The organism is Paraburkholderia sprentiae WSM5005 (assembly GCF_001865575.2).
Lineage (GTDB): Bacteria > Pseudomonadota > Gammaproteobacteria > Burkholderiales > Burkholderiaceae > Paraburkholderia > Paraburkholderia sprentiae.
Genome location: NZ_CP017563.2, coordinates 1 through 57,338, shown reverse-complemented (window position 1 = coordinate 57,338; position 57,338 = coordinate 1). Strand labels below are relative to the sequence as shown.

Here is a 57,338-nt window from a genome sequence, read left to right as displayed (position 1 = left end):
ACCTAGTTCGCTGTAGTCCTGAATGTTCTTGAACATGTCGAGGATGTCGCCTGCCGTCTCCTCGATGACGTCGAGATCATGCGTTGCGGCATGACCAGCTTCGAGCTTTGTCCGCGCGCTGCGGATGAAGAGGTTGATTGCGGCGAGCGGCTGCTGGATGTCGTGATAGGCCGATGAAAAGAACCGTTCCTTCTCTCTGACCAGCTCTTTCATGCGTTCATTCTGCCGTTTGACAGCGGAGGACGCCGCCTGAACGCGTGCGTTTGCTGCGCGCAATGTCCGCCTGAACATAAATTCACGGCGGGCGGCGCGTTCAAACTGAATGCAGACGACAACACCCACGAAATACATGATGGCCAACACAGACCCGCGGGACGCCCAGCCAGCGCCCACGGTGGAAGCGCCCGTCCGTGGCCAAAGATAAAGGGTAAGGTGAAAGCTTGCAACGCCCAGCCCGACTAACCACGCTGCCGTGACTGCTCGAAGTCGGAGCAATGTGAATATCGTGAAAAGGACGAGTAAAAATTCGGGGAATACTTCCCGGAAAGCCAGGGCCGCCGGGTAAAGCTCCATCAACTGCAAGAGCGTGAACCAGCAGCTCAGCATCCATACACAAAGCAATCCGACCACCCAGCGTTCGTCAAAGGCACGCGGTCCCCACATCAAACATATCGGCACAGCCATACCCACGGCACCTGCGAGCCGCAGATAGCCAACCTGAAAGACGATGCCGGGATCGACCCGGTTCAGCAGCCACCAATCGCGGCGAGCAAACAGGATCCACAGCAGGAGGCTGGCGGCGCCAGCCAGCCTGCGTTGGCCCGCGTAGCGGCGCGCATAGTCAGTACGGAACGCGCGCTCGAGATCTGCCGAGGCAAAGTTGCGTACCACGAAGCCTGACAATTTCATAAGGCCTGCTGGACCAGAAAAATCACCGTGGGCGGATAGTGCTCGACATCGATGGGCTTTATCGCCGCACCACTGGCTAGAAAGATCTCCACCGATCGTGGCTAACGGAGCAATGCGGCGAATTGCAGCGAAAGCGATGCCGAAGGCCACGGATGCACAACCCCCTCGTCCGTAGCCGCGGTGCGATAAAAACAGAATAGCAGGTCGCCCCATCCCTACCATCAGCCACAAATGTATCAGCGACGTGACATGCCCGCGGCTGGACCGTCCAGGAAGGACCGCCGTCGGGAGACGAAGGTCCGACACGTCATCGGGATCGGAATTGGGATCGGACAACGACAGTGCATACATCTTTCGCCGACGGTGGTTGTTCATCGCCTACGCATGTGCGTTGCGATGGCGTTTCGTCTGACCAAGAATGAATATGACAGCAACGCTGACAGGGCAGTCGTCGAGTGCACCTGAATCGGCTGATCGTCGCAAGGAGGCCGAATCTGCGTCGGCTCGTGCGAAGAATGCTGTGGGTCGGCGAGAGAGTGAACAGGCCGATCTCTTAAACTTCGAAGGAGCACTCTCATGAAAGTTTATCAATCGGTTACCGTCTGTCTTGCCGTGGTGGCTGGAATGACGGCAGATGGATGCTTCGCCCAATCAGCGACCAACCAGCAGGAGTCCGTAGCGGCTGGCAGCACCCAGCAGGCTCCGGCTGTCGCGGTTCCGGCTGCCACATCGGCAACTCCTGTTTCCCCCGGAAAAACACGCGAGCAGGTGATGCGCGAACTGGAGGATTTCCAGAAAAATGGCGAAGCAGCGAAGATGGTCGAGCTTTACCGAGGCAGCTAGGTGACGATGAGATCGGGAATGCGGCTGCCATCGGCGATGGATGGCTTCAATCCATCCATCGATTCGGCGGCGTGCACGAGCGCGACCGCGCTCGAGAAAAGACGCCGCAGGCCTTCAAGGACAACCGGTTCGTCGTCGCACCGGAGCATGATTGGATCCGATTCCTCGATATCGATCACCCAACCTGCGAGCTACTTCGCTCCGTGGCGTCGTAAGAAAGCGGCACATGAACAAGAGCCTGTGCCGCTGCAGGAACGACAAGTCTCGAAGCGAGTTAAAGGGAAACAAAAAGGCTGCTAAAACCCGACTACTTCGCCACGACGCCCAGTAACGTCTGTCTGCCTCCAACATATTTGTACAGCGAAATGACGCCGTGCCGCAGATCGCCTTTCGAATCGAACTGCGTTTCACCGAGCACGCCGTGGTAGTCGGTGGCCGGCATCGCGGCGAGAATCTTCGCGGAGTCGGTCGATTGCGCGCGCTTCATCGCAGCGACGATAACGCCGACCGCGTCGTACGCGAACGGTGAATTCAAGACCGGCGCATAGCCGAAACGCTTCTTGTAACGTTCGACAAAAGCCGGTCCTTCGGCCATTTTCAGCAGCGGCGCACCGGCAATCGAGCAGACCACGTTATCGGATGCGTCGCCGGCCAGTTTCGCGAGATCGTCGGCACATAAGCCGTCGCCGGCCAGCACTTTCACCGTAATGCCGAGTTGCTTCGCCTGCTTCGCGAACGGGCCGCCCGTGCCGTCAAGTCCACCGTACATGATTGCGTCGGGCTTTTCGCCTTTGATTTTCGTGAGAATCGCGCGGAAATCGACCGCCTTGTCGGTGCTCGCGTCATGGGACAACACCGTGATGCCGTCCGCCTTCGCCTGTTTCTCGAATTCGACCGCAAGTCCCTGACCGTAGGCGGTCGAGTCGTCGACGATCGCAACCGTTTTCACCTTGAGCGTTTTTGCCGCGTAGTCGGCAAGCGTCGGACCTTGCTGAGCGTCCGTCGCGACGACACGATACGCAGTCTTGAATCCCTGCAGCGTGTACGCCGGATTCGTCGCGGATGGCGAGACCTGCACGATACCCGCATCGTTGTAGATCTTTGAAGCGGGAATGGTCGAACCCGACTGCATGTGCCCGACCACCGCGACAACCTTGTCGTCCGCCAGTTTCTGGGCAACCTGAGTCGCCTGACGCGGGTCGCCGGCATCATCCTGTGCGTCGAACACCAGCGTCACCTTGCGTCCACCAATCATGAGGCCGCTCTGGTTGATTTCCTCGATCGCGAGGCGCGCGCCGTTTTCGGTGTCCTTGCCCAGGTACGAAGCCGGTCCGGTCACGGGTGCGGCTTCACCGATCTTCACCATCTCGTCGGCACGGGCGACGCCCATCGCAGCGGCTGCCAACGTTGCGAGAATGCCGACAGTCGCCATGCCGCGACCCAAGGCTGTGCTTGTGCTCATGCTTCACCCGAAAAAGTAGTTGTGGTTGGCCGGAACGAGCGGCCAGCGCCGTCCGTCAGCGGTTACCAATTTATGCAGCCAGAATGCCGCGGCATTGAATCGATCTGCCGAAAAATAGAAGAATTGCGGCAAGCGCCAGCCACACCGATTCGCAACCCGTCACCGTATAATCAGAGCGATCCGCCCACGAGTTCGCGCATGCCGACTGCCGCCCTTCCTCCTAGCGTTTCCCCGCCCCATGCGCAGGCGGCTCACGAACTGGTCGAGCAGTTGGACGCTCTACCGCGTACGCTCCAGAAACGCGCAAGCCGCTCCGAAGCGGAATTGAGCGTTGGCATCCTCTTATGGCCGCGCTTTCCCATGCTGTCGCTCGCCGGCCTGTGCGATGCGCTGCGCCATGCCGCGGATCGCGGCGACCAGAGCCGGCAGTTGCGCTGTCTGTGGACGATCGTCGGCGTGCAAGGCGAATCGGTCGAGGCGAGCTGCGGTATTGCGGTGCAGGTGCAGTCCGCGTTTCCAGACGTCGCGCAATTCGACTATCTGGTCGTGATAGGTGGCCTGCTGCCGCATCTCGATCACGTCGACCGTCGCTACTGGGACTATCTGAAACAGGCCGTCCACGCGGGCATTCCGCTAGTCGGCATGTGCACCGGCAGCTTCGTGCTGGCGCGCGCGGGCCTGCTCGAAGGTCGCGTCGCCTGCGTGCACAGCTTCCATCTCGACGACTACCGGCGCATGTTTCCGGCCTTGCGTGTCGTCACGCACGCCGACTATCTGATCGACGGCGACCGCATCACCTGTGCGGGCGGGATTTCCGTGGTCGAACTGGCCGCGCGCCTGATCAGCCTGCATTGCGGACCGGATCGCGCGTCGAAGGTGATCCATCAGATGACAGTGAGCCGTCAGGGCGGCTCCTCGTTTGTCGAGCGGCGCGCGGCGCTCGGCTACCTTTCCGTCGACGATGGCACGGTGCGTCACGCGGTGCTGCTGATGGAAGAGAACCTCGAGGCACCGCTGAACATTGCCGTCATCGCGAAGATGATCGGCACCAGCGTGCGCAATCTCGAACGCGCGTTCATGGCGGAGATGGACACATCGCCGAACGAGTTCTATCGGCGCATGCGCCTGCGCTACGCGCGCTGGATGCTCGTCAACACGGCCCGCAAGATTACTGACATTGCGTACGAGTGCGGCTTCGCGGACTCCGCACATTTCATCCGCGTGTTCCGCGAGACTTATGGCGTGACGCCGGGCAAGCTACGCGCGTCGCGGAGCGCCGCCGCGGCCTGACCCTCGCGGGCCGCGCGCGGCGCGTTTCGTCTCTCACTCAGCCTCTGTCGCGTTTCTTCTATTTTCCGGCAGATCGGTGCAATTCCTCTGCATCGATGCCACCGTACAGTTTGGGTATCGGGCGCGCCATGCATCACGTGGCACACGCCCAACGCCAATCACCCCAGAGAGCGAGTACGGCAGCATGCGGATATTGATCGTCGGTGCAGGCGTCATCGGCTTATCGAGCGCCTATTACCTAAGTCGCGCGGGCCACGACGTGACGGTCGCCGACCGCCACGGGGACGTCGCGGGCGAGACCAGTTCGGGCAACGGCGGCCAACTGTCGTACAGCTATGTCGCGCCGCTCGCCGGCCCTGGCGTCGTCTCGAAGCTGCCGCGCTGGCTGACGCGGCGCGATTCGCCGGTGCGTCTGCGGCCCAAGCTGAGCCTCGAACAATGGCGCTGGTGCTTCGAATTTCTCTCAGCATGCACTCGCGAACGCAGCGAACTGACCACACGCAGTCTGCTGTCGCTCTCGTTCCTGAGTCGAACGCTCATGCACGAGCTGATCGACACAGAACCCACGCTCGACTTCGACTTCGTTCGCTCGGGCAAGCTCGTGGTGCACCGTGACGCGAACGCCATGCAAAATGCCGTGAGTCTGCTCGAATTCCAGCGCGCGCTCGGTTGTGAACAGCAGGCGCTGAGCGCTGACGCCTGCGTCGAACTCGAACCGGCGCTCTCGCACATCAAGCCGCTTCTCGCGGGCGGCATTCATACACCGAGCGAGGAAACCGCCGATTGTTTGCGCTTCTGCGAAGGCCTCGCGGCCGTGCTGCGCGAACGCGGCGTTCGCTTGCTGATGAATACGCCGATCGACACGTTGAGACTCAACGCGAACGGCGACGTGGAAGCTCTCCAGAACGGCGCGCCGCTCGCCACGGATCATATCGTCGTCGCGTCGGGCGCCGGGGCGGCACACCTTCTGAAGGCGCTGCATATCCGTGTGCCGGTGTATCCGCTCAAGGGCTACAGCCTCACGTTCGATCTGCAACCGGAGACGGTCGCGCCGCGCCTTAGCGTCACCGATTTCAGCCGCAAAGTCGTTTATGCGCGACTGGGTGATCGATTACGCGTTGCGGGCATTGCCGATATTGAAGGCTATTCGCTCGAAGCCGATCCCATCCGGCTGGGGACGCTGCATACCGAGACAGCCGCTCTGCTCCCTCATTTGACCGGGTCCATCACTGCGCGCGAATGGACCGGCCTACGCCCGGCTACCCCGCGCGGCACGCCGATTGTCGGACCGACACGTTACCGCAACCTGTGGCTCAACGTCGGCCACGGCGCGCTCGGATTCACGCTCGCGACGGGTTCCGCCGCGCTGCTCGCCGACTGGCTGGCAAGCAGCACCGGCCACGAACTGCGCCGCACTTTCGCCCTTGCCAATTAACGCCGCGATGCGATGCGATACGTTTCGCGAGCGCCTTCCCCTTACCCGATCGAACCCCGCATGACTGCCAAGCCCAACATCCTCGTAATCGGCACCGGCGGCACCATTGCCGGCCGGGGCAAAGCCGCCGTCAACACGTCTGCCTACCTGTGCTCGGTGCTTGGCATCGACGAGGTTCTCGATACCATCCCTCAGGCGTTGGCGCTGGCCAATCTGCGCTCGGAGCAGTTGCTGCAAACGGGCTCCGAGAACTTCAATAACGAGCATCTGCTCGCAATCGGCAAGCGCGTTGCCAATGTGCTTGCCCGGCAGGATGTGGACGGTGTGGTGATCACCCACGGCACCGACACGATCGAAGAAACCGCGTATTTTCTGCATCTGACGCTCAAAAGCGTCAAGCCGGTCGTCGTAGTCGGATCGATGCGCCCACCGTCGGCGATGAGTTCCGATGCGGCGCTTAATCTTTACGATGCAATCGCGGTCGCGGCGCACCCGTCGTCGCGCGGCATCGGCACGCTGGTGGTCGCCAATAGCGAAATACACACTGCGCGCGATGTCGTGAAGAGCAACAGCTTCAAGCTCGAAGCGTTTCGCTCGCCCTATGGTGCGCTTGGATATGTGATCGAAGGCGTGCCGCGCTACTATCGCCGCCCATCGCGCGCGCATACGCTCGACACGCCGTGGTCGCTCGACGGGCTCGCCGGCCTGCCCAAAGTCGACATCGCCTACGGATACGGCGCACTGGAGTCCGATGCACTCGCGTCGATCGCCGCGAACGCGCGCGGTCTGATCTTTGTCGGTACCGGCAACGGCAATGTCGCCAGCCATCTGCTCTCGACACTTCGGGAAGCGGCGCGGCGCGGCGTGCACGTGGTTCGGGCATCGCGCACCGGCAACGGCATCGTGCTGCGCAACGGCACGCAACCCGACGACGAGTATGGCTGGCTGACCGTCGACGACCAGGTCCCGCAGAAAGCCCGACTGCTTCTCGCGTTGGCACTCACGCAAGGCTGCGACACGAATACGTTGCAGGCCGCGTTCGAGCGCTATTGAAACCGCCGTTCCTGACGACCCACTCTCATCTGACGCGACACAACATCATGCATTTCATTACCGACGACCATGTGCGCCGTCTGATCACCCTGCGCGACGCGATTGCCGAACTACGCGTTGCGCTGATCGAACACGGCGCGGGCCGCGCATCGGTTCAGCCGCGCGTCAGAACGAAGGGCGAGCACGTATCGATCAGTGCGATGGGCGCTATCCTGCCGAGCGCGGGTGTGTGCGGCGCGAAGATCTATTCAGATCATGGATTGAATCGACGCGACCATGCCGACGGACGGGAGCGAAGCGCCTCAACGTAAATCGATTTCAACCCGTGTGATGACTGTTCATGCGTTGACTCGTGGCTCGGTTGATTCGCCCGGCGCGAAGCGCCGCCCCGCGTTCGTTGCCATCGACACCTCGGCGCGCGCCGACGACGCTTTGCACCAGGTTGTCCATTTCACCTATCACGTGGGCCAGTTCGGCCGTAATCACGGCGAATTCGCGTCCGAATTGTCCAGCGCGCGCCGCAGCAACACGCCCGTTCATCGCGACGATGTTGGCACGCATCGAGATCGCCGCCAGTTCGTGGACGACGCCCATCTGCCGCCGCCGAGCAGCCTCCTCGACGCTCTGCATTTCGTCCTGATACGCCTGCGTAATGGCCTGTAGGAGATCCAGCAGCGGAGAGGCTTCAGCCGTCAGCCGGCCAATGACTGCGTCGCGCGGTGCGCAAACCGGCTCGGAATTCCGCTCGAGCGCTTCGATGGCGTCCGTTGCGACTCTCATAAAGCCACGAATGCGCTCGTCCGCTCTGTGCGAGCCAAAATAAAGGCCATGTAGCGCCTCCGAGAACGCTCCGGGCAAATGATCGTTGCCGTCGACCAACTGGGCGTGCGCCTGCGCGAACGTCGCGAGGCAGGTCCGTGCAACGGCAAGTGCGCCGGATTCGCCGCGAACGCTCAGCAGAACGTGTAGCACGATGCGCTGCGAGAGCATGCGCTGTCGACCCGCCAGGTTGATGAGTTCGCCGACGATTTCCCCCGATACCGTATCTGCCAGTTCCCGCTTGTTCATCATAAGTAACGCACCCGATCCCGAGAATGGTCCGATATGCGAGGCGAAGTGCCCTCTTTCAGGCAAACAAAAAAGCGTCCCGAAGCGCACCGAGCATGAAAGCCATGCACGCAGTGTCGCTTCGGGACGCCGTTGCCCCGCATGATCACCTATCCGCCGCCTTATGCGGGGTCTTCAATTGATTGGGCCGCCGTTGGCCCGACGCTTTCTACAGAGCAATAGATGTGCCATCGCGCGCCGCACGGCATCTGAGGCGGCGGCGGCGGATAAACAGCTCGGCTGCGATCAAGCGCTGCCCCATTTCGTGTGCAAGCCGCGCCTGCTGTTGGTGCACCGCACTGCACGCGAGCAGTGGGTCGTCGCGAAAACGGCCGAGCGGTACTTGTGTGGGCACACTGTAAGAAGCGTTCATACCATGCATGCGACAGGCGCGGAACTGCGCGGTGACGCCCACACGGCATCCGACCTGATGGAGGTCGAGCAGCCACCGGGCATTAGAAACGATGCGGCGTCTCACCGGCTTGCAACCCGTGCGGGGCCGGCTCCTTTAGCGTGAAATGCGTCTGCGGACAGCCGCTGATGGGAGCCGATACCTCAATGTGCGCCTCGGCCGTGAAAAGTCCATCGAGATAGTCGAACGTGAGCAACGGCACGAGAGCGTTCAGCACGGCCTGCGCGTCGTGCAGCGGGCCCGCTTCGATGTCGCCGACGTCGAGCCGCGCGAGCCATCCTTGATGATCGTCGCGCATGAGCTGCCCGAGTTCGATCAGCTTGCCGTCTTCGTTCTGCGCAAGCACCCGGTTTTCTACGGCGATGAGTCGAAACGGGCGTGCGTCGCCCGCGTCGCTGCCTGAGGTAGTCCTGGCGGTCATATCGACTCCTTTGTCGTTGACGGTGAGTAGAACGACTCGGACGCAACGTCTGTTCCTGACACGTTGTCGGCGCAGGCTCCCGCGATCCTGCAGCCAACGACGACCGCCTGGCCTGAGATGCACTGACTGCGACTACCCGGTTATGGAGCCGGGTTCGTCAGCGACGCAAGCAGCTTCAGCAGGCTGTCGATATTGACCGGTTTGACGAAGTGATAGTCGAAGCCCGCCGATTGCGCGCGCAGCCTGTCTTCCGTCTGACCGTACCCGGTAATCGCGATGAGCAGTGGCCTGGTATCGCCTTTGCGGCGGAGCTGCTTTGCCAGTTCGTATCCGTCGATATCCGGCAATCCGATATCGAGCAACGCGACGTCCGGCATGAATCGCGGCGCGGCTTCGAGCGCCTCGGCGGACGAATAGGCGACACGGACGGCATGCCCCTCGGATTCGCACAGCATCGCGAGCGAATCGGCCGCGTCGCGATTGTCGTCGACGACCAGCAAGCGAAACGCGATCGGCGCGCGCCCCGGCGCAGGCGCCGAAAGCGCTACGGCCGAATGGCGTTCATGGTGATGCAGACGTGGCAGCCTGACCGTTACGGTCGTGCCGAGATTGGGGCCGTCGCTGTGCAGCGCGATCGTTCCGTTGTGCATCTCGACGAGCTTTTTGACCAGGGACAATCCGATTCCCAGTCCGCCACTCGATCGATCGAGGGTGCGCTCGCCTTGCGAGAAGAGCTCGAACACCTTCGGCAGAAGCTCGGCCGAAATGCCCGTTCCGGTGTCTTGCGTGACGATCAGAACCGATTCGCCGTCGGCCTCGACAGTCACCGTGATATGGCCGTTTTCCGGTGTGTACTTGCTCGCATTGTTCAGGATGTTGACGAAGATCTGCGAGATCCGCGTGATGTCGCCGCTTACCCAGACGGTCGGGTCGCTGACGTTCACGTGCAACTGCTGATGGCGCGCCTCCGCCATCGCCGCGATTGCCTCGACCGCATGGTAGACGGCTGTGCCGACCAGCACGGGCTCGAGTTGCAGCACGATGCGCCCATGTGTGATGCGCGAGACTTCGAGCAGATCGTCGACGATCCGCGTCATGTGCTCGACCTGCCGGCGCATCAGGTCGATCAGCTCCTGCGAGCGAACAGCCGGGTCGGGCTGCTTGTCGAGCAGCGCGATGGCCGTGCGCAGCGGCGCCAGCGGATTGCGCAGCTCGTGCGCGAGCATCGCGAGAAACTCATCCTTGCGGCGGTCCGTATCGCGCAACATCAGTTCGAGCTGCTTACGCTCGGTGATATCGATCACGCTGGCGATGATACGCAGCGGCTTGCCGTCCGTGCCTCGCTGAAGCAGCGCGCTGCCTTGCATCCATTGTTCGCCGCCCGCGTTTGGCAAACGAAATTCGAAGTTCGCGCGCGGGTCGTTGCCTTCGGCCACGCTGTGCACATAACGCTCGAGCGTCGTGCGATCGTCCGGGTGCACACGGCTGAGCGCTTCGTCGTAGGTGAGCCCGTCGTCTATCGGCGGTTCGACGCCTGCTTCGAACGATAGCGTGCTCGACGCAAGGTCGAGCGTGACGATGTTGAGCCGCGCCGCCTGGATCGCGACGGACAGACGCAGGCTGCGCGCTTCGATCGCCGCTTGCGCTTCATACTGAGCCGTCACGTCGGTTGTCGTGCCGAACCACTCCTGCAGTTTACCGTGGCTGTCGAAGAGAGGCGCCGCCTGCGCCAGTACCATCCTGTACTGGCCGTCATAACGCCGCAGGCGGAACACGCTCGATCCGGGCGTGCCTCGCTGCAGCACGTCGAGCCAGACCTGCCGTGCGCTGTCGCGGTCGTCCGGGTGAACGTAGTCAAGCCATCCCCAGTCGGAGAGACGGACTACCTCGTCGCCGGTGAAACGGCTCCAGTCGTCTCCAGCCGGCCGGATGTCGCCGTCCGGTCCGGCCGACCACACCAGTGCGCCTGTCGATTGGACGAGCGCCCGGTAACGCCGCTCGCTGAGACTGAGCTGCTCTTCGGCTGCGCGCTGCTTGCTGATATCGAAGCTCACGCCATAGACGCGCGCAAGCGTGCCCTGGTCGTCGAATTCCGCATGGCCGCGCATGCGCAGCCAGCGTGGTGAACTCGATCCGCCGTCCAATAGGAAATCGAATTCGAATGGTCCGCCATGTTGCAGCGCCTCATCGAGCTTCTGCTGGAACAGGTCGCGATACTCGGTCTCGACCCGGTCCCACAGATCGGATAGTGCGATCGCATCGGTGCCCGGTGGAAATCCGTACAGATCCGCGAGCTGCGAGGTCATCCGCACGACGCGGTTCTTCATGTCCCATTCCCATGCACCCATGCGGGCACCCTGGAACGCAGCCTGCAGGCGGCGCTCGCTGGCTTCGTACATCGCCCATGCGTGGCGGGCCTCGTGGACGTCGGTCGCGACGCCCATCGTGTTGCCGATGCGGCCATTCGCGTCGAGCTCCGCCTGGAGGTGCAACACGTGCCAGCGATACTCGCCGTCGGCGCGCAGCAGACGCACCTCGACATTGCCGAGCAGCGTGCCGTCTCGCATCTGCCGCACAGCGTCGAGCACGCGATCGATGTCGTCGGGATGAACGAACGTTTTCCAGTGCAGCCCGACGAGCTCAGCGGCGGGAAAGCCGAGATACCGCGAGGTCCACGGGTTGGCGTAGCGGATGGTACCGTCGCGATCGGCACGCCAGACAAACGAAGGAAGAAAGTGAGCAGGATCGTGCATGGCGTTCTTGCGTCGGCCTCCGTGCAGACATGCCGCCGAAGATTCGCTGGCACTGCCGGCATGGTGTGGCTGGTCTCGTGAGTTAGGTCTAAGCGTCGTGAGCCGTTTTACCGCGCCCATATTGATGCGGCAAGCATAACGCGAACCCATTGATCCGACTCGACGCAAACGCAACGCGCGCTACTTCGTGGCAGCTTCTGCGAGCAGACAGCCCACCCCATGTCGCGGGAAACCGACGTTCCCGGACCATTAATTAAGGGAAGAGCTGGTGCGCCGGCTACGCGCTGTCGCGCGCAATCACCGTGAAATCGATCTTCACCGCTTTCCGGCGATGCGCATCACCTGCTTCGCGCTCGGCGAGCGCCGCGAGCAGCGTTTCGCCGGCGCGCAGGCCGATGCCGTACGCGTCGACCGAGACCGTCGTGATGCTCGGTTGACAGCACCACGACACCTCGAAGTTGCCGAAGCCGGCAATCGCGATGTCGTCCGGCACCGACAGCCCGCGCCGATGACACTCCATGATCGCGCCGAACGCCGACATGTCGCTTACGCACATCACGGCCTCGGTATCGGGCCACGTGTCGAGCAATGCGCCGATCGCGGGTCCGCCATGGCTCATCGTGATCGGCGAATCGCCGAGCCGGATCACGCGCGGTTCGCCAAGGCCCAGTGCCTTGATTTCGGCGACGTAGCCGCGCATCCGGTCGTGGCCGCGCCGGTCGCGCTCGCTCGCGCCAGCGATAAAGCCGATCCGCCGATAACCGCGCTCGTGCAGATGCCGGACCATCGCGCGCGCCGCCGCCGAGTTCGAAAAGCCGACGACCGCATCGATCGGATCGCTGGGCAGATCCCACATCTCGACGACTGGAATGCCGGCGCGCTGCAACAGCATGCGCGTCGCTTCGGTGTGCCGGCCGCCAGTCAAGGCGACGCAGCGCGGCTGGTGGCGCAGCATCGAGCGCACCAGCAATTCCTCCTGGTCCAGACGGTAGTCCGTGTCGCCGAGCAGCAGTTGCAGACCATGCGGACCCAGTGCGGCATTCAGGCCGCGCACGGTGTCGGAAAAATTCGAGCTCGACAGCGACGGCACCAGCACCGCGACGAACTCCGAGCGGCCCGACGACAGCGCGCCCGCCGCCGCATCGGCGACGTAGCCGAGCTCGTCGATGACTTTCTGCACGCGCTCGCGGGTCGCTTGCGACACGTTTCCGCCCGCGAGCACGCGCGACACGGTCATCTTCGAGACGCCCGCGCGTTCGGCAACATCGGACATGCGGGGCGGGACTGGCGGCGTGGACGTCATGATAGGAATCGGGGCGGATGCGCGAAAGTCACGGAACGCACATGATAGCGGGCGGCTCCTTGCGGAGCGACCAGGCAACGTCAGGTCGCGTTTGCGGGCGGTTTTGTCGCCGGTTTTGTCGCTGGTTTTGTCGTTTAGCGCTCGAAACCCACCGTGCAGCGCGCCTGAGCCTGCCCGGCGACCGGCGCGCGGAACGAGAACAGTCCGCCCGCCTGCGGCTGATGCTGCCGCTCGACCGCCGTCAGTCCCTTCCATGCGGTCGACACATAGACGGTTTGCAGATCGTCGCCGCCGAACGCGAGCTTCGTCACGTTCGCGACCGGCAACGGCACCTGATCGACCAGTTCGCCCGCGGGCGAGTAACGCTCGATCCGCCAGCCACCGAACAGCGCGATCCATACGAAGCCGTCGGCGTCGACCGCCATGCCGTCAGGATGGCCGTCGCCCGAGATCGCCGCGAAGATGCGCTTGCCCGACAGCGTGCCGTCCGTGGCGACGTCGAACGCGTAGACCACGCGCCGCATCGTGTCGTTGTGATACAGCGTGCGGCCGTCCGGACTCATCGCCGGGCCGTTCGTGATCACGTAGTCGTCGTCCTGCGCGATTGCCGCGCCTTGCTCGTTCACGCGATACAGCATGCCGCTCGGCGCCTGTTCCGCATCATCCATCGAGCCGAACCACAGGCGTCCCTGTGCATCGACGAAACCGTCGTTGAGGCGGTTGCCCGGCAGCTGCGGTTCGACGTCGACGAGCCGGCTGAACTCCCCGCTCACCGGATCGAACCGATGCAAGCCGGATGGCAGCCCGCACACGAACGTGCAGTCCGCGAGCGGCGCCAGAAAACCGGGCTGGTCGGGCGCCTGCCACGTCCGCTGCTCGCCGGTCGCGACGGACAGCCGATGAATCCGGCGCCCCTTGATATCGACGAAATACACGGCGTTTTCGGCGGCCTGCCACAGCGGCCCTTCGGCCAGTTCGGCGCCGAGCGCCCATACGCACACAGGGACCGGCATGCTCATTCTCCGTACCACCCTGCGTCGACGAAGTAATCGCGGCCGGAGCAGCGCGACGCGTCGTCCGATGCGAGGAACAACGCCATGCGCGCGACGTGCTCGGGCTCGATGCGCAGCGGCAGACACTGACTCGCGACGACCTTCGCTTCGCTCTCCGCCGATTGCCACAGCTGCATCTGCCGCGGTGTCTTCACCGCACCGGGGATGATGCAGTTCACGCGAATGCCCGCGCCGCCGAGATCGCGCGCGAGACCGCGCGTGAGCCCTTCGATGCCGGCCTTCGCGGTCATATAGATCGCGAGGTTCGGCAGCGCGACATGCCACGACACCGAGCCCAGGTTCAGGATCACGCCGCGTCCCGCGCGACGCATGCCGTTTGCGGCGGCCTGCGCGCAGAAGAACTGGTGGCGCAGATTCACCGCGATACGGTCGTCCCAGTAGCTCGCGGTCAATTCGCCGATTTCGTGGCGGTCGTCGTTGCCGGCATTGTTCACCAGCACGTCGATCGGACCCGCGAGATCGACGATCGCGGCGAACGTGCTTTCGATCGCGTCGACACTTTTCAGGTCGCAGCGACGGAATAGCGGCGGATGCTTCGCGTGGCGAAGCGCTTCCTGCAGCGCGAGCGAATCGTGCTCGGCGACGTCGAGGAAGAACACGCGCGCGCCCTGCTGCGCGAAGGCTTCGACCATTGCGGCGCCGATCCCGCCGCCGCCGCCGGTCACGACGATCGTTTTGTCCGACAGGCTCGGATAGATTGCGTACGACATCAGATATTCCACTTGTTACGAATAGGACACACGCGGGACGGCATGCGCCGCCCTGCCCCGCCGCTTATGCTATCGCGACCTCGCTCAGCATGCGCCAGCCGCGTTCGAGCGTTCTCGTCGCGGAGCCGGCAACCGTGACCATGCCGCTCAGATGAATGTCGCGGCTCGAGCTGCCGACCAGCAGATCGAATTCACCGGGCTCGACGATACGCTCTGCGCGCCCGTCGGTGAAGTTCAGCATGTCGACCGGCAGCTTCACGCGCACACGCGCCGATGCCCCAGCCGCGAGCGGCACGCGCGCAAATGCCTTCAGCTCGCGCACTGGCCGCGCGACCGACGCGTGCCGGTCGCGCACATAGATCTGCACGACCTCGGTGCCGTCACGCGCGCCGATGTTGTCGACCGTGAAGCTCAGTTCGACCGTGCCGTCTTCGATCGGCACTTCGCTGTGCGCGAGCGCGAGATCGCCATAACGGAACCGCGTATAGCCGAGGCCGAAGCCGAACGGATAGCGGCAACCGAAGTGGTACGCAACCGGCGTTCCCGCGCTCTTCAGACGATGGTTATACACGTACGGCACGGCGCCCGCGCTCTTCGGCACCGACAGCGGCAGCCGGCCGCTGAAATTGGCGCGACCCACCAACAGATCGGCCAGCGCCTGCGCGCCGCGCTCGCCGGGCGCGAACGCCATGATTTGCGCGGCGATGCGGTCTTCGAGACCGCCGAGATTGTACGGACGGCCGCCCGTCATCACGACGACCGTCGGCGTGCCGCTGTCGACCACCGCTTCGAGCAACGCTTGCTGCACGCCCGGCAGATCGAGGCTGTCGGTATCGGACCCTTCGCCGACGGTGCCGGACTGGAACAGGCCCGCCAGATCGCCGACGAACACGAGCGCCACGCCCGCTTGCCGCGCGGCATCGACCGCGGCCGCGATGCCGTCGGTGTCCTTGCTGATCAGCTCGTCGCAATGCGCGTCGCCGGTCAGATCGAGCGACACGTCGCCCGGGAACACCGGCGCACCCGCGCGGCGTTCCTTGATGATGTCGCAACCCTGCGCGTGAATCACGCGCTTCTCGCCGAGCAACGCGCGCAGTGAGCGCAGCGGTGTCGCGATCCACGCCGTCGACTGCTCGCCGCTGTTGATCAGATGCACCGGGAAGCTGTAGCCAGCGAGCAGCGCGAGCGGATCGTCGGCGGTCGGGCCGATCACGGCGATCTTGTCCGCGCCGTTCGCGTCGAGCGGCAGCACGTCGCCTTCGTTGCGCAACAGCACCGCCGATTCGAGCGCGACCTGATACGCGGTATCGCCCGCGGCCGCGCTCTTCACATCGACGCGCTCGGGATCGACGTACGGATTCTCGAACAGGCCGAGCTGAAATTTCACCCGCAGCACGCGCGAAACCGCGTTGTCGATCGTCGCTTCGGTGATCTCGTTGCGCTCCAGCGCTTCCTTCAGATGCACCGCGCACTCGTGGCCGGGCAACTCGACGTCGAGGCCGGAGTTGAACGCGAGGGCCGCGGCCGATGCGCTGTCGCGCGCCACCGCGTGATGGCTGAACAGCAGATCCACGCCAGCGTAATCGGCGACGACGAGGCCGTCGAAGCCCCACTTCTCACGCAGCGTGTCATGCAGCAGCGCGCGGTCGCCATGACAGGGCACGCCGTCGACGTCATGATACGCAGGCATCACCGAGCCCGCGTTCGCGAGCTTCACGGCCATCTCGAACGGCAGCATGAACACGTCGTTCAACTCGCGTGGGCCGACGTGCACCGGCGCATGGTTGCGGCCGCCTTCGCTCGCCGAATGACCGACGAAATGCTTAAGCGTCGCGAGCAGATCGCGTTGTTCGCCTTGCAGGCCCTTCACGTAATGACAGGCGAGCACGCCAACCAGATACGGGTCTTCGCCGAGTGTCTCCTCCGTGCGGCCCCAGCGCGGGTCGCGCGAGACGTCGAGCACCGGCGCGAGCCCCTGGTGACAGCCGATCGAGCGCGCCTGCTCGCCGATGATCGTGCCCACTTCGCCGACCAGTTGCGGATTCCACGTCGCCGCATAGTTCAACGGCGACGGGAACAGCGTCGCGTCCTTGATCATGAGCCCCACGAGGCACTCTTCGTGCGACATCACCGGAATGCCGAGGCGCGTGTCTTCGACCATTTTGCGCTGCAGCTCGTTGAGCGCGCGCACGCCTTCCTTCGGATCGACCGTGTGCGTGCCGAGCGGACGCGTGATCTGACCGAGGCCATGCTGCAGGATCTCGTCGACCGTGATCTGGTTGGCGCTCTGCGCGAAATCGATGCTGCGCGCCTGGTGCTTGCCATCGGCCGACAGCTTCAGCCACGCGGCGTGAAGCTGCGCAATCTTTTCGTCGAGTGTCATGCGCGCGAGCAGATCGGCCACGCGCTCTTCCACGGCTGCCGCTGGATTGCGGTAGAGCGGGACTTCACTTTGGCGAAGCAACATCGAAAACTCCTTTTTTTATCTTGATGTACGAAGCGCATGAAGCGCCGGCAAACCCATTGTTTCTGACCAGCGTCCGGCAGGGCGCTGCTTCGGCGCGGATGCCATCCCGCGTTATTTCACGCACCTTTCATCCGTTCGCAGTCCTGCTGATCGACCGCGCTTGCTCGCGTCGTGCAAGCACCGCGAGCGCAAGCGCATCAGTGCAGACGCGGCAGCGCGAAATCCTTGTCGTCGAACACGTGGCACGCGTGCGGCGCAAACGCCAGCTCGACGCGTTCGTCGTGCGTCACGCCACCGTCGCCGGGCAGTTTGGCGATCATCGCGTTGCCGCCGCGGATGCCACCGTCCAGATGCACGTAGCTATGCTCGCCCATCCGTTCGACCAGACGCACCGCGCAGCGGATCGCCTGCACGCCGGGCTGCGTCGACGGCAGCGCGAGGTGTTCCGGGCGGATACCGAGCGTGACCTGCGAGCCGACGCGCTGCCTGCGGCCGTCGACCGCGGCGCGCACGCGCTCGCCCGTCGTCAGCTCGAGCTGGATGCCCTTGTCGTCGACGGCGAGGACCGTGGCAGGCATGAAGTTCATCTTCGGCGAACCGATGAAGCCCGCGACGAAACGGCTCTTCGGCCGGTGATACAGATCGAGCGGCGCGCCGATCTGGGCGATGCTGCCGTGTTTTTCCATGTCCGCGCCGGCGTGCAGCAGCACGATCTTGTCGGCGAGCGCCATCGCTTCGATCTGGTCGTGCGTGACGTACACCGCGCTCGCGCGGTTGTACTCCCGATGCAAACGGGCGATTTCAGTCCGCGTCTGCACGCGCAGCGCGGCGTCGAGATTCGACAGCGGCTCGTCGAACAGGAACACGCCCGGCTCGCGCACGATCGCGCGCCCGATCGCCACGCGCTGGCGCTGGCCGCCGGACAGCGCTGCGGGGCGGCGTTCGAGGTAGCTGTCGAGTTGCAGTGCGGCAGCGGCGCTGCGCACCTTCCTGTCGATGACGGCCTTATCGATTTTTGCCTGACGCAGACCGAAGGCCATGTTCTCGTACACGCTCATATGCGGATAGAGCGCGTAGTTCTGGAACACCATCGCGACCTGACGCTTCGCGGGTTCGACGTTGTTCATCAGTTGACCGTCGATGCGCAGTTCGCCGTCGGTGATCGATTCCAGGCCGGCGATCATGCGCAGCAGCGTGGACTTGCCACAGCCCGACGGTCCGAGGAACACGCAGAATTCGTCCTTGCCGACTTCGAGGTTGGCGTCGCGGATCACCGCGTTGCCGCTCGTATAGGACTTCTGTACGTTAGTAAGGGAGATGCTTGCCATATCGTTTTATGCGAGGTTCGGTGTGCGGGCCGCGCTGGCCGGCACGATTCGAGGTGGTTGCGATGCGGATCAGCCCTTGAGCGAGCCGGCCATCATCCCTTTGATCACGCGCTCCTGACCGAACGCATAGCCAACGATCAGCGGCAACGAGGTGAGCACGAGGACAGCCAGCATCGACGGTATGTTCGACGCGTATTGCCCCATGAAGTCCCAGATCGCGAGCGGCAGCGTCCGGTGCTCGGCCGTCGACGTCAGCATGTACGCGAAGATGAACTCGTTCCACAGACCAATGCCGTTGAAGATGGCCACGGTGGCGAGCCCCGGTGCCGAAAGGGGGAAGAAAATACGCCAGAAGATGCGGAACGGACTGCAGCCGTCGAGCTGCGCGGCTTCTTCGAGTTCGCGCGGAATCTGGCGCATGAACTCGGTCAGGATGAAGATCGACACCGGCAGACTGAGTGCCACGTAAGGGCCGAGCAGCGCGAACGCGGTATCGTAAAGACCGAGGTTGCGCGTGAGCAGGTAGATCGGCACGAGCGTCGCATGCAGCGGCACGATCATGCCGGCGACCACGAGACCGAAGAGCGTCTTGTTCAGCGCGAAGCGCAAGCGCGCAAACGCGTAGGCCGCCATCGCACTGATGATGACAATCAGCAGCACCGACACGCCGACCGTGAACACGCTGTTGCGCAGATACGTGAAAAACGGCCCTTGCAGCACAGCCGTGTAATTGCCCCAATACAGGTGGCTCGGCGGCGCCCAGACGGAAGTCGCGAAGGTCTCTTCCTGGCTCTTGAAGCTCGACGCAACCATGAAGATGAATGGAATCGTCGTGACAGCCAGCCAGATCAGAGCCAGCATGGGAATCCCCACGCGCGGGAAGCGGAGTTTCTTGTTCATGGTTCAGACCTCGGTTGCATAACGGCGGGTGAAGTACATCGATACCGCCGCCACCGTGATGACGATCAGGAACATCGCCGAGCCGATGGTGCTGCCGTACCCAAGCTGGAACGAACTGAACACCGTGCGATACATGTAAGTGGCCATCACCTCGGACGAGCCTTCGGGCCCGCCACCGGTCATGACGAAGACGAGATCGAAGTAACGCAGCGAGCCGAGCACGGACAGCAGCACAGCCGTGCGCACCGTGCCTTGCAGGTGCGGCAGCTTGATGCGCCAGAAAATGGTCCACTCGGAAGCGCCGTCCAGCAGGGCAGCCTCGTTGACCTCGGCCGGCATCGACGACAGACCGGCGAGGAACAGAATCATGTAGAAAGGTGCGTTCTGCCAGATGATCACGGCGATGGTCGCGCCCAGCGAAAAATGCGGATCGCCCAGCCAGTCCTTGGCGATCCCATCAAGCCCGAATGCCTGCAACGCGACGTTGAGCGGACCGAAATTCGGATCGTAGATTTGCTTGAACAGCACCCCGATCGCCACGCTCGACATCAGCAGCGGCAGGAAATAGAGAACCTTGAGCACGCGCGAGCCACGGCCGGCTTTTTCCAGCAGCACGGCGAGCGCGAGCGCGATGGGAAGCTGGATGACGATCGACGCGACAGCAAGAACGACGTTGTTCTTCAGCGATTGCCAGAACACCGCGTCGTGCGCGAGCCGACCCCAGTTCGCGAGCCCGACATAACGGGCAGTGTTGCCGAGGCCGTTCCAGTCGAGCAGCGACAGCCGCAGACTGGAGACGAGCGGATAAAGCAGGAACACGGCCAGCAGCAGCAGCGACGGCGCAAGAAACACAGCCGTGGCGAGCGTTTGCGATGAGAATCTCAGCCGGCGTTCGGGTGTAGCGGAAAGTGCGATATTCACGGGCTTGTATGCCGACCGGCACCTCACGGTGCCGGTCGGACTTTTCTTTGGGACTGGAGATCAACCGCCCTTCTTCGAAGCGGCTTCCATTTGCTGCGCAGCAGCCTCAGGCGTCAGCGACAGACCGAACAGTTGCTGCGTCGTGTCCTTGTGCAATTCACCGAGGGCCGGCGGCAGTGCCTGGTCGTACCAGAGCTGCACGCTCGGAGCCGCGGCGAGCAGTTTCTGCAGACGCTGCGTGAACGGATCGTCGATCTTGACGTTATTGACCGGCGGGAGCTTGTGGTCATCTGACGCGCGAGCCTGCATCGCCTGCTCGTCGGTCAGTGCCTGGATCAGTTTGAACGCTGCTTCCGGCGTCTTGCACTCGGTCGAGATGCTGAGGAAGCCATCGCCAACGGTGCCGATCAGGTCGCGCGGATCGCCCTTGCCACCCGGCACGCTGGGGAACGCGAAGAAGTCGAGATCCTTCGAGAATCCCGGATTTTCGTTCGCGATCGTCGAAGCTTCCCAGGCGCCCATCAGCTCCATCGCAGCCTTGCCCGTGTACAGCAGGCGGCGCGATGCGCCCGAGTCGTAATCGAGACCGTTGATGCCCGGCGCGAACGCGCCGGCCTTCACGAGTTCCTGAATGCGCTTGCCGGCTTCGACGAACGCCGGATCTTCGAAGCCCTTGCCCTTGCCCTCGATCGCGTCCTTCACGACTTGCGGACCACCGATACGGTCGACCAGGTACATGTAGTACATCGAACCGGTCCACTTGTTCTTGTTCGCGAGCGAGAACGCTGCAACACCGTGCGACTTCAGCACCTCGACGACGTGCATCAGTTCATCCCACGTCTTGGGCGGCGCGATGCCGTACTTCTTGAAGACTTCCTTGTTGTAGAAGATCACCGCGGCCGCCGCGTTTTCGGCGGCAACACCGTAGGTCTTACCGTCGAAGGTCGTGACGTTCCACGACGCTTGCATGAAGCGGCTGCGATACGCCGGATCCTTGTCCAGGTACGGCGTGAGGTCGGCGATCTGGCCGGATTTCACGTACTCGTGCAAGCCGCCGCCGCCCCAGTTCTCGAACACGCACGGCGGCTGGTTCGCGCCGAACGCGACCTTCAGCTTCGTCTTGTATGCCTCGTTCAGGACGTGCGAATTCTCGACCTTGTAGCCCGGGACCGCCTTTTCGAAGCGATCCGACGCGTCGCGAATGATCTTGCTGGACGACGCGTTGGTCTGCTGGTCCCATACCGTGATCGTTTTGGATTCCGCCGCTACGGCGTTCGAGACGACTGCAGACAACGAAAATAGCAGCGCCGTGGCGCCGATGATGGACCGCGCTTTAAACAAAGCCGGAAACGCCATGTGTGTGTCCCCTCTTCTAGATTTTTAAGAAATCGCCGAAACGTAACGTTAGCCTTAACGTTAGTGGATGTTAGGCTCGTGCATGAAGTAAGGCTATGGGGGATTTTACCTGGTCCCGGCGCACTGCGACGCAAACTGCCGCACAGAACTACCGATTATGGCAAAGCTGAAATATAACGGGTTCTGCTAGAATAGTGACTACATAAACGGTATCGCTAACGTAACGGCGAGTCGGACAATCTAATGAGCTCTCGCACACCTTCGACCCGCATGGCAAGGCAAACCCCCACGCTCGAGCACGTCGCCAAGCTTGCCGGGGTCTCTCAGATGACCGCGTCGCGCGCCCTCAACGGCCGTTCCGGCGTGTCGCGCGAAACCCGCGACGAGGTACTGAGAATCGCGTCGGACATCGGTTACGTCGTCAACCGCACCGCGCAGAAACTGTCGGGTGGCCGCAACGGCATCATCGGCATCATCACGCCGACCCTCGACACGCAATTCTCCAGCGAGCTGATTCTGGGCGCGGGCCGCGCGGCGCGCGGCGCGGGCTGCGAAATGCTGGTCTACACGGTGTTCGACGAAGACCGTCATACGCATCACGACCTGCTTGGGCTCATCCAGCAATTCTCCGACGGCATCCTCGCCATTCTGCCGCGCGAGTCGCTGTGCCTCGAAGCGCTCGCCACCGCGAAGGTGCCGGTCGTCGTGGTCGATCAGCGCGGCACGCTGACGGGCTTTCCGTCGGTGTCGGTCGACAACTACGGCGGCGCCTGTCTCGCGGTCGAGCACCTGGCGGAGCTCGGCCACAAGCGCATCGCGTTTCTGGCAGGCGACGAGACCATCGAAGGCGTGCGCGACCGGCAACGCGGCTATCGCGACACGCTGGCTCGCCTGGGCCTGCCGCGCGAAGATGCGCTGGTCGCCGCGGGCGACCTGTCGCAAATGATGGCGTTCGACGTCACGTTCGACTTGCTGAACCTCGCCGAGCCGCCCACCGCGATCTTCACGGCCAACGACCAGAGCGCGTTCGGCGTGATCGCCGCAATCCGCGAAGCCGGCCTGCGCGTGCCGGACGACATCTCAGTGATCGGCTTCGACGACATCCCGATGTCCGAGCAGTTTCACCCGGCGCTCACCACGATCCGCCAGCCGTTCCAGCAAATGGCGCGCTCGGCGGTCAACACGCTGCTCGCGCAGATCGCCGGGATCGACGCCGCCTCGCAGCGCATCACGCTGCCGGCGGAACTGGTGGTGCGCGATTCCACCGGCCCGGTCCGCACGAAGCAGCGCCGCGGCCGTCACCAGATCGTTTCGACGTAAGTCGAGGCGCGCACCTTCGCATCCGAAGTCACGAGCGCGCCGCCATGCGTGCGCGCGGTCGCGACGATCAAACGTTGATGCAAGGCGAGCGCGGGCGGCAGCGTGGCCGCGCGAAACGCGATCTCGGCGTCGACCGGAATCATCCGCACGCCGTCGAGCGACAGAAACGTCGACATCCAGCTGCGCGCGTCCATCGACAGCCCGAGACAGCCCATCTTCACGAACTCCGCGATTTCGAACGCGCTGATCGCCGAGATCAGGATCTCGCCGCCGGCGAGTTCCCGATCGATCGCATCGTGCGCGGCCTGGCTCAGCGCTTTCTGCCTGCCGAGCCAGCACACGAGCGCAAGCGTATCCAGGGTGATCATCAGTCGTCCCGCTCGGCCGCGACCGGCTGCAATGCGTGTTTCAGATTGAAATGCGTGATCGACGCGCGCAGCAGCTCGAGCGGATTCTCCTGCTTGCTGCGATACGGCCGGATTTCGATGGTGGGTTGTCCGCGGTCGGTAACGACCACGGTTTCGCCCAATGCCTCGACCTGACGGAACAGCTCGCAGGCCCGGGACTTGAAAATGGCTTTAGATACTCTCTTTTCCATGACGCTCTCCACCCATCACAATTCCAACGGTTATTTTTTGTATCGGGCCGGTGCGTCCGCATGCGAACGTTCCCGATGCGTGGCCCGACATTCTTTATCGATCTGCTCCCAGTCGTTGCTTGCCACCGTACTGCCAGGTGCCCCCTCGGGCTTCGGTCGTACTCGCGGCGGCACTGCGGCGCGTCTTGGGTTCCAATGCTTGCCCCGCGTGCTTTTAGGTCTTCGAATAGGCGCAAAACATCGTGAACGTTACCCTTAACGTTAGCGGATGTTAATGGCGCAGGTTCCCCGCCGCCATGCGGAGTTTACCTAGGCTCCGAAACACTATCCGAGCGCCCAACTCAACGCGCTAAATTTGCGTCACTTTTCTTCGTTCGATGCAGGCGGCCTCGCTGAACGTTCCGCATCGAAATGCACGATCCACGTATGTAGCGATTCGCGCCGCTTCTTCGGCGCGCGCCGCTGCTGTGGCTCCCGTTCGGTAGCCGGTTGCCCGCGCCGCGCGGCAGCGGCCGTTTCACCAGGCGTGCCGCTGTATCGGTGCTCGGACGCGCCGCTCGCCATGGCCTCGCCGTCCTGCTTCGCTCCTTTTTTCTCCATCGCGCTGTCCGCCATCGGTGTACCGTTGCTCGCTCGTCGGCATCGACCTGTCAAACCACTGCGTCGACGTCTTCGCCGACTTCAGGTCGCTCGACGGACACCGCATCGCCGTTTGCATCGAACAGCGTGACCGCCGACGACGCCACCTTGATTCCTACGCGCGCGCCGACCGCGTGCTGCGCGTCCTTCTTGTCGAGCTTCAGCGCGATCGCGTGCGCCATCCCGTCGAGTCGCGCATGCAAAATCGACACGTCGCCCAGATGCTCGACCAGTTCGACCCGCGCGGCGAGTCCTTCGTCAAGCGAGCCGATGCCCAGATGCTCGGCGCGCACCCCGAGCGTCAGCTCGCCGCCGATCGGCTGCGCCAGCCGGCCGGGCAGCTCGATGCGCTGGCTCGCGCCGGCGAGCGTCACGACGGCTTGCGCATCGCTTTGCGACTCCAGCGTCGCAGCCAGCATGTTCATCTGCGGCGAGCCGATGAAGCCGCCGACGAAGCGGTTCGCGGGCCGCTCGTATAGATCGAGCGGCGCGCCGGTCTGTTCGATGCGGCCTTTGTTGAACACGACGATCTGCTGGCCGAGCGTCATCGCCTCGACCTGGTCGTGCGTGACGTAGATCATCGTCGTGCCGAGTTCGCGATGCAGCTTCGCAAGCTCGATACGCATCTGCACGCGCAGCGCCGCATCGAGATTCGACAACGGTTCGTCGAACAGGAACACACGCGGCTTGCGCACGATCGCCCGTCCGATCGCGACACGCTGGCGCTGGCCGCCCGACAGCGCCCTCGGTTTGCGCTCGAGCAGATGCGTGATCTGCAGGATCTCGGCGGCACGGCCCACCGCTTCGCGCACGTCGCGTTTCGACTTACCCGACAGCTTCAGCGAAAAGCCCATGTTTTCCGCGACCGTCATGTGCGGGTAGAGCGCGTAGCTCTGGAACACCATCGAAATGCCGCGGTCCACGGGCTGCAGATCATTGACGCGTACGCCGTCGATCAGAATGTCGCCGCCGCTCACCGACTCGAGCCCGGCGATCATGCGCAGCATCGTCGATTTGCCGCAGCCGGACGGCCCCACGAACACCGTGAACTGACCGTCGGGGATGTGCAGGTCGATGCCCTGGATCACCTGCGGTCCTTCGCCGTACGTCTTCGTGACGTTGTGCAATACGAGTTCGCCCATTGATACCTCCTCCTCAATCCTTGTACTTGCAGACCCCGCGCGACGCTATCCCACTGCCCCCACTACTGTCGCGCCGCGCGAGGTTCGGTGCGTCCGACGCCGTGCGCGCGCCTCAGCGCGCGGCCGCGACGCCGGCGTGTTGCGCGATCACGTCGCGGTACCACAACGCGCTGTCCTTCAGCGTGCGCTGCTGGCTCGCGTAGTCGACATGGACCATGCCGAAGCGCTTGTCGTAGCCCGACGCCCATTCGAAGTTGTCCATCAGGCTCCAGGCGAAATAGCCGGCCACGTCGACGCCCTGTTGCACCGCGTCCGACAGCGCGGCGAGATGCAGGTCGTAGAAGCGCACGCGCTCGGCGTCGTGCACCCGGCCGTTAGCGAGCACGTCCTTGGTAGCGCAGCCGTTCTCGGTGATGTAGATCGGCGGCAGCTTGTAGTCGGCGTTGATGCGCGTCAGCAACTCGGTGAGGCCTTGCGGATAGACTTCCCAATCCATGTCGGTGAAGCCGAGCGCGCCCGGCGGACGCTTCTCGCCCGATGCGCTCGCAAAGATCCGCGTGTAGTAGTTGATGCCGAGGAAATCCATCGGCGTGCGGATCACATCGAAGTCGCCCTCCAGGATCACGTCTTGCGGACCGTTCGCGCCATACCATTGCAGCGCCTCGGCCGGGTATTCGCCCTTGAACAGCGGGTCCATGTACCAGCGCACGAACTTCGCGTATTCGAGCGACGCGGCCGCAAGATCTTCCGCCGAATCCGTCGCCCCATGCGCCGGCGACTGGTTCAATACGATGCCGAGCGGCGCCTTCACGCCATCGGCGCGCAACGCCTGCAACGCCAGGCCGTGCGACAGCAGCAGATGGTGCGCGACGTGCGCGGCTTTCTTCAGATCGGCGTTGCCCGGCGCGAAATAGCCGGTTGCGTTGCCGAGCCACGCCGTGCACCACGGCTCGTTGTGCGTCGTAATGGATGCGACGCGATCGCCGAGCACGCTGCCGATCTTGCGCGCGTAGTCTGCGAACCGATAAGCGGTGTCGCGGCTTTCCCAGCCGTTTTGCACCTGCTGCAGCGACAACGGCAGATCCCAGTGATACAGGGTCGCAAACGGCTGGATGTCGCGCGCGAGCAAACCATCGACGAGGCGCTCGTAAAACGCGAGGCCCCGGTCGTTGAATGCGCCGTGCCCAGTCGGCTGCACGCGCGGCCAGGCGATCGAAAAGCGGTAAGCCTTGACGCCGAGTTCGGCCATCAGATCGAGATCTTCTTCGACGAGGTGATAGTGATCGCACGCGACATCGCCGTTCTCGCCGTTCACGACCTTGCCCGGCACCTTGCAGAACGCGTCCCAGATCGACGCGCCGCGACCGTCCTCATGCGCTGCGCCTTCGATCTGGTAGGAACTGGTAGCGACGCCCCAGACGAAGTCTTCGTTGAATCGATACGCCGACATAGATGATGTTGTCCTGAATGGTCATGCCCGCGAGGGCGTGAAAAATGAATGAATGGATCTCAAGCCTTGACCGCGCCGGTCGTCAGTCCGTCGATCAAACGCCGCGAGGTGAACGCGAACAGCACCAGCAGCGGCAGCACCGCGACCGCGGAGCCCGCCATCACCGCGCCCCAATCCGAATTGGTCGGGCTTTGCAGAATGCGCAGCGCGAGCGGCAGCGTGTACATCGACGGCGAACGCAGCACGACGAGCGCCGACAGAAAGTTGTTCCACGCCTGAATGAAGCTGATCAGCCCGAGCGTGCCCAGCGCCGGTCCCAGCAGCGGCATCACGATGCTCCAGTAGATGCGGAACTCGCCGCAGCCGTCGATGCGCGCCGCCTCGATCAGCTCGGACGGAATCGCCGCCGCGACGTACTGGCGCATCAGGAACACGCCGAGGGCGGCGGCAGCGCCCGGCACGTACAGCGCGCGCGGCTGATCGATCCAGCCGAGCAGGTTCATCGTCATGAAGGTCGGAATCATGCTGAGAAACGGCGGTACCAGCATCGCGGTCAGCGCGATCGCGAACAGCGTCTTCTTGAAGCGGAACTCGTACATCGCGAACGCGTAGCCTGCCATCGACGTGACCAGCAGCGTCAGCACGGTCTGCATCGCCGCCGTATAGAAGCTCCAGCCGAGATTGCGCCAGAACGGAATATGCCGCATCAGCGAGGCCATGTTGTCGAGAAACGCGCTGCCGAACCACAGCGGCGGCGGCATCGAGAAGATCTCGGAGCTCGTGTGCGTCGCGAACACGAACATGAAGTAGAACGGCGAGAACATCAGCAGCGCACCCGTCAGCACGACCGCGTAGCCGATATAACGGCCGTTGTTGTTCGACGATTTCATCGCTGTGTCTCCTCGTTCATGCCGCTGCGGTGAAAGATGCGTGTGTTCAACCACATCAACGCGCCGATCGAAATGAACAGCAGCCATGCGATCGAACTGGCGGTGCCGAAATCCCCGTCGTGGAATGCGGTGCGATACATATAGACGGCCGTCGTCAAACCGGACTGGCTCGTACCCATGCCTTCGTTCGGCAGCAGGATGAACGGCTCTTCGAACAGTTGCAGCCCACCGATGATCGACAGCGTGACCGCGAAGAAAATCATCGGCTTGATCAGCGGAATCGTGATGCGCGTGAACTGCTGCCAGCCGTTCGCGCCGTCGATGCGCGCGGCCTCGTACAAATCCTTCGGAATGGTTTGCAGCGCCGACAGATACAGCACCGTGTTCCAGCCGACGTACCGCCAGAAGATCACCACCGACACCGCCGGCTTGACGTTCTTCGGGTTATACAGCCACTCGATCGGATGCGCGGGGACGATCCAGTGCAAGCCGGGCAGCTTGCCGAGCTCAGCGATCGCGAGGTTGATCATGCCGAAGTCGGTCGAATACAGCGACGAGAAGATCAGCGCGATTGCGACGCTCGACGTGATGAACGGCAGGAAGTACAGCCCGACCACCAGATTGCGCCAGCGGCGAAACGCGGTTTGCAGAAAGAACGCGAGCGGCAGCGCCACCAGATGCTGCGGCACGCCGGACATGACCGCCATCGATGCGGTGTTGTACAGCGATTTCCAGTACCACGGGTCGGTCAGTGTGAACGTGAAATTCGACAGACCCACCCACTTCATGCTGGCGAGCCCCGCCGTCGCATCCCAGCTCTGGAACGACAGGTACAGCGAAAACAGCAGCGGGAACGCCATGAACAGCGCGAACAGCAGGAAAAACGGGCCGAGAAACAGGTAGGGCGCGAGCTTTACCGGGTCGAGCCGCGACGTTTTGCGCGGCGCGACGAACGGCGCGGGCGAGCTCGGCACATCGCTCGCGCGCGCCTCGCGGGTGACCTCTTCGGTCGTGGGCAGAGGAGTGTTCATCAATGATTCCGTCCAGTCGGGCGTGGCCGCGGTCGATGACCGGCCACGCTGTTTGCAGCAGACTTCAGCGCACTGCGGCACACACCGGTCGCGGCGTGCAGCGCGCCGCGGCCTTGCATCAACAACGTTTAACGGCGGACCCGATGCGCGATCTGGTCCTGTGCTTCCTGCAGCGCGGTATGCACGTCTTCGCCGTCGTCGACGACCTTGTCGAGCGCCGAGTGCACCGCTTCCTCGGCGACCTGGTCGTATTTGCTACGCTGGATCGCCGGAATGTGCGAGGCCGCATCGCGCCAGATCAGACGCGCCTTCTCGTTGCCGAGGAATGCGACCGGCTCCGCGAAGAACGAATCGTTTTGCGCGGCGAGCAGCGCGGGGAATGCGTCGATCGAACGGAACGACGCGAGCTGCGTGTCCTGGCGCGTGGTCAGGAACTTGATGAATTCCCACGACATCGGCTTTTGCGTCGCCTTTGCCGGAATCGCGTAGAACGTGCCGCCGAACGATGCGTACGCGTTGTTCGGCAGATTGGTCGCGCGCCACAGGCCCTTCGTGTCCGGTGCGATCCATGACGACAGGTGGCCGCCGAGCCACGCGCCCATCATCTGCGTCGCGACGGTGCCGCGCTTGAAGCTCTCGGCCCATTCGTTCGACCACGGCGTGATCTTCGCGTCGAGACCCAGGTCGCGCGCTTTCTTCGCGAGCTCGAACGCCTTCACGAATCGCGGCGACGTGACGACCGGATTGCCGGCCTTGTCGAAGTACACGCCATCGCCTTCCTTCAGGTCGGCGCGAATGTAGATGTCCTCGATATCGCGCGACGATGCCATCAGGTACGCGCCCGTCGCCTTCTTGATCTTCGCGCCGGCCGCCAGATACGAGTCCCACGACTTCGTCAGGTCGGCTTCGGTCACGCCCGCCTTGTCGAGAATGTCCTTGCGATAGAACAGCGTGCCCGGGCCGATATCGGCCGGCATGCCGACGATCGTGCCATCCTGCGTGGTCGCCTGTGCGAACGTGTAGTTGATGAACTGGCTCTTGTACTGGCCCGCGTTGTACGGCGCCTTCGACAGATCCTCGAGACCGCCGCCCGCGGCGAAGCGGCCGATAAAGCCGACCTCGACCGCCATCACGTCGGGCAGATCGGAGCTCGTCGCGAGCGCGGTGGTCATCGCGTTGTGATGATCGGCGATCGCGAGCGACGACACCTTGATGTCGACGTCCGGATGCAGCTTTTTCCACGCCGGAAGCGCGTCCTTGATTTCCTGATCCAGCTTCGGAAAGACCGCGACCGTCAACGTGGTGTTGGCGTGCGCGCCGGCTGCGGCCAGGCTGAGCAGAACGGCGGCGGCAGAGCCTGAAAAGCGGAATTTCATTACTCGTCTCCTAAAGAACCTGTTTGAATTGCATTCGATGACTACCCGGTTGCTGCGACCTACTTCCCCTGTTGTCTTTTGTTGCTGCTTTGCTTGCTGCTGCCTGAAAGCGCTTTCACGCCAAGGCAAAAAAATAGCCGCTACGTACGCGTATCTCCGCGCTTGACCGGCGGCGTTATTCGTCGCGTCGTTTCGCGTGTCACAAGCGTGAGCGGGATCGGACTGAGCGCGATCGACTGCTTGCGGATCATCTGCACGATGCCCTGCGCGGCGAGGCGGCCGATTTCATAAGTCGGCTGGCGGACCGTCGTCAAAGGCGGCGTCATGTACGACGAAGTCGGCAGATCGTCGAAACCGACCAGCGACACGTCGTCCGGCACCCGCACGCCGCGGCGGAACATCGCGAGCCGCGCGCCGTACGCGGTCTGATCGTTCGCGCAGAACACCGCGCTGAACGACGGATGGCGGGCCATCAAACGCTCCATCGCGGCGGCGCCGCCGGTTTCCAGGTAGTCGCCCTGCTCGACGAGATCGGCATCGAAGCCGATGCCCGCTTCCTCTAGCGCCGCCCGGTAGCCCTCCAGACGCTCGATCGCATCCTCGTGACTGGCCGGCCCGGCGATGAACGCGATCTCGCGATGGCCTTGCTCGATCAGGTGACGGGTCGCGTCGCGCGCGCCCTGCATGTTGTCGATCGGCAGGCCCGCGAGGGTCGCGCTGTTTTGCACCGAGCGGCCCAGCACGAGCATCGGCGCATGCCGCGAATAGTCGGTCAACGTCGGCTCATCGAGTTGCGCGTGCAGCAGGATGATGCCGTCGACGCGCCGCGCGATGAACTGTTCGAGGCGTGCCTTTTCTTCGGCGACGTTCCAGCGGCTGCTGACGAAAATCGGCGTAAATCCCGGTTCGTACAGCGCCTCTTCGATGCCGCGCAGCCACTCGGCGTAAAACGGGCTCGACACCGCCTGCGTCAGTACCCCGATCGTTTCGGTCCGACCACTCGCGAGACTGCGCGCGAGCACGTTGGGCCGATAGTTGAAACGTGCGATCGCCTCTTCCACCGCCTGCTGCTTGGCGGGAAGCACGCGCGCAGAACCGTTCAGGATCCGCGATACGGTGCTCGGAGAAACGCCGGCCGCGCGCGCGATGGCTTCGAGCGTCACGTTGGGCGCAACCGGTACGTTGGGTACCTTGGGCGCACCGGGTTTGTCGTTTGAGCCGTCGTCGGTCATGAGTTCTGCCTGAATCCGCTGTTGAAAGCGCTTTCAAATATGAGCAAGCGCGCTACGTCCGGTGATGAATTCGAAAAGACGAAAAAGCAGCCGATGCGACGAGGGTGGAGGAGGCGTCGCACCGGCCTCTCTATGAAAGAGAAATAAACAGTCCTTGAAACAAACAGATCACTGCGATTGCTGATCAGGCAACCTCGACTCAGAACGAGGTCATGATCCCGGCGAAGACGCCGGTCTGGCTATGACCATAGTCCGGGTTGCTGTTCGAAGACGCACCCGTCGCCGGATTGAAGTTGTTGTTGCCATACGGCCCGTTGCCGAGGTTCAGGTTCGACGTCGAGCTGTTGTGCACGTAGCCAGCTTCCGTGTATAGGAACGTGCGCTTCGACAGCGCGTACGTCGCGGCGAGCGTGAACAACGTGGCGTTGCCGTTGTTGTTGTTCGCGTTCGCGTGATAGACCGCGCCCGTGACTGCCGTCGCCGTCGTGACCTGCCATGCGGCGCCGAACCATTCGTGGTTCACACTGGTCGGCGCGCTCACACCGAGCGGCTGCGACGCAGCGGATACGCCCATGCTCGCGTTGGTGGCGTCAGGTGCGCTCAGATGCTGGTAGCCCGCGTACAGCTTGACCGGTCCGAGCACGTATGTGCCGCCGGCGAGGATCGAGCGCGAAGCCGAGTACACGTTGTTGAACGAGCCGTTCGCGCCGCGCACTTCGTCATAGATCACACGGAAGTCGCCGCTGCCCCACGTGTAGATACCTTCGACCGCGTTCGTACGACCCTGGCCGGTCGGCACGCCCGCCGAGTTGACGGGCGCCGAGTTCCAGCTGGTGTTGTTGGTCAGCGAATACTGGCCTTTCAGCACGAGGCCGCCGAGCAGCACCGGCGAGTTGTACTCTGCGCCGTTGCTGGTGCTTGCCCAGTTACGACCGCGCACCAGGGTCGAGATCGCGTAGCGCTGCATCACCTGCGGGTCGGTGCCCCAGCTGTCCTGCGACAGTTCGCCCGCACCGAGGTTACCCAACTTGAACAAACCCCAGTGGTCGTTCGTCAAGCCCACCGTCGCGTGACGGCCGAACAGATTGCCCGCCGATGCACCGGTCATCGTGTTGAGCTGACCTTCGAGCTGGAACACCGTCTTCGTGCCGCCGCCGAGATCTTCGGCGCCCTGCAGGCCAAACCACGAGCAACCCCAGTTGCCGCTTTGGGCTGCCCACGCGTGGCCGCCCGGGATGCCGGTTTCGTACTGGATGCCGTTATCGATACGGCCATACAACGTGACGCTGCTCTGGGCATGGGCCATCGTCGTCGCAGCTGCCATTACAGACACAGCAATAAGCTTCTTCTTCATTTAGATATCCTATATGTATTTTGGCGTCTCCAAGCCCGTCAGGACGACGCGTTTTCACACGTTTCCCCTCTTGCCGAAATGTCTGCTTCACATTTCGAGGCGATTATAGGGACGACCGTGCGTCGCGCATCGAACTAACGGCTCAGGGAAAACGCTGTTATCGATAACAGTTGCGCGCGGCCCGATCCCGAAGTAGCACCTGCTTTGTGACCATTCCGTGATGGTCACAAGCGTCCGAACTAGGTTTGAATTCGCTTCTCGAAACGTTGCGCGAATGCGGTCACGCGTCGCTCAGCGCTTGCTTAACAGGCAAAACGCGCTCGAATGCAAGCGAAAAATCGTGCTTGATGTTGTGCAGACGCAACGACCGGTTTCGCTTGCATTGATGGTTTCGGCTTGAGGACCCGGCGTCGGGGTCGCCAGCAATGGCAGGCATTAGCGACTATCATCAATGCATACGATGCCGGGCAACGAGCCGGGCTCGGCCGCTTAGAAGGCTGAGTGCGGGACTGCCAACGCATCCGTCTGGCTCTCGCGCTCCATCACGAACGCTCCAACCAGCTCCCATCCCTCGGCTCTCGCTATTCGCCCGCCACGTCGCGCACGCGACGTCCCGCTCAAACGCGTGCGTTGAGTCGGACCGGAAGATTTGCCGGCGGAACTTGCCGGCACACCTTGGTACTTGTAGGAGGTATCGTGAAAACAGCCCTTGTTTCTACACTCGCGTTGCTGATTTCAAGCGCAATCGCGCCGGTGGCCCATGCGCAGGATTCGCAAGCCACCGACCAACAACTCGCCCACAGCGTGCGCGTCGCGGAAGCGCGCAGCGGCGTCGGGATGTCACATGTGTTTGTCTTTGCCCACTCGGGGCGAGTCACGCTGGTCGGATGGGTGCCAGAGCGGGAACATGTTGCGCGTGCCGAGCAGAGTGCGATGTCGGTACCCGGCGTCACTTCGGTGGACAACCGGCTCTCGCCCGACGGCGGGTCGTTGGGCGCGCATTGAAATCATGCTGAACCGCCGCCCGGACGACGATTGAAGCAGACCGCGCGTTAAAGGGCTTCGGTTTTCCCGTCTCGCCAGTGGAATCAAGTGACTGGCGTTCTGTTTCGCGCAGTGCGTGGCGTGTGCAGTCGGTGCAGCCCCATCTGAAAGCGCTTTCAAACCACGTTGGATTCGAATCGATCGATCCGACGCCCACTCCTCTCTCGGTCGTGTCTTTAGTTGTCAGGTAAATCCCCTCTTTGCGGGCCGACGCCTCGCTGCTAACATCGCCGTCGTTATCGTTAACGTTACCGTTAGAAATGGTTAGAACAACATCTAAGCCGCAGACCATCCATAGGAGATCCGGGTGCGTCCTTTGAAGAATTCAATGCGCATTCTTTGCGCAGCCGTCGCCGTGTGCGCGCTTGCATGGACCATAGGCTGCGCGCACAACCGGGCGCCGGCCGCTCATGACGGTCCGCCGCTCGCCGCGGCGCCCGCTGAAGCGCTGCCGCCACTGCGTAGTGTGATGGCAGGACACTTCAAGGTCGGCGCAGCGATCGAGCCTGACGCGATCGACAGTCCCGCCGACGCGGCGCTCATCGCCAACCATTTCTCTAGCCTGACCGCCGAGAACAAGATGAAGCCGGGAACGATCGGCGTCGCGCAAGGCAAGTACGACTTCGCGCCGGCCGACAAAATCGTCGCGTTTGCGCAGGCGCATGGCATCGCGGTACGCGGCCACACGCTCGTGTGGCACTTCAAGGCCGGCGACTGGACCGAAGCGCCCGACTGGTTCTTCGCCGGCGATCCGAAAGATCCGCACTATCGCGACGTCGTCGCTAAGCGACTCGCTCGATATGTAACCGATGTCGTCACACACTTTCGAGGCAAGATCTACGCGTGGGATGTGGTCAACGAAGTGATCAGCGACGACCCGCACCAGGTGTATCGCGAAGATAGTCCGTGGTATCGCGCGCTCGGCAAGGACTACATCGCGATCGCATTGCGCGCGGCGCGCGCGGCGGACCCGGACGTCAAGCTCTATATCAACGAGTACAACACCGACGATCCGCGCAAGCGCGCGAAGCTGCTCGCAGTGATTCGGGATTTACGCGCGCAGAGCGTGCCGATCGACGGTGTCGGGCATCAAATGCATATCAGCGTGAACTGGCCGCCGCTGCCGAACATCAAGCAGGCATTCGACGACGTCGCGGCGCTCGGCCTCGAAAATCAGGTGACCGAACTCGACGTGAGTCTCTATACCGACCCGGGTGAATGCTGGAGCAACCCGCACGCATGTCTGCCGGACCTCGGCCATCCGGTGCCGAACGACATCATGCGCGCGCAGGCGGAGCGTTATCGCGCGGTGTTCGCTCTGTTCGAGCAGGAGCCGAGCATCAAGGCGGTGACGTTCTGGGGCTATTCCGACAAGCACACGTGGCTGACGTCGACGCCCGTACCGCGCAACAACCTGCCGCTGCCGTTCGATGCAGACCTGAAGCCCAAAGCGGCGCTGTGGACGATCGTCGATTCGGCTTATCAGCCGTAACCGAGCCATTGCCGTCAGCTCGATTCAAACGATCGACTTCTCACGGCTCGTCGGAGCCGACCTGCTCGAGCGCGTTCAGGTCTTCAACGAAATCGTCGGGCTGACCGTCCGCGGTTTCATGGGTGCGCGGCGGCGACTTGACGACCGGCGGCGGCATCTTGCCGATGCCCTCATCGACACGCTGCAGTAGATACGGGAAAAAAGGATTCGACGCGATGCGGAACATCGAGTCGAGCGTGAGGATCAGCGTGCCGCGTTCACCGCGCGGCGCGAGCGTGCCGAGGTTCTCGTTGAAGTTTTCCGAGTCGTCCGGTGCGATGCCGTACAGCGCGTCGGTGATCGGGAAAGGAATCGCAACGTGCGACAACGAGAAAATATCCTGCGGATAATCGATATCCAGCGGTCTGACGCGCGTTTGCACTTCGCCCGCATAAACACTGCGCTCGACGGTATGCGCCGAGTCCGGCGACACGTTGGTGATCACCGTCGTGCGGTAGTTCTGCGGACCGATGCGCAGCAGTCGCGAGAGCGCCGTGTACGACGCAACGCGCAGGAAGGTCCTGAAGCGCACGCTGCGGTTCACGTCGAACAGCACGACTTCGCTGCCGTTCTCGGGCAGCTTGTCGTACAGCGATGACATCACCGCGGGTGTGCTGACCGTGAAATCCGTCACCGACTGGAACGTCAGAATGGGCGGCAACGCATCGAGCCGGTTCTCGCGCTCGAGCCGCGCAATCTGGTCCTGAATCACGCTCGTGAGAAGAAACGACTGCCTCGCGCCATTCACAGGAAACGAGTTGTACTTGAACGGGTTGAACTCCGGCACGATGCCAAGCCACGCGGCGCGCGCGAAGGCCGGCAGCACGGCGGGCAGTCCTGCCAGACCGGCAAAGCGCGCGTAACGCGTGATGCCGATCATCGGTGAGATCAGCACGACGCGCGTCGGACGCGCGAGCGCGGGATTCTCGATCGCGTCGAGCGCATATTGCAGCGCGAGCGCGCCGCCATTCGAAAAGCCGACCAGTTCGATCGGCTTGCCAGGTCCCACGCGACGGCGCGCTTCACGCACCGCGAGCCGCGTGGCCGCGGTCCAGTCCTGCCAGTGCACGTCGGTGAGCCCCGCGGGCACTGTGCCATGCCCCGGCAGGCGGATGCCGATCGCGACGAAACCGCGATCGCGATAACGACGCGCAATATGCCGCATGCTGTACGGCGCATCCGTCATGCCATGCAGCAGCACGACCGCGCCGACGGGTTGCCCCGACGGCTCGAGAATGTACGAGTGATTCCAGTTTTCGGCGAAATGCCACGGAAAGATCGGCGAACCCTCGTAATAACGGTTTGCGCCAATGCGCTCGGACGGCCGCAGCTTTTCGACGACATTGACGCGCACGTCCTCGAAGATCCGGTTTTCCGCCTTGATGTACGTGTTCCAGTCGGCGGTGTCTATTTCCTCGACGGTCAATTCGCGCGGCACATAGGTGTGCCATACCGACAGTTCCGGCCCGCGCTGCGAATACCACGCGCGTAGCCCGAAGGCGAGCACCGCCAGCAGCACCAGAACCCATGCACTTATCTTTATTACCTTCAGTGACGTGCGCAGCATTCGTGTTCTCTTGATGAGATGAAGGTTGCACCGCGCGCAGGCTGGTCTCTGCGTTGTGTGCGCATGCCGTCATCGTGACGGCTTCCGGTGTGGATATCCTAAGGGCTTTTAATCACCGGTTCAAACATTGTCATCCGGGTGCGCGACGCGGCATCGGCAACGGCCGCGTATGAACGGACGATTTGCATGACAAGCGGGGATGCACGATGTCGCGGCTGCGAGCGAACGGGTCGCGTTCGCTGCGCTGCGCTGCGCTGCTTGAGATTCGACGTGAGGGAAACCACACAGAACCGCTGAGGCGTCGCGGGGAATCGCGACGCGCCCGATGCAAGAGCCCAAAGCCGGGGCGCGACCCGCGTCGTGCCTCGGCCTTGCCGCATGAATGCAGGCAATGACTAACGGCCGCGGATATTGCCGGCCACGCCGCCCGCCGCGCCGCCGATGATCGCGCCGGTCCATGCGTCGCCGCCGGAGATCGCCGCGATGCCCGCCCCCGCACCCGCGCCGAGTGCCGCGCCGCTCATCGTTCCTTGCGCCTGCGGGCTCATGTCCGTGCAACCGATCATCGCAGCGAGCGCACCCATACTGACGATCCACCCAAGTCGTTTCATGATCGTTCTCCTTATTGATTTTTCTTCAGGCCGGGCACGACCATCTGGAACCAGAGGGTCTCGATCACCGGGTGCTGGATCATCGTGGGATTGGCGGCGTAGTAGCCGTCGAGGCCTTGACGCACGCTGTCGAGCGTCTGGCCCTGCATGCCCTTGCCGAAGCGCTGCGCGATGTCATTGCTGCTCGCCGTGTTACCGGCATAGGCGCGCTCGATGTCGATCACATTAGAGATACCGACCAGATACGCTTTCTTCTGTTCATCGGTCGACTGCATCCATTGCTGGCCCGTGACAATTGGAATGCTTTCCGCGCGCGCGACGTTGCTCATCATTGCTAGCGACAAGAAGGTCAGAGATAACAGCGTTCGCCATTGTGGTTTGATTGCCATCGCCTACTCCATGGAAGTTATGTTCTCCAGCGGCGGCCGGCGACCGCATCGGGCGGCGTCGATCGCGTTATCGGAGTGATTTTCGCGCCTGCTGTATGCGCGCAACGATCGGACGCTTGCTGGCCTCGCCGCGCAGATACGCTATTGAGTCTAGAGCCTTTTCTGCAATTTCCAAGCTCATTCGCTGTCGATGCATGCCGCGTGACATTTGTGTCAAATGACATTCGGCGAGTGAGAGGCATCGATGCAATGTGCGTAAACAGTCGTCAATTCTCCTGCGCTCGATGAGCGCACATGGTGCCGCTATCGACTGCTTGGCGACGACTATTCAATGCTACTTTCATGTAATGCGAGACATCTTTTAATGACTGAATGCCCGGCTTCCTGATTGGTTTGTCCATCGATAACGATTCGAATTGGGTCTGTTTCCGGCGAGGCGTTTCGTCGTGGCCGATGCGGTTTTTTGATGCTTTTGGAAAAGAACTGCGCCGAACGGTCCTCGGTCGATCGCACGTCTGTTGGCGGCGAACTGGCTGCGTCGCAGCGAAGGCGTGGGGCGTGCGCTGTTGACGGTTAGTTGCGTTCTAGGTGAGGATCGGCGGACTCCGTTTCTAAACCGCCACGCGCTGTTTATTAACAGGCTGTAGCTTGTATTTTTAAAATACAGAGAATAGACTGTATTGACCTTCTACAGGCTTTGAGCTGTTACGCCGTCGAAGTCGAACCGGAGATCGACCGTGGACTACGCCATTAAGACACTGAGCCAGCTCAGACCGATCCTGCAGGGCTTCAGGAAAGCCGCCGGCCTCACTCAGTCCGCGATGGCCGCGCATCTCGGGGTCACACAACAGACCTACGCGCAACTCGAGGCGAATCCGTCGGCCGTCAGCGTTGAACGGCTCTTTAGAGTGCTACGGGTCTTGCAGGTCGATCTCAAGCTCACGCAAAGCGGATTGGCGCCAAGCGTTGCCGTGGCAGACGCCGCGCCGCTCAAACCGGAAGCGCCGCCGCAAAAGCAGGCGCGCGCGCCGCGTCCGGCGCAACGCACGGCGACCCAAGCATCGGACACCAGGGCCAAAGCGGCCAGATCCGCCCGCACCGCTCGCAAGCCCAACGCGGTCGATCTGGCCAAGGCAACCAAAGCGGCCAGCACCAGCAAGAAACGGGAGGACTGGTAAGCATGGCGCGCAGCACACCGAACCGTCTGAACCTGTGGATGAACGGCTTGCAGGTCGGCTCCTGGGAAACGACTCGCAGCGGCGAGCTTCTGACCTATGCCGACGACTGGATCGACGATCCGCAAGGACGGCCGCTATCGTTGTCGCTACCGTTCACGCCGGGCAATCAGCGGTATCGCGGTCAGATCGTCGCGGACTATTTCGACAACCTGCTGCCCGACAGCGAACCGATCCGGCGCCGCATCGCCACGCGCTACCGGACCGGCAGCACGGCGCCGTTTCCGTTGCTCAGCGCGCTCGGACGCGACTGCGTCGGCGCGCTGCAACTGCTGCCGCAGGACGAAGAACCGAGCGACCTGACGAGCATCCACGGCCGCGAACTCCGCGACAGCGACATCGCCGCACTGCTGCGCGGCACGACGTCGGCGGCGCCGCTCGGGCAGCACGATCCGCTCGAAGACCTGCGTCTGTCGATCGCCGGCGCGCAAGAGAAAACCGCGCTGCTCCGTCATCGCAACCGCTGGCTGCTGCCCGAGGGCAGCACGCCGACCACGCATATCTTCAAGCTGCCGCTCGGACTGGTCGGCAACATGCGCGCCGATATGCGCACGTCCGTGGAAAACGAATGGCTTTGTTCGCAGATCGTCGCGGCCTATGGGCTCCCCGTCGCGCGTTGCGAAATCGCGCGATTCGACGAGCAGAAGGTATTGATCGTCGAGCGCTTCGATCGCCGTTTGTCGAGCGACGCCACGTGGATCGTGCGTCTACCGCAGGAGGACATGTGCCAGGCCACCGGCACCTCGGCGCTGCACAAGTACGAGTCCGACGGCGGTCCGGGCATCGAGGCGATCATGGAGATACTCGCGGGGTCCGCACGCGCGGCGACGGACCGGCGCAATTTCTTCGCGACGCAGCTGGTTTTCTGGCTACTCGCCGCAACCGATGGCCACGCGAAAAACTTCAGCATCGCTCATCTGCCTGGCAATCGCTACGAAGCCACGCCGCTTTACGACGTGCTGTCCGCGCATCCGATCATCGGCAGCGGCGCGGGCCGCCTCGCGGCGCAAAAAGTGAAGCTGGCGATGGCGGTTCGCGGCAAGAACGTCCATTACCTGCTCAATCAAATCCAGCGCCGGCATTGGGTGGCGGAAGGACAGCGGGCCGGCTTTTCCGCCGCTGACGTCGATACGCTGATCGATCAGTTGACCGGGCAAACAGAGACGGTAATCGACGCAGTCTCGTCGCAATTGCCCGCCGACTTTCCGCTGGACGTGGCCGATGCGGTATTCGACGGCATGCGCCGGTTGAACCGGAAGCTTGTCCAGTAAAGCTCAGTCATGCCGATTAGCGCGCGGCGTCACGGCAACCTCACGCACGCCGCGCCGCCCCTGCATCGGTCTTGGCCGACGCGCGCCACTGCACGCTCAGCAGATGCTCGCGCATGCATTGCGCGGCCGCGTCCGCATCGCGCGCCTTGAGCGCGTCGACGATGGCCTGATGCTGTTGCGCGAAAAACTGCCGCGTCTCCTGCGCGGACGTCTTCTCGCGAACCTCGGGTTTCACCCGCATGCCGTTGATCACTTCCATCAACGCGATCAGCGCGGGATTACGCGTGGCGTGCCCGATCAGCAAATGAAAGCGGTGATCCCACTGCTGCCACTCGTCGTCGTTTTTCGCCGCGGCATTCTTGCGCGCGCATTTCTGCAGCTCCTGCAGATCGTCGCCGCTCGCTTTGGTCGCCGCCAGCGCAGCCAGCGCCGGCTCGAACAACAGCCGCATTTCGGCGATATCGGCGGGACTCATGCCGGCGCGCAAGCCGCGCAGCGTCGGCGCGAACTTCAGCGGCCGCGCGCCAAGATAGGTGCCGCGGCCGACACCACGCCACACACGGCCCGACGCCTCGAGCGAAGCGAGCGCCGCGCGCAGTTCGCGGCGGCTCACGTCCAGTTCTTCGGCGAGCTTTCTTTCGGGCGGCAGCGCGTCTCCGTCCTTCAACTGATGCTCGGCGATGTAGTCGAGCAGCGCATCCTGTACCGGTTTTTCCATGTCGTTCAGTGAACCAATCCGTATTGGTTCTAACGATAGCAGAATCACGGCGGCATGGCACAGTGGCCCCCGGCGATTTTTGATTCGTTATACTGCGTCGAAATAGCGGGTTAACACCGGGTGAAACCTGACTTCGTTAGTCTTACGCTTTCAGTTTCATTATCCGAACCATTTAGTATTGGTTCCCCATTCGGACGCGTCGTCGCCAAGGAGTCGCGCATGTCGTTTACAACCCGCCCGGAACTGATCGGCACCTTCGGCATGGTGGCCTCGACGCACTGGCTCGCGAGCGCATCGGCGATGGCGGTCCTCGAAAAAGGCGGCAATGCGTTCGACGCGGCTGCCGCGGCCGGCTTCGTCTTGCAGATCGTCGAGCCGCATCTGAACGGTCCGGGCGGCGAGCTGCCGGTGGTGTTCTATACCGCACGCGAACAACGCGTGCGCGTGCTGTGCGGACAGGGCGTGACGCCCGCGCGCATGACCATCGAGCGGATGCGCAAGATGGGACTCGACGTGGTGCCGGGCACGGGCCTGCTGCCCGCGGTCGTGCCGGGCGCGTTCGGCGCGTGGATGGCGCTGCTGCGCGACTACGGCCAACTGCCGCTCGACGACGTGCTGAGCTATGCGATCGGTTACGCCGAAAACGGCTATCCGGTGCTGCCGCGCATGGCGTCGTCGATTCTCGCGATTCAGGACTTCTTTCGTACCGAATGGACGACCTCGGCCGAGCAATGGCTGCGCAACGGCGAAGCGCCGATGCCGAACCAGCTGTTCGCGAATCCCGCGATCGCCGAAACCTACAAGCGCATCTTGCGCGAGGTCAATACGCGCAGCGATCGCGCCGAGCAGTGCGAACGCGCGCGTGATGTTTTCTATCGCGGCTTCGTCGCCGACGCGATCGACCAATACTTCCGCTCGACCGCCGTGCTCGATACCTCCGGCCTGCGCAACAGCGGCCTGCTCGATGCCGGCGATCTCGCGCGCTGGGAGCCGAGCTACGAAGACCCCGTGTCGTACGACTACGCGGGTATGCGCGTGCACAAAACCGGCCCGTGGGGCCAAGGCCCGATGTTTCTGCAACAGCTCGCGCTGCTGAAAGGTTTCGATCTCGGCGCGATGGACCCGCTCGGCCCCGATTTCGTGCACACGGTGATCGAGTGCTCGAAGCTCGCGTTCGCCGATCGCGAAGTGTTCTACGGCGACCCGGCGTTTTCGCATGTGCCGATGGACGTGCTGCTCAGCGACGCGTACAACGACGAGCGGCGCCGCCTGATCGATCCGCGCCGCGCGTCGTTGGAATTCCGCCCCGGGCGGCTCGGCGACAGCGAGCAGCGCGCCGCACGGATCGTCGCGAATGCCGGGCGCGAGCAGGCCGGCGGCTTCGGCCAGGGTGAGCCGACCTTTGCGCCGCTGCCCGAATTGCGCGGTGATACCGTGCATCTCGACGTGGTCGACCGCTGGGGCAACATGGTATCGGCCACGCCGTCGGGCGGCTGGCTGCAGGCGTCGCCGGCGGTGCCGGGTCTTGGCTTTAACGTCACCACGCGCGCGCAGATGTTCTGGATGGAAGAAGGTTTGCCTTCGTCACTCGGGCCGGGCCGCCGGCCGCGCACCACGCTGTCGCCGACGCTGGTCACGCGAGACGGCAAGCCATACGCGGCCTTCGGCACGCCGGGGGGCGACCAGCAGGATCAGTGGTCGCTGCAACTGTTCCTCAAGCACGTGCACGGCGGCATGAACTTGCAGGCCGCCGCCGATGCGCCGTCGTTCCAGACTGCCCACTTCCCCGGCTCGTTCTATCCGCGCGCGATGCAGCTCGGCAAGATGTCGGCCGAATCGCGCTTTCCGGACAGCACACTCGCCGAACTGCGCGCTCGCGGCCACGATCTGACCGTCGCGGAGCCGTGGGCGCTCGGCCGCGTATGCGCGGTCGGTATCCGCAACGGTCTGCTGCGAGGCGCGGCCACGCCGCGTCAGATGCAGGCCTATGCGATCGGCCGATAAGCGGCGCGAAGCAGTCATCTGCGCAGAACGCGTGGCCTCGCCGCGCCATTTCCTTCAGGAGTAGTTGCCGTGTCCGCCGTCGCCGCCCGTCTTGAAAGACTTCCGTTGTCGAGCTTTCATCGCAGACTGCTGCTGATCGGCGGGCTGGGGTATATGTTCGACGGACTCGATTCGTCGTCACTCGCGTTCCTGCTGCCGGTCATCAGCAAGCTGTGGCAATTGACGAGCGCTCAAACCGGGCTCGTCGCGAGCAGCACGTATATCGGCTATTTTTTCGGCGCGTTCCTGTCGGGCGTGCTCGCCGACGTGATCGGCCGCCGCCGCATCATGATGAGCGCGCTTGCCATTTATTGCGTCGCCTCGCTCGCGAGCGCGAGCGCACAGAACTGGCACACGTTCTTCGCGCTGCGCATCGTCGCGGGCTTCGGCTCGGGCGCGGAGACCGTCGTGATCGCGCCGTTTCTCGCCGAGTTCGTGCCGCGCCGCTATCGCGGCATGTTCTGCGGCGCACTGGTCGGCTTCATGTCGTTCGGCTATCTGAGCTCGTCGATTCTCGGCTTCGCGGTGGTGCGCAACTTCGCCGACGGTTGGCGCTATCTGGCGGTGATCACGTCGCTGCCGGTCGTGATGCTGTTGTGGTGGCGCCGGACGCTGCCCGAATCGCCGCGCTGGCTCGAAAGCCAGGGACGCGTGGCCGAGGCGAACGGCATCGTCGGCCGCATCGAAGCGGCGTTCGTCGAGCGCGGCATTGCGCTTACGCCCGTGAGTGGGAGCGACGCGTTCCACGCAGTGCCCGCGCCGGCGCAGGCGCCGACGCGCGGCAACGCGTGGCGCAACGTGCTCGCGCTGTGGTCGCCGCGCCTCGCGCGCACGACCGCGGTCAGCTGGCTGATGTGGTTTTCGGTCGCGTTCGCGTACTACTCGTTCTTCTCGTGGATCCCGAGCCTGCTCGTCAAGGAAGGACTGACGATGACCAAGAGCTTCGGCTATTCGATCGCGATCTATGGCGCGCAGATTCCCGGTTACTTCTCGGCGGCGTGGCTCAACGAGAAGATCGGCCGCAAGGCGGTGGTCGCTTCCTACATGTTGCTCGGCGGCATCGCCGCGATCACGCTCGCGTTTTCCCACACCGGCATACAGATCATGACCGCGGGCATCGCGCTGTCGTTCTTCATGAACGGCGCGTTCGCCGGCGTCTATGCGTACACGCCGGAAGTGTTTCCCACCGCGGTGCGCACGACGGGCACCGGATCGTCGTCATCGTTCGGCCGCATCGGCTCGGTCAGCGCGCCGATCCTGGTCGGCCTCATCTATCCGCTGTTCGGCTTCCTCGGTGTGTTCGCGATGACCACGACGGTGCTGGTCATCGGCGCATGCGTGGTCTTCTTTCTCGGCATCGAAACGCGCAACCGCTCGCTCGAAGATATCGAGGCGAGCGAACTCGAACCGGCGCGCGATGCCGGTGGCGAACTGCGGTCAACCCGCATGCATGGCTGAACGGTCTGCGATCTTTCACACTTCCCGGTGCAAACGCGAGGCAAACGATGCAAGGCAACCTGACCGAACCGGCAGCGCACGATACGCAGATGCTGGATAGCGCGGACCTCGAGCGTCTCGCGCTGGCGATGCGCGTTAAAGACCAGCCGCTCCAGCTGTTCCGCGCGGTTCACGCGGCGGCGGAGAAGACGATCGGCCTCAGCCTGTTCACAATCATGTCCTACGATGCGCAGCGTCACGAGGTCGAACGTGTCTATACGAACATGCCGGACGTCTACCCATTGGGCGGCCGCAAGCAGAAGCAAGGCACCGCGTGGGCGCGGCAGATTCTTCATGATCTGAAGCCGTTTCGTGCCGCCACATCGCAAGGCATTCGCGAGGCCTTCGACGATCATGCGGTCATGACCGGTCTGGGTCTCGGCTCGATCCTGAACATTCCGATCGCCTATGACGGCGTGTGCATCGGTACGATGAACCTGACGCACGAGGAAGGCTGGTACACGAGCCGTCACGAAAGCATCGGCCTGCTGATCGGCGCCTTTCTTGTCCCCGCTCTGCTCAAGCAGAATGCGGCATCCTCCGCTTGCGCCGTCCGTTCATGAAAACACCATCCGATGTGCAGCCCTATCAGGCTGCAACCCATCCCACCGTCTCGCAAGGCCGCTGGCTGCTGGTCTTCGTACTCGGCTACCTCGCGCTGATCGCCGATGGCGCCGACGTGATGATGTACGGCCTCACACTGTCGCGTATCAAGGACGATTTCGGGCTGACCAATGTCGAAGCGGGCGCGCTCGGCAGCCTGACCTTGCTCGGCATGGCGATCGGCGGCATTGTCGGCGGCTGGGCGAGCGATCGGCTCGGCCGTGTGCGCGTCGTCGCGTGGGCGCTCGCCCTGTTCTCGCTCGGCGCCGGGATGCTCGGGTTCACGCACAGCTTCGTCGAATTCGCGGCGGTGCGCTTTATCAGTTCGCTCGGCATCGGCTGCATGGTGCTAGTCACCACGCTCGTGGCCGAATACGTGCCGACCGAGCGGCGCTCGCTGGTGCTCGGCATGCTGCAAACCGGCATTTCGGCCGGCTATATCGTCGTGATCGCACTGAGCAACTGGATCTTGCCGCAGTACGGCTGGCGCACGCTTTACTACGTGTCGGCGGTGCCGGTGGTGCTCGCCTTCGCGATCAAGTTCGCGGTGCCCGAACCGGCGGCATGGGTCGCGAGCCGGGCCGCCGACCGCAACAATACAGCGCGGCTCGTCGACAATCGCTATGCGCAGATTTTCCGCGACCGGCAGACGCGCACGATGTTCATCCTGTGGACGTTCGCTTCGATCTTCGTGCTGTCCGGCTTTTACGGCCTGAACAACTGGCTGCCGACGTACCTCGAAAAGGAACTGCACATCAAGTTCAGCTCGCTGACCGGCTATATGATCGGCACGTACGTGGTTGCCTTCATCGGCAAGATCTTCGCGGGCTGGCTCGGCGACCGCTGGAGCCGACGCGGCGTGTACGTGCTCGGCTGCATCGGTGCGGCGCTCTTTCTGCCCGTGATCATTTTCTGGCACACCCGCGACAATATCTCCACGCTGATGCTTTTCTTCGGCTTTCTGTACGGTGTGCCGCTCGGCACGATCGGTACGTTTATGTCGGAGAGCTTTGCAACGTCGGTGCGGGGCACCGCGGTGGGCGGCTCGTATAATCTCGGGCGCTTCTGTTCGGGGGCGGCGCCGATCATCATCGGTTATATCGCCACGCAGTTCTCGATCGGTCTCGGCTTTCTGGTAGTCGGCGCAGTGTTCTTTTTGAGCGGCGTGACTGCATTGTTCATTCCGGATCGGCTATACGACACGCAGCGTTGAATCGATGGCGCAAATGACGAAATCAGGTCGTGTTGATGGATTGCCCAGGTTCCGGCGCTAAAACCGGTCGCCGGATAGCCTGGGCACCACGATGAAGCATTACTCCGTTCCGGCGACGATGTTGGAAATGGTCCAGTTGTTCGTCGTTACGAGCACATAGTCGCCATTGACACCGAGCCATTTATGCCCGCGCGGCGGTGCATTAAGGCCGTGTCCGCGCCAGTCGTCCATGATGAAATTGTAATGGCGGTATTCGGCCGGCACACGTTGGCCTTTATGCCAGTCACGATGCGGAATCGACGGCATCACCTGCTGGCGCCCCATACCGGCCATCTGGCCGCCGCCCTCGCCCTGCGGCGGCCCCGCCGCAATCGCGAGCGCGGACATACCGGCAAACGACAAAGCGACGAGTTGCACAACAATGCGATTATTCATGTTCGAACCTCCGTGCGATGGAAGAAACCTCCGGGCATTCACGTGATCGACGTGAAAGTGATCGTCCAGCTAGTCGCAGATTCATTAACTGGAACTTCATTGCAGCGATCGCTGGGTAAGCGAATCGCATTTTTGCAAATCGCGAGATATAAAAGTTCGATAATTCGGCCGTGACTCGAAGTCGTTAAAAAGTATAGTAAAAGCGAGTTCGACTTCAAGCCGGAGCTGCCCACGGTTAGCGCGTGCGTTGACCCGGCGATTAACAGCTCGCCGGGTCAACGACTTGGAGGGCACTTCGCCAGTCACCCCCAGCTCGATTCGCTTGACCGATCAATAGTCGACCGCATCGCGGATGATCGGGCAGGTCATGCAGTGACCGCCGCCACGTCCACGGCCCAGCTCGGCGCCGACGATCGTAATCACCTCGATGCCCTGCTTGCGCAACAGCGTGTTCGTGTACGTGTTGCGGTCGTATGCATAGACGACGCCCGGCGACGCGCATACGAGGTTCGCACCGCTATCCCACTGCGTGCGCTCGCGTTGATAGTCGCTGCCGCCCGCCTCGACCACGCGCAGCTGCTTCAGCCCGAGCGCCTCGGCGACGACGTCGGTGAACGGTTTGTTATCGGCGTGCAATTCCACGCCGCTCGGATGACTGCTCGGCCGATACGAATAGGTGCGCGTCTTCGCCATGAAGTCCGGGGCGACCAGCACGCAGTCGCGATCGGCGAACGTGAACACGGTATCGAGGTGCATCGCCGCGCGAATCTTCGGCATCGCCGCGACGATCACGCGCTCGGCCGCGCCCTTCTTGAACAGCGTTGCCGCCAGTTGACTAATGGCCTGACGCGACGTGCGCTCGCTCATGCCGATCAGCACGACGCCCTTGCCGATCGGCATCACGTCGCCGCCTTCCAGCGTGGCGAGACCGTGGTCCCGAGTCGGGTCGCCCCACCATACGTTGACCTTGCCCGCGAAGTCCGGGTGGAACTTGTAGATCGCCGTGGTGAGGATCGTCTCCTCGTGGCGAGCCGGCCAGTACAGTGCGTTCAGCGTGACCCCGCCATAGATCCAGCAGGTCGTGTCACGCGTATACAGCGTGTTCGGCAGCGGCGGCAGCAGATATTCGGTGCCGCCCGCCGCTTCTTTCGCGACCTCCAGCGCCTTGCCGCCGTGCGCTTCCGGAAAGTCGTGAGTGGATAGTCCGCCGATCAGCGTTTCGGCCAGCTTGCGATTGTCGAGCCCCTCCAGATAGCTTCTCAGTTCATCGATAAAGCCGAGGCCGACCTGATTCGGCACCACCTGGTTGTCGAGAATCCACTTCTTGCCTTCGGGCACCGCGACGGTTTCGGCGAGCAGATTATGCATTTCCACGACTTCGACGCCGCGGTCGCGCATTTTCGTGACGAAGTCGAAGTGGTCGCGCTTCGCGTTCTCGACCCATAGCACGTCGTCGAACAGCAGTTCATCGCAATTGCTCGGAGTAAGACGCTGATGCGCGAGCCCCGGTGCGCAGACCATCACTTTGCGCAGTTGCCCGACTTCCGAGTAGACACCCAATTCACCCGCTTTCGCGTCCGTGTTCGCCATGATGATCTCCTGAGTACCAGTGTTGGCCCGCTCCATTCAATCGGATTTCATTAAAGCTAAAGCGCGATCCTTCCGGTGACGAGGCCATGGATGCCGATGATCGCGCCAATGACCGCAACGATAAAAATGATCCAGTCAGAAGCGACGAAGACGTTCTTGCTCCGCTCGCGCCGAGCCCAGATATAGAGCGCCGTGCCTGGCGCGTACAGCACGGCGGAAAGCAGTATGAATTTCAGGCCGCCCGCCCAGATCATGAAGACCGTATAGATCGAGGCGATTGCGGCCATGATCAGATCGCGCCGGCGCTCTTCGGGACGCACGTCGTAACCGTCACCGCGATTCGCGGTCATGCATCCGTACACCGCGACGAACAGGTACGGAATCAACGACATCGCGCTAGTCAGATTCAGCATCAGCGCGAATGCATCTCGCGAGAAGTATGTGCTGATGACGAGCAACTGCACCACGATGTTGGTCAGCCACAATGCATTGGCAGGTACCTTGTTAGCGTTTTCTCTCGCGAATACGGCGGGCATGTCTTCGGTCCGTGCCGCCGTGAACAACACTTCGGCGCAGATCAGCGACCAGGCGAGATAAGCGCCCAGCACGGAAATCAGCAGGCCTATGCTGACGAAAACCGCGCCCCAATGACCGACCACCGCTTCGAGCACCGCCGCCATCGACGGCTGTCGCATGGCCGCGACGTCCGCGCGCTGCAGCACCGCGTAAGGCAGCATCGTCACGAGTACCATCAGCGCGGTCACGAGGACGAAGCCGAGAATCGTCGCCTGGCCGACATCGGAGCGCTTCTTCGCATAACGGGAATAAACGCTCGCCCCTTCGATACCGATGAATACGAATACCGTGACCAGCATCGTGGCTCGCACCTGCTCGAGGATATTGCCTTCGAGTCCTCCGCCGTAAAGGTTGGCCTGGAACAGATCCATCCGGAAGCCGAAGATCAGGATCAGGATGAACACCAGAATCGGAATGATCTTGGCGACCGTGACGATACTGTTGATGAAGGCCGCCTGCTGCACGCCCTTGAGGATCATGAAATGAAATAGCCAGATGCCGATCGATGCAACGACGATCGCGACCACCGTATTGCCGTCGCCGAATGCGGGAAAAAACGCGCCGAGTGTCGACTTGATCAGCACCCAGTACGAAACGTTGCCGATACAGCTACCGATCCAGTAGCCAAATGCGGAGAGAAAGCCCGGATAGTCGCCAAACCCTGCTTTCGCATACGCAAACACGCCGGCGTCCAGTTCGGGCTTGCGTTCCGCCAGCGCCTGAAACACGCGCGCCAGCATATACATCCCGGTGCCCGCAATCAGCCAGGCAATCACGGCACCTAACGGACCCGTCGCATTGGCGAAAGTACGCGGCAAGGAAAAGATCCCGGCTCCGACCATGCCACCCACCACCATTCCGGTGAGTTGCATTTTTGACATTTTTTGTGGAGTGGACGCCATTCGGATTCCTTTTTAGTTACCTTTTTAACAAGGGTCTTAATCAGATTCGAACGAAACGTGTCTCTCGGCCAATCTTGCGCTGATCGGCCGCGTTACTCTGCATTCACCACACGAAAAGAATGGGCTGTCCGTTGGCGTTTGTCAATTAATCGCAAGGCCGTGGTTTTTCAAACGATGGCGAATCGCTAAAAGGGAGCTGAACCGTTGGTCGTTCAGAAATACTGAGAAATATCAGAATGGCGATCTCGTAACGGCGTCTTTGTGAATTTTTCTGACGCGATCGCGACTCAACTATGACTCGCTCAGCTTCCTCAGCGTCAGCCGCGCCTCAAGACCACCGCCGACCCGGTTGTGCAGCGTGAGCGTCGCGTCCATCGCGAGCGCGAGTTGACGCGCGATCGCGAGCCCAAGACCGGTGCCGCCCGTTTGGCGATTGCGCGACCCTTCGAGTCGAACGAACGGCTCGAACACCGTCTCCAGCGATTCCGCCGGAATCCCGGGACCGCGATCGAGCACCGACACGGTGAGCTCGCCATCGTGCAACGCACCGATCTCGATCTGCGCGGCGCCGCCGAACTTCAGCGCGTTATCGACCAGATTGCCGACGATGCGCTTCAATGCCTGCGGACGCATCGTCAACGACTGGCCGAAGCGACCCTGCAGTGACACTGGCTGACCCGCGTCGACGTAATCGCAGACGAGGCTGTCGAACAGCGCATCGGGATCGATGCGACGCGGCACCTCGGTCGTGCCATGCATCGTGCGCGCATATGTCACCCCTTCTTTGACCAGCGCTTCCATTTCCTGCAGGTCCTGACGCAGCTTCGCGGCTTCGCTCTCGTGGTCCATCGTGTCGACGCGCAGGCGCATGCGCGTTATCGGCGTCTGCAGGTCGTGCGAAATCGCCGCGAGAATCTGCATGCGCTCGGTCATGTAGGTGGCGATCCGGTCCTGCATCGCATTGAACGCGCGCGCGGCGCGCGCCACTTCGGATGGACCGGCTTCGGGCAGACGCGCGGCCTTCAGGTCCGGGCCGAGCGTGTCGGCTGCGACTGCAAGCTGATTGAGCGGACGCGTCGCGAGCCGCACGGCGAGCCAGCAGCAGCCGGCGAGCACGAGCAACTGCAGCGTCAAGACGAGCGGCAGCCAACGCGACAACGGTGCGCCGGCCATTGGCCGCAGATCGATCGTGAGCGGCGTGCCGTCGCTCAGTTTCAGGTGCACTTGCAGATGCTCGCGAGCGCCGGGCACCGCGTTGACGGTCAACGGATAACGCGTGCCGATGGCGTCGCCGATCGATCGCGCGACGCGCGCCGATACGCTCGCGTCGACTGGCGCGCCGGGCACGCCCGGGCCCAGCATGAACTCGTAGCTGCGCCGCGCGAGGCGCGGCAGCCACTGGGCGCGCTCGTCAGCCGGCAGATGATCGAGCAGCGCGACCGAGCTCGCCACCTCACGCTCGATGTAGCCCATCATGATGTTGGTCATCGTCTGGTCGCGCTCGGTCATCGTGAGCCAGACCGACAGCGCCTGCGCGAGCGCGAGCCCGACGAACAGAATCACCGCGAGCCGCGCGAACAGCGTGCGCGGCCAATGTGGCCAGCGCACCGGGGACGCCGATGGAGATGCGTTCACGCCGGATCTCCGGTGGCGGTCACGGCCGCCGAAAACACATAACCCTCGCTGCGCAGCGTCTTGATGTAGCGCGGCTCGCGCGCGCCGTCCCGCAGGCGTTGCCGCAGGCGGCTCACCATCAGATCGATCGAGCGGTCGAACGGATCGGCCTGGCGACCTTGGGTGAGGTTCAGCAGCTGGTCGCGCGTGAGCACGCGCTGCGGATGATCGAGAAACACGCGCAAGAGACGATACTCCGCGCCGCTCAACGCGACCTCGGTGCCGTCCGCGTCGAGCAGATGACGCGCGGTCGTATCGAGCCGCCAGTCGCCGAAGCACAGCATCGGCGCCGATTCGGTCACTTCCATCCCGGGCGGCAGCATGCGCGCGCGGCGCAGCACCGAGCGGATTCGCGCGAGTAGCTCACGCGCGGCGAACGGTTTGGTCAGGTAATCGTCGGCGCCCATTTCGAGGCCGACGATCCGGTCCGCTTCCTCGCTGCGCGCGGTCAGCATCAGGATCGGTACGGTGCGGAACTTGCCCGAGCGCAGTTCGCGGCACAGCGCGAGGCCGTCTTCGCCGGGCAGCATCAGGTCGAGCACGATCAGGTCGGGTGCGCCGTTCTCGAGCGCGGCGCGCATCTGGCGCCCATTGGCCGCGAGCGAGATGCGCACGCCGTTTTTCTCGAGGTATCCCGCGAGCAGTTCGCGGATGCCGCGATCGTCGTCGACGATCAGTACGTGGTCGGAAGTTTCCATCGACGGATTATCCGCTGCGGCGTTTGAGTTGCACGCCGCTCGATTGGATCAATGAACACTGCAACGGATACGCAAGTTCGGCAGCGAAGCCGCCTGCAACGAACAGAACGACGGCAAAGAGGCGTTTCATGCATCCTCCAGCAGGGAAAGACTCGCGCCGTCGGCCACGCCGGCTTCGAGCGCATAAGGATCGACCCCGTCGAGGCAGCCGATATTGACGCGCCATTGCTGCGGATCCGTGCGCGTCTGATGAAAAGGATAGATGCCACAATGCTTGCAGAAGTAGTGCTTCGCGACCTGGGTGTTGAACTGATAAAGCGTCAGCGCATCCTCACCAGTCAGGATCTTCAACTGACTGGCGGGGAAGCGCGGCGTCATCAGCGCGCCCTTGCGGCGGCACAGGCTGCAGTTGCAACGGCCGGCCGGAACGATTTCGGTGCGAACTTCGAACTTGACGGCCCCGCAGTGACAGGACCCTTGCAGCAACTCGGCGCTCATGGTGCTCTCCGTGATTTGGCGATGCCTGCTTTATAGTCCGGTTCATCGGTCGAATTATGTCGTAATGTATCCGGCCGCCGAGACGATACATTACATTGCAATCAGCCCGTGGCGATTAGCGCAAGCCGAAACAGCGAAGACAAACACGCGAATTGGCATTCAAGCGGCACGCGCGAACGGATAACACAGGTTGATTCATGCTGCATGCATTGTCGTGTCCGGCCTGCTACGCGCTGTTTTTTACCTTGGCATGACAAGCGACGTCCTTATTCCGTTGATTGGCGCAAGGTCAGTGAATCACGTTGAATACGCTTGACTTTTAACCACTGCCCACTTCCAATACCCATGGTGCAGTGCGATGTTTCGCAGTTGAAACGCGCTGCACGTCATTCGGTAGTTCAAAGCATCGGCCAGCAGCAGTTCATTCGTCCGCCGTGCATGCGGCGTCAGCTCGCAAGATGGAGCACTCCTCACTACGGGAGTCGTCTTGGCTGCAACGAAAACCCAACCCGCGCGCCGCGAACCCATCCGCATCGACCTCGCGTTGCAAGGCGGCGGTTCGCACGGTGCTTTTACATGGGGCGTCCTCGACCGTTTGCTCGAGGAGTCGTGGCTGCAGATCGAAGGCATATCGGGTACGTCGGCCGGCGCGATGAACGCCGCGGTGCTGGTGAGCGGCTATCAGGTCGACGGCGCGGCCGGCGCGCGCGCCGCGCTCGAAGCGTTCTGGCGACGCGTGTTCGAAGCGTCGGTGTTGAGCCCGTTTCGCCGCAGCCCACTCGACGTGATGATGGGCCGCTGGACTCTCGACTTCTCGCCGCTCTTCATTGCGATGGACCTCGCGGCGCGCCTGTTTTCTCCATACGACCTGAATCCGCGCGGCGTGCATCCGCTGGCGAAGATCCTGCAGGACTCGATCGACTTCGCGCATCTGCGCGACTCGCCGATCAAGCTGTTCATCACTGCGACGCGAGTGCGCACGGGCCAGGCGCGCGTGTTTCGCAATGCCGACCTGACGCCCGACGTGCTGCTCGCCTCTGGCTGCCTGCCCACGCTGTTCCAGGCCGTGAAGATCGACGGTGAAGACTACTGGGACGGCGGCTATGTCGGTAATCCGACCATCACGCCGCTGGTGCGCGAATGCACATCGAGCGATACGCTGCTGATCCAGGTCAATCCCGTCGAGCGCAAGGAAACGCCGCGCACCGCACGCGACATCATCAGCCGCCTGAACGAAGTCGCCTTCAACTCGCCGCTGCTCAAAGAGCTGCGGATGATCGCGCTGCTGCGACGCGCGGCGGATGCCGGCAGCGATGAAGGCCGCCATTGGGCGGCGATGCGCATCCATCGGATTTCCAGCGAGATGATGACCGAGCTCGGTTACTCGTCGAAGCTGAACGCCGAGTGGAGTTTTCTGACGATGCTGCGCGACGAAGGCCGACGTGCCGCGGACACGTTCCTCACCGAGCACGGCGAGTCGATCGGCGTGCGCTCCTCGCTCGATCTCGACACATTGCTCGACGGAGTCTGACCATGGACGTCATCGCCCTGTCACCGCTCGCGATCGGTCTCGGGCTCTTTGGCATGCTCGCCAGTCTCGCGCTGCTGATCGGTTTCGCGTATCGCGGCTGGACGGTGCTGCTGCTTGCGCCGTTCGCTGCGATGCTGGCCGCCGCTATTTCGGGCGAACCGATTCTGGCGCACTGGACGCAGACGTTCATGCTCAGCGCCGCGCGCTTTCTCGCGCAGTTCTTTCCGTTGTTCCTGCTCGGCGCGCTATTCGGCAAGCTGATGGAAGACAGCGGCTCCGTGAAGGCGATCGCCAGCTATATGACGCAAAAGCTTGGCGCCCATCGCGCGATTCTCGCGGTCGTGATCGGTGGCGCGCTCGTCACCTATGGCGGTGTCAGCCTCTTCGTCGCGTTCTTCGTACTCGCGCCGATGGCCACCGCCCTCTTCCAGGCCGCGAATGTGCCGCGCCGTCTGATGCCGGCCGCGATCGCGCTCGGCACATCGACGTTCACGATGTCCGCGCTGCCCGGCACACCGGCGATCCAGAACGCGATCCCGATGCCGTTCTTTGGTACCACGCCGTTCGCGGCTCCCGGGCTCGGCATCATCGCGAGCATCGTGATGGTCGCGTTCGGGCTTTGGTGGTTGTCCTTGCAGCAATCGCGCGCGAGGGCGGCTAACGAAGGGTTCGACGGATTGGGCGCGGCGGCGATATCCGCCAGGGCGCCGGCCAGCGAAAACCTCGTGCGCGAGCGCGCAAGCGTATCGCAGAGTTTCGATCCGGAGGAAGCGAAGCGCGGCCGTCTCAGCGAGGATCTGCCGCCGTTCGTTGTTGCGCTCACGCCGCTCGTGCTCGTCGTGCTGATGAACTTCGTGATGAACGTGATCGTGCTGCCGCGTATCGACGCGGACTACCTGGCCGATGTCCGTTGGGGTGAGACGTCGCTTGCGGCGGTCGGCGGTGTGTGGGGGGTGTGCGTGGCGCTCACCGTTGCCATCGTCGTACTCGTGCTGCTCAATCGGCGTCGGCTGCCGGCGCTGCGCGAGACGATCGATGCGGGCGCGAATGCATCGGTGCTGCCGGTGCTGAGCGTCGCCAGTCTGGTCGGCTATGGCGCGGTGATCGCCGCCCTACCCGCGTTCGCGCTGGTGCGCGAATGGGTGCTCGGCGTCGGCGGTGGTCCGCTCGTATCGCTCGCGGTCGCCACTAATCTGCTCGCGGGCTTGACCGGGTCGGCCTCCGGCGGTCTCACCATCGCGCTCGATGCGCTCGGCAGCACCTATCTGCAACTGGCCGCGCAATACGGCATCGACCCCGCGCTGCTGCATCGGGTCGCCGTGATTTCCTCCGGCACGCTCGACAGCCTGCCGCATAACGGCGCAGTGGTGACGCTGCTTGCGGTATGCGGCTCGACGCACCGCGAAAGCTATCGCGACATCGTGATCGTCGCGATTCTCGGCGCGCTTCTCGCGCTGGTGGTGGTAATCGTGCTGGGCTCGCTAGTCGGTTCGTTCTGAGCGTGCTTGGTGCCCAGGTCTCTTCCGGCTCGCTTCACGCCGCCGCGCGGGCCGCGTTCATCCGGCCGAACACGAACTGCCCCAGATACCAGACCAGCTCGGTATTCGCGAAGATCGCATCTTCGGTGACGGTCGACGGTTCGAGCTTCATTCGACGTAGCATCAGCTTGCCTTCGCGCGATGTCGTCCACGCGTGCATCAGTTCCTTGCGCGTCTTTGCATCGGCGGCATTGAAATGGTCACGGCCCTTGCGCGAATCCTCGTTCATGCGCGCGCGCACTTCTTCCTCGCGCGTCGCGATGCTGTGCGCCACGGTCTTTCTCGTTTCGGTCTTGACCGCCTGTTCCTGCGCTTCGTCGGCGAGCAGTTTGGCCTGCACGTCGACCATCGTGCGCTCGGCGTCCGAGATCTTCCAGTTGTCGCGTAGCGCACGCATCAGATAACCCGCGGGGCTCTTCTTGACCTGGCCGCGCTTGATCCTGAAACGCGTGTATTCGACGGCCTGCTGGATGCGTTCGTCGGTCCAGAGCTCGCGGTTCTCCGAAATCTCGCTGAACTGGTTGGTCGACAGCCCGAATTCGTCGGTGAGAATCTTGTACAGATGGCTCGCGTCCGCGAGGCTGGCGAGTACCGCGTCGGCCGTGTCCTTGCGCTTGAGCAGGAACCGGATGCGGTCGATTTTCTTCGACGTCGTCGATGCAGTGCGCGTCTCGTACGACAACTCGACGTCCGACACTTCGTTGATTTCGCGCACCGCTGGCTCGAGCCAATCGCGCTTGAAGTATTTGAAGATCGCGGCGTTCGCGCCCATTTTGCCGGGCCAGTTGCGCATTTCCTCGAGCTGGATCCAGTCCGTGCGTCCCGCTGGCACATGCGGCAAGACCTTGTCATAAATCGCACGCGCGAGACTGCGCGTGAACGCGGTGGAAATGCGCAAGCTCAGCCAGTGCGATTTCTGGGGATCGCGGATATGCGGCACCAGCCGCGGATGGACGTCGAAACGCATACGTCCGCGATGAAAACCGACCATACCGATCAGCTGGACTTGCACCCACAGATCGTCTTCATTGGGATCGCGGTTCGCAGGCGTATTCGTCACGCGGACCTTAGCGTTCTGCGCTTCGTCGGCGATCGTGCGCAAATGCTTGAGATTGCGGCTGTCATAACGCATCAGCCACTTGAAGTAGTTCAGCTCGACGTCGTACTGATCGCGCTGCTCGGTCTCCTGCGCGACGATGAAGTATGCGGCATCGAGAAAGCGCCGCGCCGGCAGCCCCATGTTGACAATTTCGGTGAAGAAATCGTTGCGCTGATAACCGATCTCGCGATTGGCCTCATTGATGCGCAGCCCCTGATCGAACATGTCTTCGAAGAGCGCGAGCGCCATCTGGCGTGACGTCGCTTTCGACCTGCCCTCTTCCGGATTGTCCGCGGCCAT

General features: G+C 62.9%; 52 protein-coding genes (1 of these 52 running past the window's edge). 16 read left to right on the top strand and 36 right to left on the bottom strand.

Going from position 1 to position 57,338, the window contains the following annotated elements:
* On the bottom strand, positions 1-909 hold the beginning of the coding sequence (locus BJG93_RS28960; RefSeq protein WP_027194686.1) for a hybrid sensor histidine kinase/response regulator. It extends 948 nt beyond the left edge of the window; the window shows 909 of its 1,857 coding nt (coding positions 1-909); the start codon lies at positions 907-909; the stop codon falls past the left edge of the window.
* A gap of 576 nt (positions 910-1,485) precedes the next feature.
* Here BJG93_RS28960 and BJG93_RS28955 point away from each other — a divergent pair.
* Positions 1,486-1,752, top strand: coding sequence for a hypothetical protein (locus BJG93_RS28955; RefSeq protein WP_027194685.1), 267 nt, complete (start codon positions 1,486-1,488; stop codon positions 1,750-1,752).
* Here the strand turns inward: BJG93_RS28955 and BJG93_RS28950 are convergent.
* The gene (locus tag BJG93_RS28950) at positions 1,749-1,931 is read right to left on the bottom strand and encodes a hypothetical protein (protein ID WP_027194684.1); all 183 of its coding nucleotides are present in this window, start codon (positions 1,929-1,931) and stop codon (positions 1,749-1,751) included. The genes BJG93_RS28955 and BJG93_RS28950 overlap by 4 nt on opposite strands.
* Before the next feature lie 128 nt (positions 1,932-2,059).
* A complete protein-coding gene (locus BJG93_RS28945) occupies positions 2,060-3,184 on the bottom strand; it encodes a branched-chain amino acid ABC transporter substrate-binding protein (RefSeq protein WP_027194683.1) in 1,125 nt (374 codons plus the stop codon).
* A gap of 228 nt (positions 3,185-3,412) precedes the next feature.
* On the opposite strand from BJG93_RS28945, the gene BJG93_RS28940 reads away from it, so the two are divergent.
* The 4 genes from BJG93_RS28940 (at position 3,413) to BJG93_RS28925 (ending at position 7,303) form a co-directional block, all read left to right on the top strand.
* Complete coding sequence (locus tag BJG93_RS28940) at positions 3,413-4,504, top strand: GlxA family transcriptional regulator (RefSeq protein WP_027194682.1); 1,092 nt, start codon at positions 3,413-3,415, stop codon at positions 4,502-4,504.
* A 184-nt stretch (positions 4,505-4,688) separates the two neighbouring features.
* Positions 4,689-5,939, top strand: coding sequence for a D-amino acid dehydrogenase (locus BJG93_RS28935; protein ID WP_027194681.1), 1,251 nt, complete (start codon positions 4,689-4,691; stop codon positions 5,937-5,939).
* A gap of 60 nt (positions 5,940-5,999) precedes the next feature.
* Positions 6,000-6,992, top strand: coding sequence for an asparaginase (locus BJG93_RS28930; RefSeq protein ID WP_027194680.1), 993 nt, complete (start codon positions 6,000-6,002; stop codon positions 6,990-6,992).
* Positions 6,989-7,303 carry a Rossmann-fold NAD(P)-binding domain-containing protein gene (locus BJG93_RS28925; RefSeq protein ID WP_027194679.1) on the top strand — a complete coding sequence of 105 codons (315 nt, stop codon included), beginning with the start codon at positions 6,989-6,991 and terminating at the stop codon, positions 7,301-7,303. Before BJG93_RS28930 ends, BJG93_RS28925 begins: the two co-directional genes overlap by 4 nt.
* A 7-nt stretch (positions 7,304-7,310) precedes the next feature.
* Here BJG93_RS28925 and BJG93_RS28920 read toward each other — a convergent pair whose 3' ends face one another.
* The 11 genes from BJG93_RS28920 to BJG93_RS28870 form a co-directional block, all read right to left on the bottom strand.
* Entirely contained in the window at positions 7,311-8,063 is a 753-nt protein-coding gene (locus BJG93_RS28920; RefSeq protein WP_034477539.1) for a type IV pili methyl-accepting chemotaxis transducer N-terminal domain-containing protein, read from the bottom strand.
* A gap of 491 nt (positions 8,064-8,554) precedes the next feature.
* Entirely contained in the window at positions 8,555-8,932 is a 378-nt protein-coding gene (locus tag BJG93_RS28915) for a hypothetical protein (RefSeq protein WP_063828898.1), read from the bottom strand.
* A gap of 140 nt (positions 8,933-9,072) precedes the next feature.
* Positions 9,073-11,685: a PAS domain-containing hybrid sensor histidine kinase/response regulator gene (locus BJG93_RS28910; RefSeq protein WP_027194678.1), complete on the bottom strand. Its 2,613-nt coding sequence runs from the start codon at positions 11,683-11,685 to the stop codon at positions 9,073-9,075.
* Between the two features lie 277 nt (positions 11,686-11,962).
* Positions 11,963-12,958: a LacI family DNA-binding transcriptional regulator gene (locus BJG93_RS28905; RefSeq protein ID WP_034477536.1), complete on the bottom strand. Its 996-nt coding sequence runs from the start codon at positions 12,956-12,958 to the stop codon at positions 11,963-11,965.
* A gap of 164 nt (positions 12,959-13,122) precedes the next feature.
* The gene (locus BJG93_RS28900) at positions 13,123-14,007 is read right to left on the bottom strand and encodes an SMP-30/gluconolactonase/LRE family protein (RefSeq protein WP_027194676.1); all 885 of its coding nucleotides are present in this window, start codon (positions 14,005-14,007) and stop codon (positions 13,123-13,125) included.
* Positions 14,004-14,771: an SDR family NAD(P)-dependent oxidoreductase gene (locus BJG93_RS28895; protein ID WP_027194675.1), complete on the bottom strand. Its 768-nt coding sequence runs from the start codon at positions 14,769-14,771 to the stop codon at positions 14,004-14,006. Before BJG93_RS28895 ends, BJG93_RS28900 begins: the two co-directional genes overlap by 4 nt.
* 64 nt (positions 14,772-14,835) lie before the next feature.
* Entirely contained in the window at positions 14,836-17,238 is a 2,403-nt protein-coding gene (locus BJG93_RS28890) for a glycoside hydrolase family 3 N-terminal domain-containing protein (RefSeq protein ID WP_027194674.1), read from the bottom strand.
* A gap of 197 nt (positions 17,239-17,435) precedes the next feature.
* Entirely contained in the window at positions 17,436-18,566 is a 1,131-nt protein-coding gene (locus BJG93_RS28885; RefSeq protein ID WP_027194673.1) for an ABC transporter ATP-binding protein, read from the bottom strand.
* A gap of 69 nt (positions 18,567-18,635) precedes the next feature.
* Entirely contained in the window at positions 18,636-19,466 is an 831-nt protein-coding gene (locus BJG93_RS28880; protein ID WP_027194672.1) for a carbohydrate ABC transporter permease, read from the bottom strand.
* Between the two features lie 3 nt (positions 19,467-19,469).
* Positions 19,470-20,318 (bottom strand): carbohydrate ABC transporter permease, encoded by an 849-nt coding sequence (locus BJG93_RS28875; RefSeq protein ID WP_034477533.1) that lies wholly within the window; start codon positions 20,316-20,318, stop codon positions 19,470-19,472.
* Positions 20,319-20,447: 129 nt separating this feature from the next.
* Complete coding sequence (locus tag BJG93_RS28870; protein WP_034477531.1) at positions 20,448-21,743, bottom strand: extracellular solute-binding protein; 1,296 nt, start codon at positions 21,741-21,743, stop codon at positions 20,448-20,450.
* 270 nt (positions 21,744-22,013) lie between these two features.
* On the opposite strand from BJG93_RS28870, the gene BJG93_RS28865 reads away from it, so the two are divergent.
* Complete coding sequence (locus tag BJG93_RS28865) at positions 22,014-23,063, top strand: LacI family DNA-binding transcriptional regulator (protein WP_027194669.1); 1,050 nt, start codon at positions 22,014-22,016, stop codon at positions 23,061-23,063.
* Here BJG93_RS28865 and BJG93_RS28860 read toward each other — a convergent pair.
* The 10 genes from BJG93_RS28860 to BJG93_RS28815 all read right to left on the bottom strand — a co-directional run bounded on the left by BJG93_RS28860 (position 23,042) and on the right by BJG93_RS28815 (position 32,775).
* Positions 23,042-23,431 carry a type II toxin-antitoxin system VapC family toxin gene (locus tag BJG93_RS28860; RefSeq protein WP_027194668.1) on the bottom strand — a complete coding sequence of 130 codons (390 nt, stop codon included), beginning with the start codon at positions 23,429-23,431 and terminating at the stop codon, positions 23,042-23,044. The genes BJG93_RS28865 and BJG93_RS28860 overlap by 22 nt on opposite strands.
* Positions 23,431-23,661, bottom strand: coding sequence for a type II toxin-antitoxin system Phd/YefM family antitoxin (locus BJG93_RS28855; protein ID WP_027194667.1), 231 nt, complete (start codon positions 23,659-23,661; stop codon positions 23,431-23,433). Before BJG93_RS28855 ends, BJG93_RS28860 begins: the two co-directional genes overlap by 1 nt.
* 360 nt (positions 23,662-24,021) lie before the next feature.
* Positions 24,022-24,261, bottom strand: coding sequence for a hypothetical protein (locus tag BJG93_RS28850; RefSeq protein ID WP_154671703.1), 240 nt, complete (start codon positions 24,259-24,261; stop codon positions 24,022-24,024).
* 50 nt (positions 24,262-24,311) lie between these two features.
* Positions 24,312-25,442 carry an ABC transporter ATP-binding protein gene (locus tag BJG93_RS28845; protein WP_027194665.1) on the bottom strand — a complete coding sequence of 377 codons (1,131 nt, stop codon included), beginning with the start codon at positions 25,440-25,442 and terminating at the stop codon, positions 24,312-24,314.
* 112 nt (positions 25,443-25,554) lie between these two features.
* On the bottom strand, positions 25,555-26,892 hold the full coding sequence (locus tag BJG93_RS28840) for a GH1 family beta-glucosidase (RefSeq protein WP_027194664.1): 1,338 nt from the start codon (positions 26,890-26,892) through the stop codon (positions 25,555-25,557).
* Positions 26,893-26,951: 59 nt separating this feature from the next.
* Positions 26,952-27,782, bottom strand: coding sequence for a carbohydrate ABC transporter permease (locus BJG93_RS28835; protein ID WP_027194663.1), 831 nt, complete (start codon positions 27,780-27,782; stop codon positions 26,952-26,954).
* On the bottom strand, positions 27,779-28,813 hold the full coding sequence (locus BJG93_RS28830; RefSeq protein ID WP_027194662.1) for a carbohydrate ABC transporter permease: 1,035 nt from the start codon (positions 28,811-28,813) through the stop codon (positions 27,779-27,781). Before BJG93_RS28830 ends, BJG93_RS28835 begins: the two co-directional genes overlap by 4 nt.
* 128 nt (positions 28,814-28,941) lie before the next feature.
* Positions 28,942-30,189 carry an ABC transporter substrate-binding protein gene (locus BJG93_RS28825; RefSeq protein ID WP_027194661.1) on the bottom strand — a complete coding sequence of 416 codons (1,248 nt, stop codon included), beginning with the start codon at positions 30,187-30,189 and terminating at the stop codon, positions 28,942-28,944.
* Positions 30,190-30,329: 140 nt separating this feature from the next.
* Positions 30,330-31,421 carry a LacI family DNA-binding transcriptional regulator gene (locus BJG93_RS28820; protein WP_027194660.1) on the bottom strand — a complete coding sequence of 364 codons (1,092 nt, stop codon included), beginning with the start codon at positions 31,419-31,421 and terminating at the stop codon, positions 30,330-30,332.
* A gap of 199 nt (positions 31,422-31,620) precedes the next feature.
* Entirely contained in the window at positions 31,621-32,775 is a 1,155-nt protein-coding gene (locus BJG93_RS28815; protein ID WP_027194659.1) for a porin, read from the bottom strand.
* 696 nt (positions 32,776-33,471) lie between these two features.
* Here BJG93_RS28815 and BJG93_RS28810 point away from each other — a divergent pair.
* Positions 33,472-33,780 (top strand): BON domain-containing protein, encoded by a 309-nt coding sequence (locus BJG93_RS28810; RefSeq protein ID WP_027194658.1) that lies wholly within the window; start codon positions 33,472-33,474, stop codon positions 33,778-33,780.
* 367 nt (positions 33,781-34,147) lie between these two features.
* On the top strand, positions 34,148-35,311 hold the full coding sequence (locus BJG93_RS28805; RefSeq protein WP_027194657.1) for an endo-1,4-beta-xylanase: 1,164 nt from the start codon (positions 34,148-34,150) through the stop codon (positions 35,309-35,311).
* Between the two features lie 40 nt (positions 35,312-35,351).
* On the opposite strand, the gene BJG93_RS28800 is transcribed toward BJG93_RS28805, so the two are convergent.
* The 3 genes from BJG93_RS28800 to BJG93_RS28790 all read right to left on the bottom strand — a co-directional run bounded on the left by BJG93_RS28800 (position 35,352) and on the right by BJG93_RS28790 (position 37,917).
* Positions 35,352-36,917 (bottom strand): alpha/beta hydrolase, encoded by a 1,566-nt coding sequence (locus BJG93_RS28800; RefSeq protein WP_034477526.1) that lies wholly within the window; start codon positions 36,915-36,917, stop codon positions 35,352-35,354.
* Between the two features lie 395 nt (positions 36,918-37,312).
* On the bottom strand, positions 37,313-37,528 hold the full coding sequence (locus BJG93_RS28795; protein ID WP_027194656.1) for a YMGG-like glycine zipper-containing protein: 216 nt from the start codon (positions 37,526-37,528) through the stop codon (positions 37,313-37,315).
* Between the two features lie 11 nt (positions 37,529-37,539).
* Positions 37,540-37,917 (bottom strand): hypothetical protein, encoded by a 378-nt coding sequence (locus tag BJG93_RS28790; RefSeq protein ID WP_034477523.1) that lies wholly within the window; start codon positions 37,915-37,917, stop codon positions 37,540-37,542.
* A gap of 737 nt (positions 37,918-38,654) precedes the next feature.
* Here BJG93_RS28790 and BJG93_RS28785 point away from each other — a divergent pair.
* Both BJG93_RS28785 and BJG93_RS28780 read left to right on the top strand, forming a co-directional pair.
* Complete coding sequence (locus BJG93_RS28785) at positions 38,655-39,095, top strand: helix-turn-helix transcriptional regulator (protein WP_027194654.1); 441 nt, start codon at positions 38,655-38,657, stop codon at positions 39,093-39,095.
* A gap of 2 nt (positions 39,096-39,097) precedes the next feature.
* Positions 39,098-40,423: a type II toxin-antitoxin system HipA family toxin gene (locus BJG93_RS28780; protein WP_027194653.1), complete on the top strand. Its 1,326-nt coding sequence runs from the start codon at positions 39,098-39,100 to the stop codon at positions 40,421-40,423.
* Between the two features lie 40 nt (positions 40,424-40,463).
* Here BJG93_RS28780 and BJG93_RS28775 read toward each other — a convergent pair whose 3' ends face one another.
* Positions 40,464-41,141: a FadR/GntR family transcriptional regulator gene (locus BJG93_RS28775; protein WP_027194652.1), complete on the bottom strand. Its 678-nt coding sequence runs from the start codon at positions 41,139-41,141 to the stop codon at positions 40,464-40,466.
* A gap of 219 nt (positions 41,142-41,360) precedes the next feature.
* Here BJG93_RS28775 and BJG93_RS28770 point away from each other — a divergent pair, with 219 nt between their 5' ends.
* The 4 genes from BJG93_RS28770 to BJG93_RS28755 all read left to right on the top strand — a co-directional run bounded on the left by BJG93_RS28770 (position 41,361) and on the right by BJG93_RS28755 (position 46,497).
* Positions 41,361-43,145, top strand: coding sequence for a gamma-glutamyltransferase family protein (locus BJG93_RS28770; protein WP_027194651.1), 1,785 nt, complete (start codon positions 41,361-41,363; stop codon positions 43,143-43,145).
* A gap of 69 nt (positions 43,146-43,214) precedes the next feature.
* A complete protein-coding gene (locus BJG93_RS28765) occupies positions 43,215-44,642 on the top strand; it encodes an MFS transporter (RefSeq protein ID WP_027194650.1) in 1,428 nt (475 codons plus the stop codon).
* A gap of 47 nt (positions 44,643-44,689) precedes the next feature.
* A complete protein-coding gene (locus BJG93_RS28760) occupies positions 44,690-45,244 on the top strand; it encodes a histidine kinase (RefSeq protein WP_034477520.1) in 555 nt (184 codons plus the stop codon).
* The gene (locus tag BJG93_RS28755; protein ID WP_027194648.1) at positions 45,241-46,497 is read left to right on the top strand and encodes an MFS transporter; all 1,257 of its coding nucleotides are present in this window, start codon (positions 45,241-45,243) and stop codon (positions 46,495-46,497) included. Before BJG93_RS28760 ends, BJG93_RS28755 begins: the two co-directional genes overlap by 4 nt.
* 99 nt (positions 46,498-46,596) lie before the next feature.
* Here BJG93_RS28755 and BJG93_RS28750 read toward each other — a convergent pair whose 3' ends face one another.
* The 7 genes from BJG93_RS28750 to BJG93_RS28725 form a co-directional block, all read right to left on the bottom strand.
* Positions 46,597-46,932, bottom strand: a complete 336-nt coding sequence (locus tag BJG93_RS28750; protein ID WP_027194647.1) for an RcnB family protein — start codon at positions 46,930-46,932, stop codon at positions 46,597-46,599.
* 330 nt (positions 46,933-47,262) lie between these two features.
* Positions 47,263-48,522 carry an arginine deiminase gene (gene arcA, locus BJG93_RS28745; RefSeq protein WP_027194646.1) on the bottom strand — a complete coding sequence of 420 codons (1,260 nt, stop codon included), beginning with the start codon at positions 48,520-48,522 and terminating at the stop codon, positions 47,263-47,265.
* Between the two features lie 56 nt (positions 48,523-48,578).
* Positions 48,579-50,000, bottom strand: coding sequence for a basic amino acid/polyamine antiporter (locus BJG93_RS28740; protein WP_027194645.1), 1,422 nt, complete (start codon positions 49,998-50,000; stop codon positions 48,579-48,581).
* Positions 50,001-50,291: 291 nt separating this feature from the next.
* The gene (locus tag BJG93_RS28735) at positions 50,292-51,635 is read right to left on the bottom strand and encodes an ATP-binding protein (protein ID WP_034477516.1); all 1,344 of its coding nucleotides are present in this window, start codon (positions 51,633-51,635) and stop codon (positions 50,292-50,294) included.
* Positions 51,632-52,372, bottom strand: coding sequence for a response regulator (locus tag BJG93_RS28730; protein WP_027194643.1), 741 nt, complete (start codon positions 52,370-52,372; stop codon positions 51,632-51,634). The genes BJG93_RS28735 and BJG93_RS28730 overlap by 4 nt, the downstream gene beginning before the upstream one ends.
* Before the next feature lie 7 nt (positions 52,373-52,379).
* Positions 52,380-52,502, bottom strand: coding sequence for a hypothetical protein (locus tag BJG93_RS36150; protein ID WP_269217476.1), 123 nt, complete (start codon positions 52,500-52,502; stop codon positions 52,380-52,382).
* A complete protein-coding gene (locus BJG93_RS28725) occupies positions 52,499-52,870 on the bottom strand; it encodes a GFA family protein (protein ID WP_027194642.1) in 372 nt (123 codons plus the stop codon). Before BJG93_RS28725 ends, BJG93_RS36150 begins: the two co-directional genes overlap by 4 nt.
* 487 nt (positions 52,871-53,357) lie before the next feature.
* Here BJG93_RS28725 and BJG93_RS28720 point away from each other — a divergent pair, with 487 nt between their 5' ends.
* On the top strand, positions 53,358-54,401 hold the full coding sequence (locus tag BJG93_RS28720; protein WP_027194641.1) for a patatin-like phospholipase family protein: 1,044 nt from the start codon (positions 53,358-53,360) through the stop codon (positions 54,399-54,401).
* Between the two features lie 2 nt (positions 54,402-54,403).
* Positions 54,404-55,900: a GntP family permease gene (locus BJG93_RS28715; RefSeq protein WP_027194640.1), complete on the top strand. Its 1,497-nt coding sequence runs from the start codon at positions 54,404-54,406 to the stop codon at positions 55,898-55,900.
* A 34-nt stretch (positions 55,901-55,934) separates the two neighbouring features.
* Here the strand turns inward: BJG93_RS28715 and BJG93_RS28710 are convergent, their stop codons facing one another.
* On the bottom strand, positions 55,935-57,338 hold the full coding sequence (locus tag BJG93_RS28710; protein WP_027194639.1) for a replication initiation protein: 1,404 nt from the start codon (positions 57,336-57,338) through the stop codon (positions 55,935-55,937).

What these genes read in the sequence shown, in the direction of transcription:
- BJG93_RS28955 (WP_027194685.1), top strand. Translation starts at nt 1,486, where the DNA reads ATGAAAGTTTATCAATCGGTTACCGTCTGTCTTGCCGTGGTGGCTGGA.
- BJG93_RS28885 (WP_027194673.1), bottom strand. Translation starts at nt 18,566, where the DNA reads ATGGCAAGCATCTCCCTTACTAACGTACAGAAGTCCTATACGAGCGGC.
- BJG93_RS28910 (WP_027194678.1), bottom strand. Translation starts at nt 11,685, where the DNA reads ATGCACGATCCTGCTCACTTTCTTCCTTCGTTTGTCTGGCGTGCCGAT.
- BJG93_RS28740 (WP_027194645.1), bottom strand. Translation starts at nt 50,000, where the DNA reads ATGGCGTCCACTCCACAAAAAATGTCAAAAATGCAACTCACCGGAATG.
- BJG93_RS28870 (WP_034477531.1), bottom strand. Translation starts at nt 21,743, where the DNA reads ATGGCGTTTCCGGCTTTGTTTAAAGCGCGGTCCATCATCGGCGCCACG.
- BJG93_RS28805 (WP_027194657.1), top strand. Translation starts at nt 34,148, where the DNA reads ATGCGCATTCTTTGCGCAGCCGTCGCCGTGTGCGCGCTTGCATGGACC.
- BJG93_RS28855 (WP_027194667.1), bottom strand. Translation starts at nt 23,661, where the DNA reads ATGGAAAAGAGAGTATCTAAAGCCATTTTCAAGTCCCGGGCCTGCGAG.
- BJG93_RS28890 (WP_027194674.1), bottom strand. Translation starts at nt 17,238, where the DNA reads ATGTTGCTTCGCCAAAGTGAAGTCCCGCTCTACCGCAATCCAGCGGCA.
- BJG93_RS28710 (WP_027194639.1), bottom strand. Translation starts at nt 57,338, where the DNA reads ATGGCCGCGGACAATCCGGAAGAGGGCAGGTCGAAAGCGACGTCACGC.
- BJG93_RS28900 (WP_027194676.1), bottom strand. Translation starts at nt 14,007, where the DNA reads ATGAGCATGCCGGTCCCTGTGTGCGTATGGGCGCTCGGCGCCGAACTG.
- BJG93_RS28840 (WP_027194664.1), bottom strand. Translation starts at nt 26,892, where the DNA reads ATGTCGGCGTATCGATTCAACGAAGACTTCGTCTGGGGCGTCGCTACC.
- BJG93_RS28820 (WP_027194660.1), bottom strand. Translation starts at nt 31,421, where the DNA reads ATGACCGACGACGGCTCAAACGACAAACCCGGTGCGCCCAAGGTACCC.
- BJG93_RS28755 (WP_027194648.1), top strand. Translation starts at nt 45,241, where the DNA reads ATGAAAACACCATCCGATGTGCAGCCCTATCAGGCTGCAACCCATCCC.
- BJG93_RS28725 (WP_027194642.1), bottom strand. Translation starts at nt 52,870, where the DNA reads ATGAGCGCCGAGTTGCTGCAAGGGTCCTGTCACTGCGGGGCCGTCAAG.
- BJG93_RS28815 (WP_027194659.1), bottom strand. Translation starts at nt 32,775, where the DNA reads ATGAAGAAGAAGCTTATTGCTGTGTCTGTAATGGCAGCTGCGACGACG.
- BJG93_RS28750 (WP_027194647.1), bottom strand. Translation starts at nt 46,932, where the DNA reads ATGAATAATCGCATTGTTGTGCAACTCGTCGCTTTGTCGTTTGCCGGT.
- BJG93_RS28850 (WP_154671703.1), bottom strand. Translation starts at nt 24,261, where the DNA reads ATGGAGAAAAAAGGAGCGAAGCAGGACGGCGAGGCCATGGCGAGCGGC.
- BJG93_RS28880 (WP_027194672.1), bottom strand. Translation starts at nt 19,466, where the DNA reads ATGAACAAGAAACTCCGCTTCCCGCGCGTGGGGATTCCCATGCTGGCT.
- BJG93_RS28780 (WP_027194653.1), top strand. Translation starts at nt 39,098, where the DNA reads ATGGCGCGCAGCACACCGAACCGTCTGAACCTGTGGATGAACGGCTTG.
- BJG93_RS28835 (WP_027194663.1), bottom strand. Translation starts at nt 27,782, where the DNA reads ATGAAATCGTCGAACAACAACGGCCGTTATATCGGCTACGCGGTCGTG.
- BJG93_RS28770 (WP_027194651.1), top strand. Translation starts at nt 41,361, where the DNA reads ATGTCGTTTACAACCCGCCCGGAACTGATCGGCACCTTCGGCATGGTG.
- BJG93_RS28790 (WP_034477523.1), bottom strand. Translation starts at nt 37,917, where the DNA reads ATGGCAATCAAACCACAATGGCGAACGCTGTTATCTCTGACCTTCTTG.
- BJG93_RS36150 (WP_269217476.1), bottom strand. Translation starts at nt 52,502, where the DNA reads ATGAAACGCCTCTTTGCCGTCGTTCTGTTCGTTGCAGGCGGCTTCGCT.
- BJG93_RS28905 (WP_034477536.1), bottom strand. Translation starts at nt 12,958, where the DNA reads ATGTCCGATGTTGCCGAACGCGCGGGCGTCTCGAAGATGACCGTGTCG.
- BJG93_RS28715 (WP_027194640.1), top strand. Translation starts at nt 54,404, where the DNA reads ATGGACGTCATCGCCCTGTCACCGCTCGCGATCGGTCTCGGGCTCTTT.
- arcA (WP_027194646.1), bottom strand. Translation starts at nt 48,522, where the DNA reads ATGGCGAACACGGACGCGAAAGCGGGTGAATTGGGTGTCTACTCGGAA.
- BJG93_RS28930 (WP_027194680.1), top strand. Translation starts at nt 6,000, where the DNA reads ATGACTGCCAAGCCCAACATCCTCGTAATCGGCACCGGCGGCACCATT.
- BJG93_RS28830 (WP_027194662.1), bottom strand. Translation starts at nt 28,813, where the DNA reads ATGAACACTCCTCTGCCCACGACCGAAGAGGTCACCCGCGAGGCGCGC.
- BJG93_RS28760 (WP_034477520.1), top strand. Translation starts at nt 44,690, where the DNA reads ATGCAAGGCAACCTGACCGAACCGGCAGCGCACGATACGCAGATGCTG.
- BJG93_RS28800 (WP_034477526.1), bottom strand. Translation starts at nt 36,917, where the DNA reads ATGCTGCGCACGTCACTGAAGGTAATAAAGATAAGTGCATGGGTTCTG.
- BJG93_RS28940 (WP_027194682.1), top strand. Translation starts at nt 3,413, where the DNA reads ATGCCGACTGCCGCCCTTCCTCCTAGCGTTTCCCCGCCCCATGCGCAG.
- BJG93_RS28920 (WP_034477539.1), bottom strand. Translation starts at nt 8,063, where the DNA reads ATGATGAACAAGCGGGAACTGGCAGATACGGTATCGGGGGAAATCGTC.
- BJG93_RS28945 (WP_027194683.1), bottom strand. Translation starts at nt 3,184, where the DNA reads ATGGCGACTGTCGGCATTCTCGCAACGTTGGCAGCCGCTGCGATGGGC.
- BJG93_RS28795 (WP_027194656.1), bottom strand. Translation starts at nt 37,528, where the DNA reads ATGAAACGACTTGGGTGGATCGTCAGTATGGGTGCGCTCGCTGCGATG.
- BJG93_RS28775 (WP_027194652.1), bottom strand. Translation starts at nt 41,141, where the DNA reads ATGGAAAAACCGGTACAGGATGCGCTGCTCGACTACATCGCCGAGCAT.
- BJG93_RS28730 (WP_027194643.1), bottom strand. Translation starts at nt 52,372, where the DNA reads ATGGAAACTTCCGACCACGTACTGATCGTCGACGACGATCGCGGCATC.
- BJG93_RS28935 (WP_027194681.1), top strand. Translation starts at nt 4,689, where the DNA reads ATGCGGATATTGATCGTCGGTGCAGGCGTCATCGGCTTATCGAGCGCC.
- BJG93_RS28895 (WP_027194675.1), bottom strand. Translation starts at nt 14,771, where the DNA reads ATGTCGTACGCAATCTATCCGAGCCTGTCGGACAAAACGATCGTCGTG.
- BJG93_RS28845 (WP_027194665.1), bottom strand. Translation starts at nt 25,442, where the DNA reads ATGGGCGAACTCGTATTGCACAACGTCACGAAGACGTACGGCGAAGGA.
- BJG93_RS28860 (WP_027194668.1), bottom strand. Translation starts at nt 23,431, where the DNA reads ATGATCACCCTGGATACGCTTGCGCTCGTGTGCTGGCTCGGCAGGCAG.
- BJG93_RS28915 (WP_063828898.1), bottom strand. Translation starts at nt 8,932, where the DNA reads ATGACCGCCAGGACTACCTCAGGCAGCGACGCGGGCGACGCACGCCCG.
- BJG93_RS28825 (WP_027194661.1), bottom strand. Translation starts at nt 30,189, where the DNA reads ATGAAATTCCGCTTTTCAGGCTCTGCCGCCGCCGTTCTGCTCAGCCTG.
- BJG93_RS28865 (WP_027194669.1), top strand. Translation starts at nt 22,014, where the DNA reads ATGGCAAGGCAAACCCCCACGCTCGAGCACGTCGCCAAGCTTGCCGGG.